We start from the raw sequence: 57,671 nt of genomic DNA on the forward strand, positions 1-57,671 counted from the left end.
TTACGTTTATCTAAAGAAAGAGCTGAATCTGTAAAAGCTTATTTAGTATCTCAAGGTGCTAATGCTTCTAGAATCGAAGCTACTGGTTACGGTCCTGATCAACCTATTTCTTCTAACAAAACTGCGACTGGTCGTCAAGAAAACCGTCGTGTAGAATTTACATTATACTAATCTTTATTGAAGCGATCTTAGCTAATTTTAAGATCACCTCCATAAATAAATGCAGTTAAAAAATATCTTAACTGCATTTATTTTATCAGATGGTCTGGCGAAAGCAAAACTCTTCTAAAAAAACCCACCATGAAAAAAGAATTCCCATTTTACATTAAAGCGCCAGTAATTATGCTTGGCCTGGTTATCGCTGTGTTTATCCTCAGCGTACTTCGGGATATTCTGGTTCCCTTGGCTTTCGCAACACTCATCGCCATATTATTGAATCCCCTATCCGTAAGGCTGGAAAGAAAATTACCAAAAATCCTTTCCATATTAATTTCGATGATCGTTGCATTATTGGTTGTAGTTGGAATCGCTTATTTTTTATCATCGCAAATTGCACACTTCTTTGATAATGTTGATGCCATGAAGCAGAAGTTTACAGAATTGCTTTACACCACACAGGCCTGGCTGGAAAAAACTTTTGGTATTGGCTCTAAAAAACAGGTGCAGATGATTAAAGAGGCGGCTAATAATAGTAAAGCAGTGATCGGACAAACCTTGAGTGGCGCATTAGGCATACTCAGCGTAGTTTTCCTGATTCCTGTTTATACCTTCCTCATCATGCTTTACAAAACTTTGATCCTCAATTTTTTCTACGAAGTTTTCTCTACCGAGAATCAGCAAAAAGTTGGTGAAATTCTTGCAGAAACCAAAGCAGCCATCCAGAGTTATATTGTTGGTCTGTTAATAGAAACTGGCATAGTTGCGGTGATGAATTCTTGTGCATTATTAATTCTGGGCGTACCAAACGCTATTTTAATTGGTGTGATTGGAGCAATCTTAAACCTGCTACCGTATATAGGCGGAATCATAGCCATTGCATTGCCTGTATTAATGGCGACCGTATCTTTTGATGGGTATACCACTCAACTACTAATTATTGCAGCCTATGCGCTCATCCAGTTCATTGATAATAATTTACTAGTTCCAAAAATTGTTTCATCTAAGGTACAGATCAATGCATTGGTATCTATCGTTATTGTACTTATGGGTGCGGCTGTATGGGGCGTACCAGGCATGTTTTTGTCTATACCTTTTATAGCAGTACTTAAAATTATATTCGACAGAATTGATGAATTAAAACCTTGGGGGAAATTACTTGGTGATAATATTCCTACCGAACACCTTGGTCAGTTAAAAAGGCTGAGAAGAGGTAAAACGCCATTGGTAAAAAACACTTAAGATAAATTAAAGACAAAAATAACATGACAGCTGGAAAAAAAATTATATCAATTGTAGTCGCAATCGCTTTATTGGTGATTGGAGGATTAATCTATTACAATTATTTCTTTGTATTTGGAGAAGGTGTTAAAGCTGGTGAATTAAACTATATCGTTAAAAAAGGGTATGTATTTAAGTCATATGAAGGAAAGCTCATTCAAAGCGGCATCAAATCAAGGCAGACGGGGACCCTACAAAATAATGAATTTGAGTTTTCGGTTGGCGACAAACAAATTGCAGAGCGCATGATGGGCAACAGTGGAAAGTTTTATGAACTGCATTATAAAGAATATAAAGGCAGCTTACCTTGGCGAGGTTATAGCCGGTATGTTGTAGATAGCATTTATTCTGTAAAAGATCTACCACAGTAGCAATGCCTTACGTATAAAATCAATCCGAACCAACCTTATGTTAGTTCGGATTTTTTTTGCATTAGTCCGGAAAATTTTTCCGGACGATGATAACTATGGATTTATAATCCATCTTAAGAATCAACAATTAGGTTTGTTTACAATTTCTTTTTCTGCTGAATCCTTAAGAAGATTAAAAATTTTAAGGAAAAATCCTGACCAACTCACCTTCCCATCACTGCTCAATATAGTTAAATTCTCTTTTGCATGGCTATCATCATAATTATTCATTTTGCCAGAATTCAAAAATAAAAGGAAATGCTTTCCCGCATTCAAGTCAAATATTTAGTACATTTATAAACATTATAATTGAAAAATTGTATATTAATATATCATTATAAGATATTAGTATACAATTTTAATCATCACTAAATGAGGTTTCAGCATCAAAATATTTTGGTCATAGGAGGCAGTTCAGGCATAGGTCTAGATCTGATTAAATTATTAACCAGTGAAGGCGCTAATATCTACGCCGCCTCCAGAAGCCGCTCAGAAGAGTGGCCAGCAACTATAAATTACCAGGAAATGGATGTGCTGCAAGGTGTTGAATCATTGGCTTCATTCATACCTGATGAACTGCATGGCCTGGTATATTGCGTAGGAAATATTAACCTTAAACCATTTAACAGAATCTCTGAGCGAGATTTGGTTGATGATTTCAGATTAAATGTTGTAGGTGCAGCCTTGTCTATACAACAGGCATTAAAATCTTTAAAAAATGTTCCGTCAGCATCCATTGTACTGATAAGTTCTGTTGCTGCTAAAACAGGCATGGGTTTTCATTCCAGTATCGCTGCTTCTAAAGCTGCTGTTGAAGGACTGGCCCTCTCATTAGCAGCTGAACTAAGCAGTAACCAAATTAGGGTGAATGTGGTTTCTCCTTCCTTAACCAATACACCCTTAGCTGCTAAACTACTTAACACACCCGAAAAAATGGAGGCATCTGCAAAAAGACACCCGATTGGAAAACATGGAGAACCAAAAGATATCAGTGCCGCAATTGCTTTTTTGCTTTCACAAGACAGCAGCTGGATTACTGGCCAAATTATTCCGGTTGATGGGGGCATAAGCAATTTAAAAACCAATTTTTAACAAAACCTAATGATGTACAACCTGATTAATGAATTGGTAACCCTGGTTAAAGAATATGAAGGCAGTGCAGTAAATCCTGCAGAAAATCTTTATGCCTTCCGCAAATGGTTAAATATCCACTTTGAAGATAAACATTCCTCATCAACGTTCGAACCAGATTGGGCGGGAAAAGTTAATGGCCGATCTCCAGATAGCGTAATCAATACTTCACTGGTTCATTTATACAGGTATGCCAAGATCCACGCCAAAGCTGCTATTACCAATAGTGCATTCTCCACGCCTGATGAATTTATTTACCTGATTAGCCTGGCTTCTGGCGGAAGCATGAGTAAAACGGAACTGATAAAACAGAACATACACGATAAGCCGGCAGGATCACTGATCATTAAAAGACTGCTGGACAAAGGATTAATTGAACAGCAATCTTCAGATTTGGATAAGAGAAGTAGAATGGTACAAATAACTGCCGAAGGAAGTGATCATTTGAAACAAAGCATGGATAAGATCAGACTTGCCTCAGCTCATGTAACAGAACCGCTTTCTTCAAATGAGAAAATGGACCTGATTACCTTATTACTCAAAATGGAAGAATTTCATCAGGCACAGCTGGTAGAAAAAATTTAACATTTATGGTCATAATTCATTTTGAACGACACTTTTTACGATTATTTAATTTTTGCTTCAGCCCATCCATTTAGAAAAAATGAAAACCATCTTTGATAAAGTATCTGCAGAATGCAGTAAAATAGTAACTAAAAGTTATAGCACCAGTTTTTCATTGGGCATTCAGTTTCTTGGCGAAAAGCTTCGGAATCCTATTTATGCCATATATGGTTTTGTAAGGCTAGCCGATGAAATTGTAGATAGTTTTCATGATTACGATAAGGTGGCACTACTTACTAAATTTAAGAGAGATTGTTACGAAGCCATCAACGATCGCATCAGCCTGAACCCTGTACTAAATGCTTTTCAGGAGGTAGTAAACACCTATAAAATAGATGTTGAGCTGATCGATCTTTTCCTTCAAAGCATGGAAATGGATCTTCAAAAAGAAGTTTATACGCCTGAAAAATATGAGCAATATATCCTGGGCTCAGCACAGGTAGTAGGCCTGATGTGCCTCCATGTTTTTACAGAAGGCAATAAAATAACCTATGAACGCTTAAAGGAATCAGCTATGAAACTGGGCTCTGCCTTTCAAAAAGTAAATTTTTTAAGAGATGTAAATGCAGATTTTTATGTATTAAGCCGAACCTATTTCCCCAATGTAGATTTATCCGAATTCACTACATCAGAAAAAAACCTTATTGAACAAGAAATTAGTGCCGAATTTGACGCTGCCCTAGCCGGTATCAGGCAGTTGCCTGCTTCATCAAGAAAGGGTGTATATCTGGCTTATATTTATTATAGAAGACTTTTTGATAAAATCAGGAAGAAAACAGCCACACAGATTATGGCCGAACGGGTCAGAATTTCCAATGTTCAGAAATTTACGTTAATGTTTGGCTCTGTGCTAAGAAGCAGATACAACCGGATATGAACAAGCGGAAAAAAGTGGTGCAGAAAACTTAAAATGAACAAATTAACTTAAAAAAGATTGATAATGATCAATACCCATACATTTTCCATTACAGAGATAGATCGGATCATGGAGATGGCCTGGGAAGACCGGACCACCTTTGATGCCATTGAGGCACAATTTGGATTAAAGCACCAGGAAGTGATTGCTTTCATGAGAAAACAAATGAAGGCCAGTAGTTTTAAAATGTGGCGGAAAAGAATGGGAAACAGATCAACCAAACATGCCGCATTAAGAAGCCCAAATATCAGCCGTTTTAAATGCGACCGGCAAAGAAGCATCAGCCATAATAAGATCAGCAAAAGATAGCATATGTCAGCGATCCGCTTCACTACAGATTATACTTCTATTTTAAAGAAAATTAAGGAAATAGATCCTTTGCAATATGCAAAAACGAGAAATTTCATTAATGGATCGGTGAGTTACCTTTCTCCGTATATTTCGAGAGGAGTAATCAGCTTGAAACAGGTACAGCAGGAAGTAATTAATAAAGGCTTTGGATTAGAAATTACCCAAAAGTTTTTTCAGGAATTGGCCTGGCGTGAATATTATCAACGCCTTTGGCAAGCGAAAAAAGATTTAATCTGGGAAGATCTGAAACAACCACAACCTGATTTTTTACATCATGAGCTAATGGCTTCAGTGATAAATGCCGAAACAGGCATCAATGCAGTTGATCAGCAAATTAAAAACCTATACCATTCAGGCTACATGCACAACCATGTTAGAATGTACGTAGCTTCCATAGTATGCAATATCGGTAAAACCCATTGGTTACAGCCTTCAAAATGGTTATATTATCATTTACTGGATGGAGATATTGCCAGTAATACGGCCAGCTGGCAGTGGGTATCCGGTGCTTTTGCATCAAAAAAATATTATTGCAATCAAGAAAACATCAATAAATACACTGGCAGCGATCAACTTAATACATTTTTAGACAAATCTTACGAAGAACTGCCAACAATACCTGTTCCTGATGAATTAAAGGAACGTTTTAGGTTACAGTTGAAAACTCCTTTGCCCGAAACACCATTTCCAAGTATTGATTTGAATAAGCCAACCCTTATTTACAACAGCTACAATCTTGATCCTGTTTGGAGATCAGATCAAAATGTAAATCGGATACTGTTATTAGAACCATCGCATTTCTCAAAATACCCGGTTAGTGAGCAGGTAATTAAGTTCATTGTAGATCTTTCAAAAAACATCCTGGGGATTCAAATCTATACCGGCGAGATTTCGGACTTAACATCCTTGTACGAAAACAGTCAGCAATCATTAAATGAATCTTTTATTTCCAAGGCGCATCCTGCATTTAGCCATTATCCGGGTGTTAAAGAAAGTTACGATTGGATGTTTCCTGAAGTAACGGGTGAATACCATTCTTTTTTTAAATACTGGAAAAAATGCAAGCCCTACCTTGACCAAATGATGTGAGAAAGCCAATCACTTTAATCATGATCAAAGAAACCGGTAAAACACTGGCCACGTATATTATAGTTCATAATTTAAGCCTCTATTAATATGCGGCAACCATCCCTATATTCATGAAGAAAAGATATCATACCCTCCGGCTTATTTTTGGCGATCAACTTAACCTAAAACATTCATGGTTTTTAAAAGCTGATCCATCTGTCCTTCATGTCATGATGGAAGTAAAAACCGAGACTGACTATGTTTGGCACCATATTCAAAAGGCCTGTGCTTTTTTTGCAGCGATGGAAGATTTTGCTGAAACCATCAACAGCAAAGGATTTGATACGCTTTACCTCCACCTGGATCATCCTGAAAACAAACAAAGTTTTTCAGAAAACCTCAGTGAATTGATTAAAAAGTATGGTATTGAAGCATTTCATTATCAGCTTCCAGATGAGTACAGACTGGATCAGGAGATGAATGATTTTTGCCATAACCTTGATATTCCCTGGCGTAGTTTCGATAGTGAACACTTCTATACCAGCAGAACTGAACTGGCAGATTTTTTCTCGGGAAAGAAAGAACTGATTATGGAAAGCTTTTATCGGGCCATGCGGGTGAAACATCAGATTTTAATTAATGATAATCATGATCCGGAAGCAGGGAAATGGAATTTTGATGTAGAAAATCGAAAAAAGCTGCCAAAAAACCACAAACCCAATCCACCATTACTGTTTGATAACGATGTAAGAAAGCCTTACGATAGGATCACAAAGGCAAAGGTTAAAACCATTGGCCATATTGAACCCGAATATTTACAATGGCCAATTACCAGGACACAATCGCTTAAACTTTTGCACTATTTCTGTGAGAACTGCCTGCCCCTGTTTGGTACTTTTCAGGATGCAATGCACACAGATGAATGGTCACTCTATCATTCCCGCCTTTCATTTAGCATGAATACTAAATTAATTTCGCCTTCAGAAGTAGTAAATACTGCTTTGGCTACCTGGGAAAAAGATAAAAGATCCATCACTTTGAATCAGATTGAGGGCTTCATTAGGCAAATTTTAGGCTGGCGCGAATATATGCGGGGTATTTACTGGATGAAGATGCCAGAATTTGAAACACTCAATCACTTTAATTACAACAGAAAACTTCCGTCATGGTATTGGACAGGCGAAACCAAAATGAACTGTTTAAAACATTCCATTTCTCAATCATTGCAGTACGCTTATGCTCACCATATACAGCGCTTAATGATTACCGGAAATTTTGCATTGCTAGCAGGCATTAATCCCGATGAAGTGGATTTTTGGTATTTGGGTATTTATATCGATGCCATACAATGGGTAGAAATCACCAACACGCGAGGTATGAGTCAGTATGCCGATGGTGGCATTGTAGGATCGAAGCCCTACACCGCATCGGCAAACTATATCCACAAAATGAGTAATTACTGTGAAAGTTGTAAATATAACCGTAATGATAAAGTAGGAGAAAATGCATGCCCCTTTAACAGTTTATACTGGGATTTCCACGACCGCCATAGAGAAAAACTTCAGCATAACCACCGCCTTTCAATGGTGTATCGCCTTTGGGATAAAATGAACCCTGAACTTAAATCAGCAGTTTTACAGCGAGCGAATGATTGTTTGGAAAATCTGGATAATTTATAGAAAGATTAGTATATCCTATCAACACGATGCAAAGACAACATATGATGTAATTCATAATATGATCGTTTAAACAAGCAATAATAAAATCTTCATCATTGACTCAAAAACAGAAAAAGCGGTAAATGCCGCTTTTTCTGTTTTGACCATCCATAAGTGATCTTGCAAATTTATTTTAATGCATAGTTCAGGTAACCGCCATCAGCTATAATCTCTGTTCCGGTAATAAAGCTTGCGGCATCAGATGCCAGGAATAATACTGTTTTTGCTATTTCATCAGGATTACCCAACCTTTGCAAAGCTGTAGCAGCAGCTAAAAAATCTTTTGCTTCTGAAGGTACGGCATTTTCTAAACCGGGTGTTGCTATAGGTCCAGGGCTAACAATGTTGACACGAATTTTTCTTTCTGCCAACTCATTTGCTGCAATCTGGGCAATTTTATTTAATGCTCCTTTAGTTGCAGAATATACACTTGCACCCAAATTTGCAGCGGTTGCTACCGTTGAAGAAGTGAACAATACCGCTGCACCATCTGCAAGGTGAGGAAGTAAACTTTGCAAGGTGAAAAAATGTCCTTTTACATTGGTATTAAATTGTGCATCAAAATTAGCTTCGCTAACTTTTTCTATAGATTCAAATGTTGCAATGCCTGCATTCAGAAAAAGAACATCTACTTTACTTCCACTTTCAGCAATTGTTTTTTCTAAGATAGCAATGTCTGGAAGTTTAGATGTGTCACATAACACGGTATTCAATTTAGGATTATTTATTTCTGCAGATGCCTTTTGGAGATTTTCAGTATTTCTACCGGTTATCCAAACGGTGGCACCTGCGTTAATAAATGCTTTTGCTGTTGCCAATCCAATTCCGGTAGTTCCTCCGCTAATAACGACGTTTTTATTTGTAAAGTCCATAATTATCTTTAATTGTTTAAGCTGTAAAGGTATCATGAATCAATTTATTTCAGTTACTTTGTAACCGAAAGTAACAGTAACTTTCGAGTAACTAAGTAACTTATGACTGAAGATCACTGTCAATTAGGACACAAAAAAGAGATCATGGCTGTCCATGATGCAATGGACGTACTGAATGGGAAATGGAAAATATCCATCATCTCATCCATTTGCTATTATAACAAAAGAAGATTTTCTGATATTTTGAATGATGTACAAGGCATATCAAATAAAATGCTGAGTAAGGAATTAAAAGAGTTGGAGATTAATAAATTGGTAAAGCGAACGGTACTGGAAACGCAGCCTATATCGGTTCAATATCAATTAACAGAATATGGCATGACATTAAAAACCATCATTAATGACCTAACTGAATGGGGATTAGCTCACCGCAAAGTAATTGTTGGTAAATAAATTTGATCCTGTATTAGTCTTTATCAGATGATTGGCAATAAGCACTAGAATCGAGTTAATACATTTTAGCTTAAGAATGGAATTCGGTAGAGATATTTATGCTGCTCAAACAATCTTTTGCCTCATATTAAAAAGCCCCACTCGGACGGAGTGGGGCTAACTGATAAGAATCAGCTCCCTCTGCTGGGCTCGAACCAGCGACCCTCTGATTAACAGTCAGATGCTCTAACCAGCTGAGCTAAGAAGGAATATTTATTCTGGTTGGTACTATATGTTTTGCTAAAATCATTTAGCAAGTTTGTCATAAAAAATCCCCACATTACTGTGAGGATTTTGCTCCCTCTGCTGGGCTCGAACCAGCGACCCTCTGATTAACAGTCAGATGCTCTAACCAGCTGAGCTAAGAAGGAGTGCTGGTTGTTTCCCAAATCGAAGTTTTAATGCTTTTAAGCTTACAAACCCTTGTTCGTTTTGGGAATGCAATATTAGGGCTTTTAAATTATTTATGCAATATTTGCAGTGAAAAATTTTTAAAAAAATTCAAATTAAAATATATGAGCCTGATAATCATAGGTACTGTAGCGTTCGATGCTATTGAAACTCCATTCGGAAAAACAGATAAAATTGTTGGTGGCGCTGCAACATACGCCAGTTTAGCTGCATCTTACTTCTATAATCAAGCAAAAATTGTTGCGGTAGTAGGTGATGATTTTCAAAAAGCAGATATAGATACCTTTACCAAACATGGAATAGATACTGAAGGTTTGCAGATTAAGGTTGGCGAAAAATCGTTTTTCTGGTCAGGTAAGTACCATAATGATATGAATAGCCGGGATACGCTAATTACAGAATTAAACGTATTGGAAAATTTCGATCCAATCATCCCGGAAAGCTACCAGGATTGTGAATTTCTGATGTTAGGCAACCTTACCCCACAAGTACAACAAACCGTGATTAAACGCCTTAAAAATCGCCCTAAGCTAATCGTAATGGACACGATGAACTTCTGGATGGACATTATGATGGATGATTTACTGGAAACCATTAAAATGGTAGATGTTTTAACCATTAATGATGCAGAAGCACGTCAGCTTTCAGGCGAATATTCATTGGTTAAAGCTGCCAAAAAAATCCTGACCATGGGGCCTAAGTATTTAATCATCAAAAAAGGTGAGCATGGCGCTTTGTTATTTCACGAAGATCAGATTTTCTCTGCACCAGCATTGCCTTTGGCAGAAGTTTTCGATCCGACAGGAGCAGGCGATACCTTTGCAGGTGGATTTATTGGTTATCTGGCCAAAGTTGGTACCATTAACTTTAATAACATGAAAAATGCCATTATTTATGGATCAGCACTTGCATCATTCTGTGTAGAAAAATTTGGAACGGAAAGGTTATTAAATTTAACTGATAAAGAAGTTGCAGATAGAATTCAGGAATTTGTAAGCTTGAGCGCCTTCACCATTGAAGCTTAAGCCATTCAAATAGCAGCTGGAAAATTTCCAGTCTTAAATGATTGCCGCAGATTTGCAAATTTTAATGATTTGTAAATCTGTGGCATTCTTATTTATATCATTTTTGCAATTGGAGTAAACTTTTCAAAAACGGCTTCAGTATGAGGTGCATCTGGCAGCTCATCGGTTAGGTCCTGCCCTGCCCAATGCTCATAGTGCTTTCCATTACGCCATAAGCGACTATCAGTCATGTCATATATAAAACCCTTGTAAGCCACCCAAATCTGAGGTTTATCCTGTCCGTTTCGCAAAGCGAGTTGCTGCTTGGTATATACGGGCAATTCCATTATTTAATCGCCCTGCTTTTAAACCATTCGTATAAATAAATATTCATTAGCAACAAACTCATTAAATAGAAATGATCTTCAAAAGGAATAGTACCGACTCTAAAACTTAAATTTTCCTTATTATTATAAATCACCACAGGTATTGCAGTTAAAAACCCATTCACGATATAAAATGGAATCAAAGCCACTAAATAAGCCCGGTAAAACCGATACATAAAGCGAAGCTTTGCATTAATATATTCTACATAGGCCAGCACTACAAACAGAAATCCAAAATTAATAACCGTATACCAATAGCGATAACCAAAGAAAAGAATGGCGATACATAAACCTAGAAAAAGGTTACTCAGCGCAAGGCTATACTTCTGTAATCCATTTTTTGGAAAATAAACATTTAAGCATTCATAGATGAAAACACAGGCATAAGGAACGGTTAAGAAAAAAAGAATTTCTTCTAACGGCAATCCCCACAACTTAATTCCTGTTATGTAATCTGGATTGAAAGACCATACGTTTAGCTTCACAAAGAGTAAATCCCAGATCAGGAAAACAATGCCGGTAATTAATATTGCCGGAACAATAAATTTCCATTTACTAAAAAAATGAACCTTCTTATCAAATGACAATACGAGCGGGAAGAAAATTACGGCAACATTGATGAGTAAATAAATGTAGTTCATTTAAACGTATTTTTTTAGGATTTTAACTTCTTCGGGCGTACAACGTTTGCTATCAATCATGAACTTGGCCACATTTTTAATAAGCGCCTGATCAGCATTGCCAAAATTATCATGCTGATAGTGTTTAACAATTTGCTTGCGATCAAAATTTAAATTTTTACTAAATCCCAGAAAGGATGGCGTAAAGTGTTCAATAGAAAAACGCATAAAACGGATTTCCAAATTTTCTTTATCCATATTAACAGCTTGTTGCATTGCTTTCTGCGATGCCTTTACATATTTTATCTTACTGTATGGATTCCAGGCATGTTTTGCTTTTAGTGCTTCCAGCGTTCCTATATAAGCAGTTGTTAAAGCCGTTTTACCACTTAACTTATTCAATTTAACGAATAATGAATCGGTTAACTTAGCATCTTCTACCGCCTTTACCAAATCATTTTTAAGTACGGAAATTTCTTTCGGAGATAACTGCGCATAACAGAAATTTATGCTAATGGTCAATAGAAAAATTAAAAGTTTAAGTTTAGGCATGTTTAGATGCAAATGTAATAAAAGGAATGTAAATACATTGGTAGATCACTGGTTAGTCGTCATCGGATGCATACCTAAATGGTAATTTTATTTTATTTAAGGTTTAGTGAAGAATCTGTAACCTATAAAACACTGACTATTAATAAAACACAGAACCATCTGAAACAATTGTTATTCAGAGCGCCAGCGAAGAATCTGCAACCTATAAAACACTGACTATTAATAAAACACAGAACAGATAGCCAGATAAAAAAATTAAACCGCAGTACCCTGTAGCTTAGGGATTCTTCGCTACGCTCTGAATGACAGACATGGAAGAAAGTTAATCAAACTGCTTAGCCACCCAGCTTAAAGATTTTCACAAACACTCCGAATGAACAGGTAGTATAATAACCTACCAGCTTTAGAATAAAAGAAATGCATCATTATTATCCAAACAAAATCCCATAAAATCCTTTTATTTACATTATGGATAAAAAACCACAGATTGTAGTTATTGGCGCTGGTTTCGCGGGGCTTTCTGCCGCAGCTTTATTAGCTAAACATGGCTGCGAGGTTACTGTAATTGAAAAGAATGAGATGGCTGGTGGAAGGGCCAGAATCTGGCAGAAGGATGGCTTTACATTTGATATGGGTCCAAGCTGGTATTGGATGCCTGATGTTTTTGAGAACTTCTATCAATTGTTTAATAAAACCACTTCTGATTTTTACGAGCTGAAAAGACTAAACCCCTCCTACCGAATTTATTTCAATAAAGAAGACACGCTAAATGTACCAGCTACAACGGAAAAATTATATGCACTGTTCGAGGAATTAGAACCCGGAAGTAGTAAGAATCTTGATATCTTTCTTCAGCAAGCGAAATACAAATACGATGTCGGCATGAATGAATATGTATTTAAACCGTCGCATAGCGTAATGGAGTATTTTGATCCACGATTAGCCGTAAGTGGTATTAAATTACAGTTGCTCGGCAATATGCGCAAACATGTATACAAACTCTTTAAAAATGAAAAACTAAGAAAACTGCTTGAATTTCCTGTATTGTTTCTTGGCGCAACGCCTCAAAACACACCAGCTCTCTATAGCCTGATGAATTATGCTGATCTTATTATGGGCACCTGGTACCCGATGGGTGGCATGCATGAAATTGTTTTGGCTATGCAAACCATTGCCGAGCAGCAAGGTGTTAAGTTTTTATTTAACACTACGGTATCCAAAATTGAAGTAAAAGATAAGATAGCGAAAACAATCATAACCGACAAAGGTAATTTTGATGTAGATTATGTGGTAGGAAACGCTGACTATCACCACATAGAGCAACATTTATTAGATAAACCATACCGAAATTACAATGAAAAATACTGGGAAGGCCGAACTATGGCCCCATCAAGTCTACTGTTTTACATTGCTTTAAACAAGAAATTAAAAAATATTCTTCACCATAATTTATTTTTCGATCAGAATTTTGATCAGCATGCGGAAGAAATATATACTAATCCGATGTGGCCATCTAAACCATTATTCTATGCTTGCTGCCCATCTGTAACTGATAATAGTGTGGCTCCTGAAGGCTGTGAAAATCTTTTCTTTCTGATTCCTGTTGCGCCAGGCCTGGAAGATAGCGAAATCAAAAGAGCAGAATACTTTGAAATTCTGGCAGATAGGTTCAAAGAATTAACGGGCAATGAAATCCGCAATGCTATTATTTTTAAGAGAAGTTACGCCATGAATGATTTCGTAAGTGATTACAACGCATTCAAAGGAAATGCATATGGCTTAGCAAACACATTGAAACAGACTGCTTTTTTAAAACCAAAGATGAAAAGCAAAGTAACAAACATGTTATACACCGGACAATTAACGATTCCAGGCCCTGGAGTGCCCCCTGCTATCATATCCGGACAAGTGGTAGCAAAAGAAATAATAAAAAAGTTAAAAAAAGCTTGACAAATTTAAAATTTCCCTTATCTTTATATCCACAAAACAAAAACACTGCAAATAACCTTTTAAACGCAATATTGTTCAAGGTTTGCATTTGTTTCGAAACGAAAGAGAAGGCGAATTGTTGAAAGTAAACATAAGAATCAACTAACCAAATATATGATAAGCAAATAAGGCCTGGTTTTTTTCCGGGCCTTTTGCTTTTTAGTAATAAATCATTCTACTTTCTATTCTTACTGTTTATCTCTTCTATATGATGCTAATTTTGGCTGATGAAAAATTCAGAATAGCTTTGGCTACTAAATCAAGAATTAAACGCATTAAATTTTAATTAAAAAAAAAAATCCCTAAAAATAAGGCAAAAAAAAGTCCCGATTTAAATCGAGACCTAATTAATAAGTAGATGCACTTTAAGCCAATTCTGCAATGGCGATGTCTTTTGAGTATGTTTTTAAATATTTTTTCAAGATTCCTCTAGCTACATGAATACGCGTTTTAACAGTTCCAATTGGAATTTCTAGCATATCAGCAATTTCATGATATTTATATCCTTCAAAATAACGGATAAATGGAACATAGTATTCTTGAGGCAATTGTGAAAGTGCTTTATCAATATCACCTAATACAAACTTACTTTCTGCTTGATTTTTAGTAGCACTGTAAGAAAGATTTGCAGAGGAAATATCTTCACTTTGAGTAATTAAAGTATTCGTTTTTACTAAACGGCGATAATTATTGATAAAGGTATTTTTCATAATAGTAAACAACCAACCCTTTAAGTTTGTTCCTTCTTTAAACTTGTTGTAATAAGTGATTGCTTTAAGCATCGTATCTTGAACAAGATCATTTGCATCTTCCGCATCTTTAGTAAAATTCAAAGCGTAAGATCTAAGTGAAACAGAGTGATGGTTAACCAGATGGTTGAATTCAAATTTTGTCATGATATTTAGCTTTAGGAGATTAAAACAAATGAATTGATGTTCATTTGCCATTATACAATCAAACTTAATACCAAAAATTATTGATGCCGCTATAACATCCTAAAACTATAAAAAAGTGCATTTTCGTCACAGAATATTTACTTCCCGTTCTAGAGTGACTCCAAAAGTGGACTTTACACTGTCTATAATCTGTTCAGAAAATTGATATACTTCCGTGCCAGAAGCATGTCCATGATTAACTAAAACTAAAGCCTGGTTTTTCCAGGTACCTGTGTCACCAACCCTTTTACCTTTCCAACCACATTGCTCAATCAACCAGCCGGCAGCTAATTTAACTCTACCATCTGCAGTAGGGTAGTGCACCACATCAGGATGCTGAGCGACTACATCTGCAAACTCATGCTTTTCTATAATGGGATTTTTGAAAAAACTTCCGGCATTGCCAATTGTTGAAGGATCTGGCAACTTACTTACGCGAATGTGAGCAACAGCAGCTGAAACATCTGCTATACCAGGGCTTTCAATACCACGATTTAGCAACTCAGCCTCTATTGCACCGTAACTGGTGTTTAGCTGAGGCTGCGATGATAAGCGAAAAGTAACTTTAGTAATAATATATTGCCCTTTAAACGCTCCTTTAAAAATGCTTTCTCGATAACCAAACTGGCAATCTTCAAAATTAAAAGTTTTAAGCTGACCGGTTTTAATTTCAAAAGCAGCACAGCTTTCAAATACATCTTTAAGTTCTACACCGTATGCACCTATATTCTGAATAGGTGATGCCCCAACAGTTCCTGGAATTAAACTCAGGTTTTCGACACCAGCAAAATTATTGATCACACAATAGTTTACAAAATCATTCCAAACCTCTCCAGATCCTGCTGTTACCAACACCTGATCTCCTTCGATTTTAGATTCAATTCCTTTGATGCTCATTTTCACCACTAAGCCATCAAAATCCTGCGTAAACAAAATATTGCTTCCACCACCAATGATTAATCGTTTTTGATTACTGAAAAGTGGATTTTGAAACAGCTCATTCAAATCATTTTCTGTTTCTATTTCAGCAAAGTAGTGTGCGTTAACATCAATAGCGAATGAGTTGTAAGGCTTTAATGAAACGTTTTCTAAAATCTGAGGCATGGCATTGGGTGTTAAGCTGCAAAAGTAAAATAAAAATTAACTATGTTAGAAATGCCTGGATAATAATAGAAAAAGCTATTTCACTAAACTTTTTTTAACAAACAACAATCCAAATGCCTTCCCCTTTTCCTTGTACTGATTTTTATGGTGAATTTTGTGCGCCTTTCTAACCATTTGCAGGTAAGTATTATTGCTTTTAAAAGTTTTAAATCTTCGGTGTACAAACCAATCGTGAATTACAAAATAAATAACGCCATATATAGTAATACCCAAACCAATAAAAAAGCGATAACCATAGTTTTTTCGATCCAGATACATAAGGTATAATGAGAGCGCTGCAAAAAGCAGGGCGAATAAATCGTTCCACTCCAAAAAGGAATGCGATTTTTCATGATGACTTTTATGCATGAACCACAACGGGCCATGAAATAAGTACTTATGGATAAACCAGGACAAACATTCCATCACAATCAACGTAGACAATGTGATTAGAATACCAAATATAACATGCATCATTCTTAAGTTATTGGTTTGTAAAGATATATAAATCATTTAAAACACAAATTGATTGTCATCCATGTGTCAGTTGTCGATTGTAATTTTGGTCTGCTGATTAAGAAATGAAAATTTAAATCTAACTTTGACTAAAATATAAAAAAAGTCAGAAAGTAAAAAAGTAAAATGATTGTAGCTGATAAAAAAAGAGAACAAATTATTGACGGGGCGATCAAACGTTTCAGCCATTTTGGGATAGGTAAAACAACCATGAATGATATTGCTGAAGATCTTTCCGTATCTAAACCCTCTCTTTATTATTATTTCCCAGATAAGAAAAGTTTGATAGTTGGTGTAATTGAAAAGGTATTTACAGATTATTTCGACTTATTAAAAAAGAAATATAATCCAGATGCACCTTTAGAAACTGTTTTATTTCAAACCATAGAGATTAGAAACACCTTTTTCATGAAATATTTTATGTTAAGAATTTCAGAAGGACTACCTGATATTTTTAATGATGACTCCATGAAGAAAAAACTAACGGCACTAAAAGATTCGGAAAAAGTTTTTTATGCAGAGATTTTTGAAAGAGCACAGCAGAAGGGTGAGATTAAACATGAAAACATGTCGCACGTTGCAGAACTCTATCTGGAAAGTTTAATGGGTTTAACCAATATGTGCATTATTGAGCTGGGTAAAGATTTACTTCCTGATAAAAAAGCAGTAAATAAAATGAAACAGAAACAGAAAGATCTCTCTTCAATTTTTGCTAAAGGCTTAGGTTGTTGAGAAAGGAGCGGAAAGCTGAAAGACTAAAGCAGAAAGCTAAAAGGCGACACGATAGGCTTAGCACTTAATAATAAAATTGAGGCGATTAAATAATTGGTTTTATTATACCAAAGTAAAAAAATAGTAACAGATAAGGAACCCCTAAAAAACACAATACATTATGCTTAGAGTAAAAATGGTAAAATTGATGCTCGTCCTGATGATCGGCATGGCTTTACCACAGTTGGTGTCTGCTCAGCAGCAGATTACCCTTAAAGAGGCGCTAACCTATGCGCTTCAGAACAATACCAATGTTCGTAAATCAAAATTGGATATTGAAAATGGAAAATACAAGGTTCAGGAAGTAAGGGCACAAGCTTTACCACAAATTACAGGCAATGCAGGCTTAACCTACAACCCAATTATTGGCCAGTTAGTTGCAAACTTTGGTGGTCAAACACAAGCGATTAAATTAGGGCAGAACTGGAATTCTTCTGCTGGCGTACAATTTTCGCAACAGTTATTTAACCAACAGGTTTTTACCGGCTTACAAGCCGCCCGATCAAGTGAGGAATACTATAACCTGACTTCTCAATTAACAGAAGAACAGATTATAGAATTAGTTGCTAACAATTATTATCAGGTATTGGTAAACAGAGAGCAATTGAGTGTGATTGATACCAATATTAAAAATGTTAAAGTGGTAGAAAAAATTGTATCCAATCAATATCAAAATGGCTTAGCCAGAAAAATTGATGTAGACCGGATTAATGTTAACCTCACCAACTTAACTACGCAACGCGAACAAACAGTTAATGCCATAACACAATTAGAAAATCAGTTAAAATTTTCAATGGGCATGCCTGTTACCACTCCTATTGAGTTACCAAAAGCAGAATTAACAAATGTTTCTCAATTGCCTGAATTTGCAGAAACCATTGATTTTGGCAACCGGACGGAAGTGAAATTATTAGATACACAAGATAAGCTTTTATCGCTTCAACGAAAAGCTTATGTGGCTGAATACTACCCTAGCCTATCCTTAACTGGAAATTATACTTATTCCAGCCAAAGTGATGGCTTTGATTTCCTTTCCTCAAATGCGGCCTCTATTGGCTACGGCGCATCTGCGATTGGTTTAACCTTAAAAGTCCCAATATTTAATGGCTTTCTAACCCGTTCAAAAGTCCGTCAGGCAGATGTAGAGATCAGAAAAGCAAAAGAAGATAGAAAAGAATCTACCAATTCGCTAAATTTAGCTTATGAGAATGCAAAGATTCAACTTCGTAATAACTTAAACACAATCGTTTCTCAACGTAAAAATGCCGAACTGGCACAGGAAATTTATAAAAGCACACAGAATAACTACAATAATGGCTTAGCGACTTTAACTGATTTGCTGGATACAGAAAACTCCCTCACTCAGGCACAGAATAGCTACAACCAGGCACTATTAAACTATAAAGTTGCCGAAATTCAATTAATCAAATCAAACGGAAATATTAAATCGCTAGTACAATAGAAATGAAAAGAATAATTACCATAATTGTCATTATTGTTGTTGCCCTGGGTGCAATAGCCTATGTTTTAACCAACAATAAGAAAAAGAACGAGGCCAAAACGGCTTACATTGCTGAAGGTGGTGGTGCAGTTGCTGTACGTGTGGCTACTGTAGAGAAAAAAGTTGTTGATGTAGATTTTGTGGCGAACGGAAACTTCGCACCGAAACAAGAATTAAACTTCTTATCAGAAAATGCAGGTCGTGTAACTAAGATCTATGTAGATGAGGGTGATAGAGTAACTAAAGGCCAGCCATTGGCACGCCTTGATGCCGAAATCATTAATACAGATAGAGAAACTGCTGAAGCTACTTATCAAAATGCCGTTAGAGATGAAGCCAGATACCAAAGCTCATTTCAAACCGGTGGTGTAACTCAACAACAATTGGATCAGGCTAAGCTAGCCACCAGAAATGCAAAATTACGCCTGCAGGCTTCACAAAGAAAATTAAGTGATGCAAATATTAAATCTCCAATCAATGGTATTGTAAATAAAAGATACATTGAGGTTGGTGCATTTGTTACCGCACAAGGCACACAGTTATTTGAACTGGTTGATGTTTCTAAATTGAAACTTAAAGTAAGCGTAAATGAATCTCAGGTTGCAAATATTAAAATTGGTGATCAGATCAGTATAAAATCAACCATTTTCCCTAATGAGAAATTTTCTGGTAAAATTACCTTTATTGCTCCAAAAGCTGATGCTACATTAAATTTCCCAATCGAAATTGAGGTAACCAACAACACTAAAAATAGCTTAAGAGCAGGTATGTACGGAACAGCTGTATTTAACTTCCCTAAACAAGCACCAAGTATCCTGATCCCACGTACTTCTTTCGTAGGTAGTGTAAGTAGCAATCAGGTATTTGTTTATGATAAATCCAACAACACAGCTAAGGTACGCAAAGTAGTTTCAGGACGTATTTTAGGCGATAATGTGGAAATTATTGAAGGCTTAAACGAAGGTGAAACTGTAATTACCAGTGGCCAGATCAATTTAGCTGAAGGTACTGCCGTAAGCATTGTTAAATAAGCTGAAAGTCTAAAGTCATTAGTCAGAAAACGCGGTGGCTAAACCACCAGTATAAAAAATAAAAATGAAAATAACAGACATTTCTATAAGAAGGCCCTCGCTGGTAATTGTGGTTTTTACCGCACTTACGCTTCTGGGGCTATTAAGTTACTTTTCGTTGGGTTATGAATTATTACCAAAATTCTCAAACAACGTAGTATCCATCTCAACCATCTATCCGGGTGCCTCTCCTGCCGAAGTAGAAAATACCGTAACCAAGAAAATTGAGGATGCGGTATCTTCAATGGAAAATATTAAAAAAATCAATGCCGTATCATTTGAAAGTTTATCAACAGTAACTATTACCTTAACAGATGCGGCGAATATTGATATTTCCTTAAATGATGCACAGCGTAAGGTAAACGCCATTCTTTCGGATTTGCCAGAGGATGTTAAAACACCATCATTGAGTAAATTCTCGCTGGATGATTTACCGGTTATCACCATGACTGCATCTGCAAATATGGATGATGTGTCTTTCTACGATTTAATTGATCAAAGGATTGCCCCGGTAATTTCAAGGGTAACCGGTGTTGCACAAGTAAATTTGGTTGGGGGTTCAGAAAGAGAAATTAGAGTAATGCTTGATGCGAATAAATTGCAGGGATATAGCCTTGCTGTTCCGCAGGTGCAACAAATGATTTTAAGCTCTAACTTAGACTTTCCTACCGGAAGTGTTAAAACCGAAAATCAAGATGTTTTAATTCGTTTATCTGGTAAATACAGGAGCATAGAAGAGCTTCGCAATTTAGTATTAACTACATCCAAAGATGGCACTCAAATTCGTTTGGGCGATGTAGCCGATGTACAGGATTCAAAAAAAGAAACCGAAAAATTAGCACGTATTAACCGTCAGTCATCAATTGCTATTCAGATCATTAAACAAAGTGATGCAAATGCGGTAGAAGTAAGTGAAGGTACACATGCCATTATCGAAAAGTTAAAAGCAGAATATGCAGCGAATAAATTAGATATTAAAATTGTGAACGATAGCTCTATTTTCACTTTAGAATCTGCTGACGCCGTTATTCACGATTTAATTTTAGCCGTTATTTTAGTGGCATTTGTAATGCTTTTCTTCCTGCACAGTTTCCGTAATGCATTAATTGTAATGGTTTCCATTCCGGTATCCTTAATTGCTACATTTATAGGTATTAACTTATTTGGCTTTACCTTAAACCTGATGTCATTACTGGGATTATCGCTCGTAGTGGGTATTCTGGTGGATGATGCGATTGTGGTATTGGAAAATATCCAGCGCCACATGGAGATGGGTAAAAATAAAGTTAGGGCTGCTTCTGATGCTACACGAGAGATTGGTTTTACTGTTGTATCCATTACCTTCGTAATTGTAGTGGTATTCTTCCCGATTGCAGTAAGTAGCGGACTGGTATCAAACATCCTGCGTCAGTTTTGTATTGTGGTTATCATTGCCACATTGTTATCATTGGTTGCATCCTTTACTATTGTTCCTTTACTCTTCTCCAGATATGGTAAATTAGAGCACATTGAAGGTAAAAATCTGTTTGGCAGATTTATCCTTTGGTTTGAGAAGCAGCTGAAAAAATTTACCCTTTGGATTACAAGCATCTTAAACTGGTCATTAAATCATAAAGCTTTAACACTCATTATTGTATTTGTGATGTTCCTAAGCTCATGTGGTTTATTAGGTGCAGGTTTTATTGGTTCAGAGTTTTTCCCAAAATCAGATAAGGGAGAGTTTTTGGTGCAAATCGAATTACCTAAAGATGCACCATTAGAACAGACTAACTTTTTTACACAAAGAGCCGAAGCTTACTTAAGCAAACAGCCAGAAATTACTCAGTTGATTACAACCGTTGGTCAGGCCAGTGGTGATATGGGCGGTACGCAGGCTACAGCATATAAATCTGAGATAAACGTAAAACTGGTTGACCGGAAAGAGCGTGAAGGTGTTTCATCAGATGTATTTGCAACGAAAATGAGTCGTGCCTTAGCCAAACAACTGGTTGGTGCCAAGGTAAAAACTGTACCGATTAGTATTTTAGGTATTGCCGAAAATGCACCGATCAGTTTGGTTGTAATGGGCTCAAACTTAGATAGTGCATTAAAATATGCTGAAGGTGCACAAAATGTGCTTAAAACAATTCCTGGTGCTACCGAGATTAAACTATCAGTAGAGAAAGGTACTCCAGAAATTAATGTTCAGGTAGATCGTGATAAGATGTCTGCTGTAGGTTTAACCTTATCTACAGTAGGTTCTACCATGCAAACAGCCTTTGCAGGTAACACAGATGGTAAATATAGAAAAGGCGAATACGAATACGACATTAATATCCAGTATCAGGATTTTAACAGAAAAAATATTGATGACGTTCGTAATTTAATTTTCGTTAACGATAAGGGTGCGCAAATAAAGTTATCACAGTTTGCTGAGATTACAGAAGGTTCAGGCCCAAGTCAGTTAGAGCGTTTAAATAAATCTACCTCGGTATCTGTTCAGGCACAATCAATTGGTCGTCCTACTGGAACGATTGTAGCAGAATTTCAGGAGAAACTGGAACAAATGCAAGCTAACGGCAAACTTAAAGCGCCTGTAGGTGTAAGTTATACCTGGGCGGGAGATCAGGAAAACCAATCAGAAGGTTTCGGAACATTAGGAATCGCTTTATTGGCTTCTTTAATTTTGGTTTACCTCATCATGGTTGCACTTTATGATAGCTTTGTTTACCCACTGGTGGTGATGTTTTCACTTCCGCTGGCTGTAATTGGGGCATTACTCGCATTGGCTTTAACTAATAACTCTATTGGTATTTTCACCATCTTAGGTTTGATTATGTTAATGGGTTTAGTGGCCAAGAATGCAATTATCCTGGTCGATTTCACTAACCAACTGAAAGCTGAAGGTAAAGAAACAAAAGAAGCGCTTGTACTGGCTAACCATGCACGTTTACGTCCCATTTTAATGACCACTATCGCCATGGTTTTCGGTATGCTTCCAATTGCACTGGCAAGTGGCGCAGGTGCTGAATGGAAAAATGGTTTAGCATGGGTTATTGTTGGTGGTTTAACGAGTTCGTTATTCTTAACTTTAATTGTTGTACCGGTAATCTATCTGATATTTGATAGAATTCTTGATAGATTCGGATTCAACAAAAAAGGAAAAACCATTGATGAATTAATGGTTGAACCATATGACCATAAAGATGTATTGGAATACGATTTAGATGCCAAACATTAAAAATAAAGACTAACAATTAATTTAAGGTCGCCTCAAAAAGGCGACCTTTTTTATGCGCTCAAACCAGAGATGGAATGAATTATTTACCTCTATCAAATTCTGGTACAAATGATTATCCCAATCTGGAAATTCGGGATAAATGATCTCGCATCAAACAAAATATTATTCAACATTGTATATTAGTGATATGTTTAAAATTGCCCTATCCCTTATTTTAATCAGCGCTTCATTTATAGTCAAAGCTCAACATCCACCAGTTTTTGATGCAATGACCAGCGACTCTTCATTTGTTAAAGTATCTGATCTTGATATTTCATTGGTGAAATACAGCTATAAACCCAATGGTGTAAAATTTTTAGTGGTCCATGACAATGAAGATACTGGCGTAAAGGCAGGTTTTGATTATATCCGCTGGTATGGCGGAGAACTGATTGATAGTCAATATGGTGGCGTTAGAGATTATACCTTTACCTATATGGATGATCCTTATCGCATAGATCCAAATGCCATCTATACTGAAACTGGTGTAAAAACCCGTTTAAAAAAAGATGCATACAGTTCCAATGAGGTAGAAAAACTTATTCTTAATGCAGGTAAGCAAATTGTTGACTTCTATAATCCAAAGGCAACTGGTTATTTTTTAACCTTACATAATAATGCTGATGGTGGCTTTGGAATTTCATCTTACCTACCTGGCTATGATTTATCCAGCACAGCAGATTCTGTTTTCATTAACTTTGAAATGGATGGTGATGACCTCTTATATGTAACTGAGCCTAGATTATTCACCAGTTTAAAGAAGGCAAACGTAAACGTGATTTTACAATCAAAATTTGCCGAAAATGATGGATCATTATCAGTTTACGCTATGATCAATCACATTCCTTATATTAATGTAGAAGTTCAGCATGGGCACTTGGATGAAAACTTACGATTGATAGAAATTGCCGTTGCTACCCTTAAAGAACATGGTTTAATTAAGAAGGATTACCTGCCAGTACAAAAAGATACTTTGGGGAAAACCACTACTCAATAGCCTTCATTTTGGTGACTAAAAAGCTCACCAGTAAACCGAAAATACCAATTACGGCGTATGAATACCTTAAGCTGGATAGTGCAGAAATGTAACCAATAAGCGGCGGCCCCATTAAAAAACCGAAATAACTTACACTGGAAACCATTGCGATGGCAATTCCGGGCGCTACTTTTCCATTTTTACCGGCTACACTGTAAACTGTAGGTACGATACTAGAAACACCTATACCTACCAACATAAATCCAATAGTTGCCGTTACCACATAAGGCATAAATACAGAAATGAACATTCCTGTGGAGATAATTAAACCACTGATTTGAATGGTTTTTTTCCTGCCAAGCTTTGCTATGATTTTATCACCTATAAAACGGCCTGTAGCCATCATAATCATAAATGAAGCATAACCCAGAATAACCAGTGAGGTTGGTGCTTTCACAATTTCTTTAAAATAAACACCACTCCAATCAAACATTGCCCCCTCAGTTGCCATACTGCAAAAACCAATAATACCCAACTGTAGGAGCGAGCCTTCCGGCATGGTAAATAGTTTCGGTTTGCGCGTTGTTTGGGCGCCTTTGCCAGGTACCAGATGTTTATGGTTTAAAAACACATTAACCCAGATGAGTACAGTAATGATCCAAAAATGATAATAAGGAATCAGGTGCAGGTTAACCATTAATAAACCAACTAAGGCACCCGTAAAACCGGCGATACTCCACGCACCATGAAAGGAAGTCATAATTGGTCGGCCGAAAAGTTTTTCTGCCTCAGAACCTTGTGTATTAACCGCAATATTGCACATATTACCAACAATACCAAACATAAAAAGAAACACTGCTAAATGCCAGGGTGCGGTAGCCAAACCTAAATTACCTAATGCCAGTACGTATAAAGGTGCCGTGATGGTTAATATTTTCTTACTCCCATACCTGGTAACCAATCTACCTGAAATGGGCATGGTAACTAACTGACCTAAGGGTAAGGCGAGTAAAATACTGCCAAGCTGACCATCTGATAAATTCAGTGAATGCTTAATATCCGGAATACGGCTTGCCCAGGATGCAAAAGCAATTCCCTGACCAAAGTAAAAAAGCGAAACGGCTAATCGAATTCTATTTGGAGAGCTTTTGGCTAATACAGGCTGATCATCTATCTGAATATTTTCCTGACTTGCTTTAATTTCTTCCAAATTACTAATTTTTATATGAACGGGTAATACTACTGCAAAGTTCCTTAAATCAATTGAAAAAGTAAAGAAATATTATCATATAGATATCAATTAAACCAAAAAACCCACCAAATGGTGGGTTTTTAATAGACAAGATGGATGTGATTATATCTTATTCGGCTGATAGAACTTAACCATTCCATCACCTTCACTGGCTACAATAAGCATGCTTCTACCATTCGGACTATCTTTTGGTTTTACAAATAACACTCCTTCCGGCGCATCGCCAGTAGTTAATAATTTCACAAATACTGGAGATGTTGGTGTAGTAATATCATAAACTGCAATCAGATCTACTCTTTCCATCCCAATAAAAGCAAGTGTTTTCCCATTCACAACAGCAACAGTTACACCCTCAACTTCTACCCCTTTGTTATCCGAACGTTCATCATCATATTTACCTGCATCAATTACATGTTGCTCTAAATCTTTACCAATATTGGCAACTAACGCACCAGTACTGGCATTCAAAATGCTCAAACTTCTTCCACCAGTGGCATAAAGTTCATCATAATCTCCATCGCCGTCGGTATCACCAAAAGCTTTGGTTACCGTTAGCCTTCCTAAATTTGCATCTAGCTGAAGTGTTGCCGCTGTTGGAAATTTAGTTGGATCAAGCTTTAAACTTTTAACTCTTGCTTCTTCGTCATATCCTTTCCAGGCCCTGGTATCACCTTCATTAGCCAAAGCCAGATAAGAAGTTCCGCCAGTAGTGAAATAGGAAATGGCATCAGGAAGATAGAATGCCTTAATTGGCCAAGTTCCTAAAGCGATTTTACCATCTTTATCACTCACATCAAAAGCATTTTCAGCTAAACTAATATCTCTGGTTCCTAACGGATTGATTTTGGTGATAACGCCTGAAACGATATCCACTTCAGCTACGCCATTATTTTCCTGAAGGGTTACATAGGCTTTTTTTGAATCCGTACTCACGGCAATATATTCTGGTTCAATATCCTGGGCAAAACTTGCATTAGGTCCGTAGATTCTAAAACCACCAGCTACCAGGCTTGCTTTCTGTGATTCGAAAGCAGAAAAATCTAATGTTTTAACGGAATAATTGTCTTTGATATTAACGATGGAAATGGTTCCCTTTGGATCAACTTTATAGTCATCACTCGGCTCTCCTTCGTTTGCAGAAAGGATATAATTTCCATCCGGACTAAACGTAACCATATCTGGCATGGCACCAACAGTGATTTTTTTAACTTCAGATAAGTCTGTTGTTTTCAAAACCACCACATCTCCATTCCCTTGTTTATCAGTACCATCTAATGCAATAGCTAATAAACCATTATTAACGGCAACACTATTGATCCCTGCATTGTTACTGAAACTAAGGGTTTTTAATTTTGTTACTGTTGGATAATTGCTTAGGTCTACCACTTCTACCTTCGCGCCACCTTCATTACTTACTACAAATAGTTTTTTGGTTGATGGATCATAGGCTGAAATTTCTGCTGATGTTTCTCCACCTAAATCAATAGAAGCGATTTCCTTAAAACTGGCTATATCTTCTGCAACAATTGGTTCTTCTATATCTATTGGTTGTGAGGTTTTTTTACAGGCAGTGATTGCCATCGTAGCCATTAATAGCGCTACGAAGAGTTTTTTACAGTTCATGGTTTATTTTTATCTGATCTGCAAAAATAATGGCGAATCAAACGCAAATAAATCATTGCATGTTATGATATTATTAAATTAAACACATAAAAAACCTGCGAGGTTTGGAAAACCTGTGATTACAAGTTTTACATTTGATTTATAAATCTAAAAAATCAGTAACTTATGCGATTTGTTTTTGATGCCAATAAAATCTGTCAACGCATTGTTAATGGTATGGGCAGCACTTCCAGTGTATACTTAAAGATAAGTATTTTTCCGTTTAAAACCTACAGCAACGGCACTTTTTTGAGATTAATTTTTATCTTTAAGCATGGAAGTAATCTGCTTTGAAGACCGGGCGTTTTACGCAATAGTCGATAAACTGGATACCTATATTGATAGCAAAAAACCCCAACTGCCAAGCACCGATAAATGGATATGCCTCCATTGCCAGTTATATCCCTAACCACTCTATCTGCATCTTCTTTACTTGAGGCATAATTTACAACAACCTTTCAGATACCTATTTTCACGTTCTGAGATCTAAATATTTATTTGTTGCCGATATACAACATTGGGTTGACAAACTTGTCATAATAATTAGTGCTATGAAAGTATTCCGCTAGGGTACATAAATTATTATAAAATCAATTAAATGAAAAAGTGTATTTTAATTCTAAATTCAATGTTTTTAACATTACTAATCCTTACATCTTGTAAGAAGGAAATTAGCAAAGATGATCTGTTGGTAAAATCAGCTAATGTGTCATCAAAACAGTCTACAAAAATTTCTAAGAAAGATTATGAATTACTCAAATCTAATCCAGACAACATTAAGTTATTTGATAGCCTAATGAAGGCCAATAAATTAAAAGTTAATAAATTGGCTAGTACCTCATCAGTAGCAAATGCTGATGATGATTCCGGACTTTACGAGGACGGTGATGACGATGTTTATTATCTTTTCGATAATCCTGGCTATCTTTATTTTGCAAGCGAGGCTATGGGAGTGAGGTATGATGTTACTGCAGACTTTGCTTTTGTTAAACGGAGAAATACACTTATTACAAAAATACCACTTACGTATAGTATGAAAATGAGTGACCTTAACCCAATGGTGAGTGGTCCTGTGGTTGCTTACTTAATCGGCCCAGCGGTAGGTGAAATAGAAAGACCTGCTCAGCCATATGCAAATGTTTCTCAACCATCATTTGGAAGATTAAAAGGCAATGCTGCTGGTGATATATTGGAGAAAAGAACTATAATCAGAACAACAGACGGTAAAACCTTAGTTAAAGGCGGCTTGAAGGCTGACACCTATGAAGCAGGCACCGAAATATCACTCGGTATTTCAGTAGAGTGGGCACGTAATTCAGTTTCTTTGTATCGTTTTGACCTTAATTTTGATATTGATTTTGATCAGGATATGAATGGCGCTAATCCAAGAACCCGATTAAATGGTACGGCTGTATGTCAAGGTCTTCAAGCAAATTAAAATGATAAGATATATATTAACCATATTCTTCACTTTTGTCATTTGTAAAGGAACATATGGCCAGGTCTCGGCACCATATCTTTCTATGAGTTTGGAAGCTAGTGACAAGAGAGCCAAATGGCAACCTATGCATAAAATGCCGGCTGGCGATTTCACCTTGGAATGGTTAAAATCTGGTGACATTATTGTTTCGTATAATCGAAATGAACCCCCAATGAAATACTTAAAGGAAACTAATTTTAGTGCGAAAGATTTAAAAAAAGTTGACAAAAATATTTTAGGTTTTAGCTTGAAGGGGATTTATCTAGATCCTGAGCAGCCACCGGAATTTTATTATGTAATCTATTTTAATCCGAAAATGAAAAACTCGATTTTACTTGAACTTCATGCCTTACTTGGCCATGTTGTCTCTGCTACTTATTACTCAGATAAGAAGATAAATCCATTTCAGAACAGGATCTATAGCACTCTTAAATAAACAACACTCTGGCGGAGTATTAGTATTGAGAATGCCACTAAAAATGGTTGTTACCCGCTTTTGGTGTTTAAGTATGTATTTCAGTGGCGGTGCCTGTTGTAAATCAAATTTAGTTTGATAACCGCTGGTGACCATTTATTAAATTTTAAAATGATTTGCAACTCTGGCTAATTCCTGCAAATCAGATAAGAAAAATTTGTTCATTTGCCCAGTCAAGGCTACACTGAAAATCAGAACTTTAGCAACAAAAAGCTAAAAGTCTTTTTGTTCAAATCTAGTTTACTCAAACAATACGCAAACATTTTCAATCATCACTCAGCTTTTTTCATTGTTTTAAAATGACTTTCATAATCTATAAGATATGCAGCTTAAAATCGTAATTAGAAACCATGCTGCAATTTTTAAGTAAAAATTGTGCGAAAAATTTCTGTGAAGTATCTTCGGCGTGATAAAGAATCTTGCTATTTTTTGAAACAAAAACCAATTTATTCTAATGAGAAGCGTCATTTTTATTACGTTAATCACAATTAAATAAATATCTTAGATGCATAAAAACGTCTAAAATGAACGCCATGTCTCTAAAATTTTACCCACTATCTTTACTGATTTTTCTATTTACTATCTTTGGCATTTCCTATTCTTGGGGACGGCAAAAGATAGATTAAATAATTCTAAAGTCTTGAGATTAGCAAAACGTTTTCCTTAAAGCTGGCAATATCTTCGGCAACGATCGGTTCTTCTATATCTATTGGTTCTGAGGTTTTTTTACAGGCAGTGATTGCCATCGTAGCCATTAATAGCACTACGAAGAGTTTTTTACAGTTCATGGTTTATTTTATCTGATCAGCAAAAATAATGGCGAATCAAACGCAAATAAATCATTGCATGTTATCATATTATTAAATTAAACATAAAAAAACCTTCGCAGGTTTTGAAAGCCTTATTATAAAGATGCTGAAATAAATTCAGCATGACAGCACCTCAAATATAAATTACCCTATCGGTTGGTGTCTCACCTAAGTTGTTCGGAATATAAATAATAATTTATATGATACAGCTATGAGGAGAAATCCCTCCTAATTTAGGAAGGGCGGGGTGGTTAACCATCAGTAACAGTTTGCCTGCGCTCGTTTCTAACGAGCGCATAATAGTTTTCCGATTGTATCGTAAAATGCTAAAAAACTAAAATACCGATTGATAGCATGTAACCGTAAAATATGGTTAATTATTAACACACTTGTTAGAAACGAGCATGGGCATGGATATTATCATTATTAAATTAAACACATAAAAAAACCTCACAGGTTTTGAAACCTGCGAGGTTTGGAAAGTCTTATCAAAAAGATGCTGAAATAAATTCAGCTTGACGAGCATTTTAAATATGAATTGCTCTGTTTTCAGTTGCAGCTAAAGCAGCTTCTTTTAACGCTTCTGTATAAGTAGGGTGAGCATGGCACGTACGGGCAATATCTTCAGCTGATGCACGGAATTCCATCGCAATCACAGCTTCAGCAATCACATCCGCAACACGAGGACCAATCATATGTACACCTAAAACTTCATCCGTTGCTGCATCAGCTAATACCTTAATAAAGCCATCTGTATCCATGCTGGCTTTTGCACGGCCACTGGCTTTGAAAGGGAATGAACCCGCTTTATATTTGGTTCCTTTTTCTTTTAATTGCTCTTCTGTCAAACCAACAGAGGCAACTTCAGGCCAGGTATAAACCACCCCTGGAATTAAATTATAATTTATATGTGGTTTTTGTCCGGCAATGGTTTCAGCAACATAGGTTCCTTCATCTTCAGCCTTGTGTGCCAGCATTGCACCAGTAATCACATCACCAATGGCATAAACACCTTTAACCGAAGTTTCTAAATGTTCATTTACAGGAACTTTTTTACCTCTTTCTTCTATTGTGATGCCAATTTTATCTAAACCTAAACCCTCAGTATAAGCGGTACGGCCAACGGCAACAATACAATAATCAGCATCAAGTGAGATGGTTTCACCTTTTGGAGTTTCAGCAGTAACCGTTACGGTTTCACCATTATTGGTTGCACCTGTAACTTTATGCCCCATATAAAACTCCATGCCCAGGTTTTTCTTTAAAACACGTTGAAGTTCTTTACCCAAACCAGCATCCATAGTGGCAATGATAGAGGGTAAAAATTCTACAACAGAAACTTTTGTACCTAAACGGGCATATACAGAACCTAATTCTAAACCAATTACGCCACCACCAATTACAACCATTGATTTTGGAACTTCTTTGATGTTCAAAGCTTCAGTTGAGGTGATGATACGTTTTTTATCAATCGGTAAAAATGGCAATGCTGTTGGTTTTGAACCAGTAGCTATAATCACATTTTTAGCAGATAATGTTTCAGTAGAACCATCAGCTTTAGTGATTAAAATGGTGTTTTTATCTACAAAAGAACCTACTCCTTCAAAAGAATCTATTTTGTTCTTTTTAAACAGGTAAGTGATGCCAGCAGTATTTTGTGCAACCACATCATCTTTACGGGCAATCATCTGAGGCATATCAACCTGTAAATCTTTCAGGTTAATACCATGTGTAGTAAAGGTATGTGCAGCATTATGAAAATGCTCTGATGAATCTAATAATGCTTTAGACGGAATACAACCTACATTTAAGCAAGTACCTCCAAATGTTTTATATTTTTCAATAACTGCAGTTTTTAAACCTAACTGAGCACAACGGATTGCGCCAACATAACCGCCCGGCCCTGAACCGATAACAACGACATCGTATTGCATAATTTCTTTAAAATTTTGATTGTTCAAATGTAGGGAAAAAAGGCGGAAAGCTGAAAGTTCATTGGGGATAGTCAGTGGTTTCTAAGTCATTAAATCGTCGGTTTTAATTCAAAGTTCACAGCAGATGATGTAATTTCACGAATAATTAAATCAACATGGCATGATTTTCTGATATTAATAAATAGCTTGCCCAAAGGTGAGTAAATTGCTATTAGGATCAAGCATTGAAAATTCTTTTTGCCCCCAGGGTTTGGTTTGTAAACTTCCATCTGGATGAATCTCTTGCCGCGTATCTAATAAAGATTGATAATAGCCATCAATATCATCTGTACGAATATATAACTGACCATAATTTTCTTTCGGATCAAGTGCTTCAAATAGAAAAAAGTGAATCTGTACCTGATCTTTTTTCACCATCAGGTAGTCTTTAAAATCGGCACTTCCAATATCTGTAAAGCCTAATCTGTTTACATAAAAATTTCTGGTGATGGTTTTATCACGCATCGGTAGTTTGGGGTTAACTTCTGTAAGCATATCTTTTTTATTTCAAAAATGAATTATTTTTTCAAGACATGCACTTGATCCAAATCAGGAAATTCAATAATTTGCCCTCACCCTGCTCAGGGTTTCAGGAGAAATCTTCAGGAACGATGCAATCATTTTAACCGGAAAAACCTGTACAACAAAAGGCTTTATATTTTTCAGGTATTCATATTTTTGTAATGGATTTAATGCACTATCAAACAGATAAGTTCTATGCTTGGTTTGATCAAAAAGGCTACCCAAAGATAAGAAAGCGGGTGAGCGGGCAATAAGGCTATGTAATTGGTGCAAACTTAGCGCCATAACCTGGGCGGGTTCAAATGCCTTAATGATCGTATCTGAAGGTTTTTGTTCAATTAAACTGGAATGATTGTACATCCATTCTTTAGGTAAATGCAGGTCGATTACTTTTTCGGAGATTCCATCCTGCTGAAACTGATAAAACGATCCTGATAAAATGAAATAAACGGATTGGCAAATTTGCCCACTGTTCAGTAATACTTCGTTCTTCCTGAAAGACTTGTGCACCACATGCTGTTCAAAAATATGAAGATCATGGGATGAAAATAATCCGATACTATTGAGCATTTCCTGAGCTGACATATCTAGTTAAATCAATTGCTGTTGTACTATAAACTCCTTCGCATTGGCAAAGCTAAGGAATAACTCATCAGCTATTTTAAGTTTAAGGTGTGCCCTCACATTATTTTGAATGGCGTAACAGGTAATTCCGGCGGCCATTGCTGATTTAACACCATTTACTGTATCTTCAAAAACCAGGCATTCATCTTTCTGTAAACCAAGCCGCTCTACACAAACATTATAACTTTCGGGATCTGGTTTGCTTTTATTTACATCTGTTCGGGTAATAAATAATTTAAAGTATTTTGCCAAACCGTTGCGTTCGAAAACAGCTTCTACATCTACTCTCGGACTGGCCGTTACCACTGCAAGTGTAAGCCCCTTTTCATAAAAAAACTGAACAAATTCCAATGCAAAAGGCATAAGGGTAATATCTTTTGTTTTAAATTCTTCATAAGTTAATTGCTCACGTTTGGCAATAAAGTCGGCTAAATCTGTATCAATTTTATATCGTTCTACTAAAGTTTTTGCATTTTGAGGCAGTGGAATCCCAGCGTAATTGGTTAGCCAGTCTTTAAGTTCAAGTGTTACACCATAAGGATGTAAAAACTCATTCCAGCAATCGAAATGAAACTTTTCAGAATCTATTAATGTCCCATCTAAATCAAACAACAACGCTTTTATTTTACTCATTTTATTTTTATTAACTTATTTTTCTTATCATTTAATGAAGTGATAACAGCGTGGCCGTCTTTTCGAGAAGGAACGACAGCCCGCCCCGAATTTTCGGGGAAGCGATCATTCACATCAGCATCCTAATGTAAAGATTGCTTCATCCAATAAAAAAAATTGGTTTAGCAATAACGATTTCTCGCACGCTATAATTACTACAATGTTTTCTCAAAGCTGACTTCTTGAGTTATTACACCTATGGTTGGATTTTACTTCGAATTATGGCATCACTTCGAACAGAAAAAACTGTTGGATCTGTGCTTTACCAAAATTGTTATCTACACAAAAAATCAAACTCTGATGTCCGTTTGATAATTTAGGCCCAAATGTTACCCCTTCTATATTATCGATATGCATATTTAACGTATCAAAATCAAAAAGCAATTTCTTCGTTAAAGGTTTTGGTGGAGATTTTACAAAGGATGGATTACGGATCACATTTTCTGCCTGATTTAAATCAACCAGATAAAGCTTAACAAAAGAATGATCATCTCGCCCTTTCGCCCAGGCCCTTTCCATAACCATTAGTATATGATCGTTTATGGCTAAAATTTCTGAGATGCCGTTAATATTCCAATCGCTATCTACAGTGGGTTGAATAGGCAATGCATCAAGGTTATACGCATACTGCGCTACGTTCTTTTTGCTTTCTACATCAAATTTAAGTATTCTGGTTAAAGCTTTATTATAGCCAAAATGAGATTGTTCTCCATCTTGATAAAGAGGCTCTTCCAGGCTGGCATATAAAGTTTTAAAATGATCTGCATAAGTTAAGCCTTCAAAAAAGGCATTTTTCCGTACCCCATATTCCTGCTTGCTAAAGTGAAAGCCAGAAGGCAAGGGCACAGTATCCAAAAATTTCCCTGTAGTAGAGATGAAAGTCAGGCCCGGCTGAACCAGAGTAGTATCGGTTTTACGGAACAACCTTTCCCCTTCATTACTCCAAACCAACGTATTTTTTAAAGGATTGTAACGAACAGATTCTCCATCAGCTTTGATGTTCGTGCCATATTGATATTTAGGATATACGGAGCCATCTGCCCGAAGGTTAAAGATAACATTAGTAAATTTGATGGTGTCTATTTTATCGTTTTGAATATCAATTTTGGCCGTATAAATCCTGGCCGGACTAAATTGTGAAGGATCATCACTGATGACGTAATACTGATTGTTTTTGACATCGTAATCTATCCCTGATAAACCGCCAATAATGGTGTTTTTGAAAGTATCATTAAGCGGCAAAATATATTCATTCAGAAATTTGATGGATGAAATCGACTGATTTTTGTGATCATCAAATAAAATTCTATTTGCCGTACAGGAAGATAGCCCTGCGATAATAGAAAGGTACAAAATGAAAAATCTTAAGGATAGTGTTTTCAAACTGGAATAAGTTACGCGTAAAAGTATATAAAAGGAGTTAATAAATTCAATCAGCAATACGATTATGAATCACCTTTTACTATTTAGAAATTAGTAATTAAAAAATAAAGCCGCTTCAATGAAGATTGAAACGGCTTTATACAATATATTTCCCTTAAAACAACTTACCAATTACCCGGTAAGTAATGTGATTACCATCCACTACTTCTTCGTAATAAATATCATCAGGAGAAACAAAATACTTTTCATTTTTAATGTTTACTTCCCGGCAACCTTCAGGGAGCTGATCCATAATATCGCCAATCTGATGCGAATCAACGGTACCATTTGGTGTGTTCAATACACCATCTTTACCAGCTACAATATAAACCGTTTTGCCATCAGCATTTTGTGACCGTGTGTAATAAACCCCTTTATACTCATAATAATCAATCCCATTAATGGCCACCAATTTTGCTTCTTCAGGCAAGTTTGGAACCTCTGCACCTACCGGCGGAACAACCACTTCATATTGATTATTATTTTGCTGATAAAATAGCCCACCAGAATAATAAAACTGGTTTGCACCAAAATAGAACGGATAATAACCGTAAGGCAAAACGCCTATTCTAAAACCGATAAATGGCCTGTAGTAATTGTAGTAACTGAAATAAGGGCGATAATACGGTCTGCCATAGGCATAATGATAGCCAAAACCAGGTCTATAGCCCCTAAATCCTACACCACCTCTATAAACCGATCTGTTATATACATAGGTAGAGCGATTTGATCTAAAGCTGTTATTTGTACGTGGAGAAAATGAACCCCTGCCCGCCCCGGCAGACTGCCTTGAAAATGACCCACCCCCTCTTGAGCCGGAGAACGAACCCGATCTGCCACCGCCATGAAAGCCACCACCGCCCCTTCCTGACCTTTGCGCAGAAGCATATTCTGTGCTAACTAATGCGATCATCGCTGCTACAGCGAAGACAACAAAACCTTTGTTTAATAACCTTTTCATCTTATGTTGATTCAATTACTGATATGACGATGAAAAGAAGTAAAAGATTATCCCCAAATACATTTTAACTAAATTTTGATAAAGTGATGACGAATCCTCTTTTTTTTAATATTAACAAACTATTTACCGGATGTTTTTTCTAATCAATTTCTAATCCTCTATATTTAAATTTTATTCCTTAAAAACACTTAAATGAACTTTCCCAGATTTTTATGCCTCTTATTTTTTCTCTTTATTTCCAATAAATTACTAGCCCAGACCGATTCTGCATACGTTAGAGAAAACTACACTAAAATAGAGCGACAAATCCCAATGCGGGATGGAGTTAAACTTTTTACTTCCATCTACATCCCCAAAAATCAGAGCAAAAAATATCCTTTTCTAATTAACAGAACACCCTATACAGTTGCGCCTTATGGGGCAGACCAATATAAACTAAGTTTGGGTAATTTTCCGGCCATGATGCGTGAAGGATTTATCTTTGTTTATCAAGATGTTCGCGGTCGCTGGATGAGCGAAGGAACTTTTGCTGATATTCGTCCACAAACCACCAAAAAAGGAAAAAAAGATATTGATGAAAGCACCGATACTTACGATACCATCGACTGGTTACTGAAAAATGTTAAAGGCAATAACGGCAATGCTGGAATTTATGGGATTTCTTATCCGGGGTTTTATTCTACCGCTGCATTACCCAATTCACATCCAGCCCTAAAAGCGGTATCACCACAGGCACCGGTAACCGATTGGTTTATGGGCGATGATTTCCATCACCGTGGCACCCTATTTTTAATGGATGCTTTCAGCTTTATGAGTGGTTTTGGAGTGCCCCGTCCGCAGCCCATCACGCCAGATAAAGGCCCTAAAGGTTTTAGGTTTCCTATTCAGGATAATTACCGCTTTTACCTGGAAGCAGGCTCAGTTAAAAACCTAAAGGATAAATATTTTGCGGATAGCATTGTTTTCTGGAATGACCTCTTTAAACACCCCAATCTAGACACTTTCTGGAAAGCAAGATTGATTACCCCTCACCTAACCCATGTTAAACCTGCCGTAATGGTGGTTGGCGGTTTCTTTGATGCTGAAGATGCCTATGGAACCTTCGCCACTTATAAAGCCATCGAAAAACAAAATCCTGGAGCCAATAATATTCTGGTTGCAGGCCCCTGGTACCATGGTGGATGGGTGCGTAGCGATGGATCATCTTTGGGAGATATTTCATTTAAAAAAAAGACCAGTATTGATTATCAGCAACAATACGAATTACCATTTTTTAAACACTATTTAAAGGGAGAAGGCGACTTCAATCCTGCTGAGGCTAATATTTTTGTAACCGGTTCAAACGAATGGAAAAAATTTGCCAGCTGGCCGCCAAAAGATACCGAAAACAAGATTCTATATTTACAACCCAATGGAAAACTGAGTTTTGAAAAAGTAGGCAGAACCGATAGTTGGGATGAATATGTAAGTGACCCAAACCACCCTGTACCCTATCAGGATGGCATTCAGGCGAGACGAACAAGAGAATACATGATTGATGACCAACGTTTTGCAGCGCGCAGGCCTGATGTTAAAACCTATCAAACCGATACACTTACAGAAGATATCACCATTACAGGCCCGGTTCTGGCCAATCTGGTGGTTTCCACTACCGGAACTGATGCAGATTACGTGGTTAAATTGATTGATGTTTATCCTGAAGATTCACCAAACCCTGAACCAAACCCAAAAAATTTAATGATGGGTGGCTATGAAATGTTGGTTCGAGGTGAAATTATGCGGGGGAAATACCGCAATAGTTTTGAGAAGCCTGAGCCTTTTACTCCAGATGCTATTACCAAGGTGAATTATCCACTACCGGATGTGGCACATACCTTTAAAAAAGGACATAAAATCATGATTCAGATTCAAAATTCCTGGTTTCCATTGGCAGATCGCAATCCACAGAAATTTATGGATATTTATCAGGCTGAACCAGCCGATTTCCAAAAGGCCACACACAGAATTTATCATGACGTACACAATAGTTCATTTATTACCGTTTCAGTATTAAAATAACACATCATGAAATACTTTAAGTTCATCATATTACTCCTTTCCGCATCAACCACCTTTGCACAAGGCGATGCGAATTATGCCAAAACCCATTATTCAAAGAAAGAAGTATATATCCCAATGCGTGATGGCACAAAACTTTTTACCGCCATCTATACCCCAAAAGATGCCGCAGCGGGTAAAAAATATCCGATGATTATGCAGCGCACCTGTTACAGTGTTGCGCCCTATGGTGAAGATCAGATCCCAGCCCGTTTAGGCCCATCAGATTTGATGATGAAAGATGGCTATATTGTGGTGATGCAGGATGTGCGTGGCCGTTGGAAAAGTGAAGGCACCTGGACCAATATGACGCCAGTAATCGATGATAAAAAAACGAAAAAAGATGTGGATGAAGGATCTGACACTTACGATACCATTGACTGGCTGGTTAAAAATGTAGCCTACAATAATGGTAAAGTAGGTCAGTGGGGAATTTCCTATCCCGGCTTTTATACTGCCGCTGGTATTTTAAGTAATCACCCGGCACTAAAAGCATCTTCTCCGCAAGCGCCAATTTCAGATTTCTTTTTCGACGATTTTCACCACAACGGCGCTTTCCTGCAAAGCTATTTTTCTACCTTTCCTTTGTTTGGTGTACAGAAAAAAGATACTACTTCCAGGCCATGGTACAATAATCAAATGATCAATCCGAAAACCAAAGATGGTTATCAGTTTGCTTTAGATTTAGGCCCATTAACCAATGCAGATAAATATTATAAAGACAATTTTTTCTGGCAGGAAACCATAAACCATCCAAATTATGATGAGTTCTGGCAAAAACGAGGTTTACTAAAACACTACGGCACCATTAAACCAGCGGTGATGGTGGTTGGAGGCTGGTACGATGCAGAAGATTTATCCGGCCCGCTAAACATTTATAAAAGTATTGAGAAGAAAAATCCAAATGCCTACAATACCATTGTGATGGGGCCGTTTGGGCATGGCCGATGGAGCCGCGAAACAGGCCATACCATGCACAGCAATGTTTATTTTGGAGATAGTATTGCTACCTTCTATCAAAAGGAAATTGAATTGAAATTCTTCAACCACTTTCTAAAAGGGAATGGCGATAAAAATGCTGGTTTGCCAGAAGCTTATATGTTTGATACAGGCAAAAAAGAATGGGAAACCTTTACAAAATGGCCAGCTGAAAAAGCCACCAAGCAAAAATTATATCTAGGTGCAGATGGTAAACTCAGCATGACTGCTCCCGCCACCGCAGGATCTGTAGATTACATCAGTGATCCTGCCAAACCCGTTCCTTATACTGAAGATTTAACCACTACGTTGGGTTTCACACCACATAATTACATGAGTGAAGATCAACGTTTTGCTGGCCGCAGACCAGATGTACTGGTATTTCAGACAGATATTCTGGAAAATGACATCACACTTGGCGGAGAAATCATGTCGCACCTTAAAATTGCCACTACCGGAACGGATGCAGATTTTATTGTGAAACTGATTGATGTTTACCCTGCTGATGAACAGAACAATCCGTACATGCCCAATAAAAATATCATCTTAAGTAATTACTGGCAAATGGTTCGTTCAGAGATTATGCCTGCCCGTTTCCGCAATAGTTTTGAAAAGCCCGAAGCCTTAGTGGCCAACCAGAAAACAGATGTAAATTTCCGCTTGCAAGACGTGTTGCATACTTTCAAAAAGGGACACCGATTGATGATTCAGGTGCAGAGTACAGCTTTTCCTTTATTTGCCCGTAACCCACAAAAATTTGTTGAAAACCCTTATAAGGCTACAGAAGCTGATTATATTAAAGCCACTCAAACGATTTTTAATGACAGTTTTGTAGAGGTTGATGTGATCAAATGATGAATTAAAATATAAATTAAAAGCACTACCAACTCCCCTCTTATTTAGAGATGGCCGGGGGTGGTAAATAAAACACAAAATGAAAAAACTATTTATTCTTTTTGCGCTGGCACTCTGTCTAGGTAGTGCAAATGCCCAAATGCTGGGAAAAAACCAGGTAAACGCCCGTGCAGATACCCTTCGCGGAAAACTCACCCCTTTACGCACCTGCTATGATATCAATTACTACCATTTGGATGTTAAAATCGATATTGATCAAAAATCTGTAGCCGGAAGTAATGAATTTGCTTTTACAGCCACTCAGGATTTTACCAAACTTCAATTCGATCTTTTCTCCAATTTAAAAGTTGAAAAAGTAATTTATAAGGGAAAGGAACTGCCATTTACCCGTGAATACAATGCCGTTTTTGTAACCTTCCCGAAGGCTGTTAAGAAAGGCAGTAAAGATAGGTTTACCGTATTTTATTCAGGAAATCCGGTAGTGGCTAAAAATGCACCTTGGGATGGCGGATTTATTTTTAAAAAAGATGCTGCTGGTAATCCATTTGTTTCAGTAGCCTGCCAGGGCTTAGGAGCGAGTGTATGGTGGCCAAATAAAGACCACCAGAGTGATGAAGTAGACAGCATGCTCATCAGCATCAGCGTTCCTAAAACCTTACAAGAAATATCCAATGGAAGATTAAGGAATACTGTTGATCAGCCCGATGGCTACAAACAATATAACTGGTTCGTCAGTAACCCCATCAACAATTATGATGTTACATTTTACATTGGTAAATATGCACATTGGCAAGATAGCTATGCCGGTGAAAACGGAAATTTAAGCATCGATTACTGGGCTTTACAAGTAGATAGCGCTAAAGCACGGCCACATTGGGATGCCGATGTAAAACCCATGCTCAAATGTTTCGAGTATTGGTTTGGCCCCTACCCCTGGTATAAAGATGGCTATAAACTGGTTCAGGCACCGCATTTAGGTATGGAACATCAAAGCGCTGTAGCTTATGGAAATCAATTTAAAAACGGCTATTTGGGCAGAGATTTAAGTGGAACCGGTCATGGTTTAAAATGGGATTTTATCACCATCCACGAAAGTGGCCATGAATGGTTTGGAAATAACATCACCTCAAAAGATATTGCCGACATGTGGATTCATGAAGGTTTTACCAATTATTCGGAAACCCTTTTTACAGAATGTACGGATAGCAAAAAATCTGGCGAGGAGTATGTAATAGGAATCAGAAGAGGGATTGAAAATGACAGTCCTATAATTGGCCCTTATGGTGTAAATAAAGAGGGATCTAGCGATATGTACCCTAAAAGTGCTAACCTGATCCATACCATCCGCCAGTTAATCAATGATGATGAAAAGTTCAGACAAATTTTAAGAGGCCTAAATAAAACCTTCTATCATAAAACAGTAACTACTGCTGATATAGAAAACTATATAGCTAAGCAAAGCGGATTAAAGCTTGATAAAGTTTTTGACCAATATCTTCGTCACTCAGCCATTCCGGTTTTGGCCTATAAAATTAATGATGGTGTGCTATCTTATCGTTGGATAACCGATGTAAAAGGCTTCGATATGCCTGTTAAGGTAACTTTAAAAGCGGATGAATATACTTTAATCAAACCATCAAATGATTGGAAAACGATCAAAGTTGATCCAAGTATAACGGCAGATAATTTTAAAAGCGATCCTCAGTTTTATATCAAAACTAAAAAAGAGTAATCGAAAAATAAATTAACCAATACTCAGAAAATTCAAAAACCCGTTGTAACTGCAATGGGTTTTTCTTTAAAAATCTGATCCGCTGTGCAACTTTTTTATATTTCTACCGTCTTATAAACAAAAACGCATTCATATCTTTTATAAGTGGCATTTTAATAAACTAAAGATTCATATCAATGAAAAAATTATTCACCCTTTTATTTGCAACACTTACTTTAACAGCAAGTATAAATGCAATCGCCAAAAATCCAACCAGTATTACATCCTCTAAATACAGCGATGATGAAAGAGAAGTAGAAAACTTTAATGGTATTGCCGCAGCCGGGCCAATTAATGTTGTGGTTACCTTAGGCAGTAAAGAAAGCTGCCGTTTAGAGGGAGATGCTGAAGCTATTGCCTCCATCATCACTGAAGTAAAAGGAAATATATTAATCATCCGCCCAAAAAATAGCGTTACCAGCTGGTCTAGAAAATACGAAGGAAAACAAATTACGGCTTATGTTTCTGCTCATGAAATCGCTAGCCTAACCATGAGTGGTTCTGGAAACATGGTGGTGAATGGCAAAATCAGCACTGGTGATTTAACCACCACATTAAGCGGATCTGGAAGCATCAAAGCAAATGCTGATGTAGATAACTACAATGGCGTAATTAGTGGTTCTGGCTCATTAAATATCACGGGCAGTACAGATCGTGCTAAAATTGTGATCAGTAGTTCAGGAGCATTTGAAGGAAAAAGTTTTTCATCGCATACTTTAACCACTACAATAAGTGGCTCAGGAACAGTGAATATAAAAACGGATCAATCCATTAAGGCAGTGATTAGCGGATCAGGCAGCGTAAATTATTCAGGTAATGCAACCGTTGATAAAACCATCATCGGATCAGGAAGAGTAAGAAAAATATAACCAAAAATATTTGGAAAGAAAACGCTTGTAAGAAATTACAGGCGTTTTTTTTAACCATTATTTAAAATCCCGATTAAAAACTTTATTCTATCTTGCTAAAACCTAATTACAGTTAGCAATTTTTACATTATGTTAATAGAAACCATAAAGCTACTTTTCGAAAGAGACCTTAACAGACTTAAAATCGAAATTGAATCCTATAAGGATGAATCTAAAATTTGGCTGGTAGCGCCAAACATTGCTAATGCCGCAGGTAACCTATGCCTTCACTTAATAGGAAACCTCAATACATACATCGGTGCAACATTAGGTGGCACCAACTATGTTAGAAACCGCGAACTTGAATTTTCTTTAAAAAATATTCCTCAAAAAGAACTTATTAAAAAAATTGAAGAAACAATAACTGTAGTTAACGAATCATTAAACAGCATTACGCAGGAAGAAATTGAAGCCGAATATCCAATATTGGTATTAGCAGAAAAAACTTCAACAGCATTTTTTCTTGTTCACCTAACCACACATCTAGCCTATCATTTAGGCCAGATTAATTACCACCGAAGATTGTTAGATAATGCATAAAGCCTATAATTCCAAGCATGGAGCAATTGCACTACAGATGCTAACTTAAGCTGGTCATCCTGAGTGTGGCGTCACCCTGAATTTTATTTCAGCAAGGTGCTGATTTTTGATTTAGGAAACTTGTATAATGTTACCTAATTAGCTAACTTTGTTTCCGTGCAAGAAAAATTTATAAGGGAAATATTTTATTACAAGAATTATTACCTAGACTTCTTTGAAACACTCAAGCCAGAAGTAAAGAGGAAAATGAACTGGACTTTACAGCTCATTTCCACTATCGACAGAGTTCCGAAGAAATATTTTGACCACATGACAGGCACATCAGGAATTTTCGAAATCCGTGTAGAAGTCGGTTCAGATATATTCAGAGTGTTTTCATTTTTCGACAAAGGAAAACTAATAATCCTTTTGAATGGGTTTCAGAAGAAAACGCAGAAAACTCCAAAAAATGAATTAGAACTTGCAGAAAAGCTTAAAAAACAATATTTCGATGAAAAAGACAAACAGTAATCTAACTTCCTTTGCTGACCATTTAGACGAACAATATGGCAAATCAGGAACTACGATCAGAGAAGCTTATGAAGAAGGTTTTGAAGCATTTAAATTAGGTGTTATGATTCAAGAACTTCGTAAAGAACAAGGTTTAACACAGGAACAATTAGCCGAAAAATGTGGTACAACAAAGACTTACATTTCCAGAATTGAAAACAACGCCAGTGACATTAGACTATCAACTTTAATGCGAATTTTTCGTGAGGGTTTAGGTAGAAATCTTAGACTTAGCGTAGATATTTAAAAATGACAAACAGCAATACCAAATCAGTGTTTTCAACTTTGATGGCCTATTGATAGGAAAGTTGACAACATGATTTAAGCTATTTATCGTGAGTGTATCGTCACCCTAATCTAGCGTCATTAAATGTAGCGTCACCCTGAATTTATTTCAGGGCCTATTTCAAAGATGCTTAAGCATACCGATATCAGAACAACACAGCATTACGCAAACTTCAGGAAACAAAAAATAGCCAGAAAAATGACTGTGGCAGTTGAGATCGCCGATATATATTCCACCAACAAAGTTTGCCTCAATAAGGCTTGCTTCTTTCAGTTCCTAGCCGATAACGAATTTAAAAACTTGATGTTCAAAAAGAAAAAATCTGATTGGGCTGCGTATTTTAAACCTTAACATGATGGATATTTTAATGAATAAGCAACATCACCGATAATCTCAAAATATTGACTATCTTCTTCTGCGATTTATTCAAAAATTATCTCTTTTTTGCAGACACCAACAAATCCCTTGCTTCCATATCTAGATATAGAGCTATCTCAAATAATTTCTTAATTGAGGGTTGCGCTGAATTTGTACACCAACTGGAAACGGTTTCTGGTGCTATCTTTAAAGCATTGGCCAAATCCTTATTTGTTTTACCTTTTTCGGCTAGTACCGCTTTGATTCGGTTATAGATTATTTTACTCATGTCGTTTGATGTAAAACAAATATAATATTTGAAAAACAATCGAATTCACTACTTAATGAATGCATTTAGTAAATATAAAATGTTTTTAATAACAATTCACTCAGGAAAAAACTCCCTCATGGAACACCCTAAAATTTCTGCAATCTTTTTTAAGTGATTGATATTATATTTATCGTCTGTCTTAGAACGTTCAACGTTTCCAACAAATTTAGGATTAAGATCAATGGCAACAGACAATACTGCTTGAGTTAATCCAGCTTGAATCCTCTTCTCTCTAACCCTATCAATAACATATTGTTCTATCTCGGTAAGCTTACCCATACACAGGCTAAGTAAGGAATAAATAAAAATTATTTACCGTGCTATAGCACTCTTTTGCGTTTTTTATTTATATTCGTATAAAGAAAATAAGAATAACAATTTTTAAGAGTCTTGCGGTTACAAAATCTGAAGCCGTCAACGCAAGACAGCAGAAAAACACCATATCTATGGCTGGATGTGCTATATTTGTATATCCGCATAGGTGTGGGATCTGCTGTAAATCCATGTTGACGTAAGGCTTCAGAAACTTTTTATGTAACCATGGTTGGCAGATCCCATATTTATGTTTCTGTTCATCCTGAGACTCATTTAATAGAATTAAAATGAGATCAATGGAATCATCAAAATTATCACCAGAAGCCGAACACGCTGTCTATTTCAGGGAGTTTATCCAACAGCTCGCACAGAAGTTTGAACCACTCCAGATCTTCAGCTTTTCGCAGAACAGCTACACCCATCATTCACAAGGATGCTTTAATAACAATCAAAGCTATTTTAAATGTAACCATTGCCTGTTGGTAGTTACCGAAACGGCAACCCGAGTTGATTATGAGATGCAAGATTTTGCCAACAGCTATGATCAGCATGGAACAATCACCATAATCTGCCACGGCAGGCAATCTGTTATGGATGCAGTACAGCAAAACAGCCGCTTTTTTATCAGCGTGCTTACCTATGGCAAACAACTCTACAGTAAAAATGGACTGCTAAACAACGATCCAATTTCTACGTTTATACCCACCAAGGGCGCAATCAAAGCAATAAAACATTATAATCATCGCATACCACTGGCAGATGGCTTTCTGATGTGCGCATCAAAATGTTTGGAGAAAGAACAATTCGAGATTTGTGCCTTTATGCTCCATCAAGCCGTAGAACAAGCATGTATCTGTTTGGTGAGGGTTCACATTGCCTACCGTTCCGAATTTCATAACCTTTACCGCCTGCTCCGTCTGTGTATTTGCTTTTCCGAGCGGCCCTTTCAACTTTTCCTATCTACTCCAGAAGATGAAAGGCTGTTTGAAATAATGGCAAAAAGTTATGCTGGTTCACGTTATAAAGATGATTTTACAGTTTCCCGCCAAGATGCGGCGCATCTTTATCAACGCGTGGCATCCTTTCTTTTGTTGGCAAAGGCCATGTGCAACGAAAAAATAGAACGGCTTGCCAAATCGGCATCAGATGATGCCATCTTAAAAAACGCCGATCAGGTACAGATCTAAAAAATATTGTAACCAGCATGTAAGACTATAAAACCATCATGAGCAAACGCTAGCAAACAGAAATGAATATTGCTCATGATAGCTTCATTACCGATAAAAACAAATTATATACCAATGAAAAAGCAAACAACAACTACATCAAATAACAGGATCGTTTATCTTAACCATGATGAAACAACAGAACCAATAAAAGTAATACACGATTTTTTTACTCACTCCAGGTTGCCCAATCATTTAAAAATGCTAAAACGCTGGCGAAACGATGCCGCGTTTGAATCACAAGAATCAAAAAAATGTAGCCCAGAGTTCCTTGTTTATAACTACGAACTTACCCTAAAGCTAATAGAGGCCGCCTGGCTCTTAAAGAAACACAAACTTGGCAAACTTAACTTTGATAACAAACAGGAAATTGATATTGCAAAATGCTACATTAAAACAGAAAAGAAGAAGCTACAAAACTATCCTAAAAACCTAACCACTCGGGAGATTGTAAAGCCTTCGGTTGTATTAAAGAAAATGTTCAGGATTTATAAACTAGATGGGTATAAAAAAATCCTGAACATATGGCTTCACGATGCGCTGAGTACCTCCTTTATGGAAGAAAGCCTTTCCAAATCTGAAGTAATTAAAGTTTACGAACAATTAATTAAACTGTTCGAGGCCACGTGGCTAATCAGCGAGCGTATAAAAGATGACAATTAAAACTTTATTTTACGTCTCCACTGAACGAACGGCCTCACAGAAAGATTAGGCAAACGCCAAATCTTTTCCTTACACACCAGCGCAAAAACATCGAGGCTGTATGGGCTGGTTATTTATTAGACACATAAATTTTATTTCTTTAAAGTTATTTTGACCTTTTCACTAGTATGTTTTACCTTTTAGCAGGTTAATTTATACTAAAAGGAAGTTTGATTAATATTCTTTAAACTGTAGTTTATGTTTTAACAAGTGTGCTTGTACTTATTACAACTGCATTTATACTTCTTTAAAAAGCATTTATAGTTTTTCCATTTGCTATTGTACTTCTTTAAAGATATATTTATCAACTCCAATCCTGCATTGCGGTTTTACAACCCGCAATACATATTGTCAAATCATCCCCGATAATTGAACATCCTTTTTGATCACTTAAACGGTTAACAATATGTTATTTCTAAACGTACTATCTATTTTTAGTGCCAGAGGTATCGATAGGCCCTCTACCTTTCTTATTAAAGCAGGCTTTAGCGCACATTCAGCCCATTATATTTTACATGGCAAAACCCGCTCCATCAGGTTAGATCATATCGAAAGCCTATGCAAGCTACTCATCTGCGAACCCAGCGATCTTTTTACCTGGAAGCCAGATCAAAATGAAAACCTTCCGGCATCACAACCCATCACAAAACTCAGAAAACACGAAACACAACAAAGTATTCAAAACCTCATTACAGATATGCCCTTTAAACAAATCAAAGAAATTGCAGCCGTAATTAAAGAAAAGAAAGAAGAAGCCATTACCCTTAAAACAAAAAATGAGGCTTAAGCCTCATTTCATATCTTTTTAAAACTGAACCCCAATTACCCACATATTCTCCAGGTAATTAATTTTCTGACTAGCCTTATCATATTCATCCCAGCCTGTGGTATGAATGGTTTTCAAATTTGTGGTACCCACTTTAGTGGTATTCTGAAGATAAACATTTTTCCAGACATAAAATTTCAAGCCAACCTTAGCTGATACACCATAACCGGCAACATTCCAATGGTTGTTTCTGCCAAGGCCAAATAAACGAACATCAGAACGCGGAACAATTAACCCACCGCCCAATCCGGTTTCTAAAGTTAAAGAAGTGTTTCCACCCGGCGCTACCCATATATCATCATAACGCTCCACTTCAACATTTGCATAATTAAAGCCATCTGTATGCTCAAAAGTTAACATGCTCTCTTTAACATTAATGCTTTGGCCATTGTAAGTACCCGCCAAAGCGCCTGTTGGTGTATTCTCTGGCGTAATGTTGGCACCAATATAACCGGTAACAGCCACCGTTTGCGGAATATCCATTACATACTTCATGTGGTCCCAACCAATAGAAACACTATAATTATCTTTAATGAAATAACCAACACGAATATTATATTGAGGAACTGTAATTAAACCAGGGTTAAGGTAATCCCAGCTTAACTTAGATTGCCTGTCGTGCGCCACAACATCCTTTAAAGTAAAATCATAATTCGGTCCCTGAAACTGGATATCGCTCTTTCCATACCACGAATGGTTATACCCCCAATGAAAGTAAAAATCTCCCTTTCGAGAAGAATTTCGCTTATGTTCCGGATTAAAAATGCTTTTCGAACTTGGAGTATTGGGATTTGGGGAGTCTTGGTTCTCTTGTGCCTGCATCCGCCTTGCAAACAAGAGTGTAATAACCAATATAAAATATTTCTTCACGCCACAAATTGAGCAAAAAGGAATTTAATTTACAATAATTTTAACACATCGATATTACCAATTTATAAAAAATGACTTTAAGATATTAAAATCAAATTAGAATCTGGTGTACACAGCCAGCTGGATAATATTGTTGTTGGTATGATTACTTATATTTTTCACAGCCTGATTCATATATCCCACTTCAAGATCTATTTTTTTAGAAAAACGGTACCCGGTGGCCAGATAAAGTCTGTTCTGATCAAAAAAACTGTTATTGAGCTGATGTTTGTTTTGGATATTTAAGAAAATTTCGTTTTGCAATGCCACAAATACCCCATTTGTAAAGGCTGCTTCTGTTTTTTTAATGGGTTGGATGAACCTAAAAAAATAACGGAATCGCTGTGAAAATACATCATCATCATTCGCCCGACCTATAAAACGCTGTTCTAACCTGAACCTATGACTGGCATAGATGGATTTTAATCTGTGGTTAAAAATATACTGTTCAAAAATGCGATGTTCATGTAAGAAATTATTTGAATTCCCATTAAGTCGATTTTGGGTGGTTTGCCATAAATAACCTAGCGCAACATTATTTTGATCGTTAATAAAATATTGAATTGCAGGTCGTACCAGTGTATTTCTTACATTACTCCAATCATCCACCGAGCGCACTTGAAGGTCAAACTGTAAGCCCCATTTATCATTAAACTTTGTATTGTTTAAAAACATGAACCAACCTGTATTCTGATGCTGCGTTTGTGCCGAAAGTTTTCCGTTTAGAATAAAGAGTAGAAAGGAAAATAATAAAAAGTTTCTCATGAATGATAGATGTGCATTGTGATGACTTAATAAAAGGTGTAAAGCTAAGCAGTTTACCTTAAATTAATTTAACTAAAATTTCGAATTAGTTTTGGGTTATACAATTGCTTTATTTGAATTTCATTTAATGTTACGCAATTAAAAATTTATCTTCGTTGAAGAATGAGGACATCGATATTAGCATAATTCCTAAGATTGATCCTTTTTTTAAGCATTACTAAAACGTAAAATAAGAGCAAAATGATTATTGAACCAAGAATGAGGGGCTTTATTTGTTTAACTGCACATCCTGAAGGTTGTGCACAAAACGTAAAGAATCAAATTGAATATGTGAAATCTAAAGGTGCCATCAATGGCCCAAAAAAAGTATTGGTAATTGGCGCATCTACAGGTTTTGGTCTGGCTTCACGCATTACCTCAGCCTACGGATCTAATGCGGCTACGATTGGTGTATTTTTTGAAAAGGCACCAGCAGCAGGTAAAACTGCTTCGCCAGGATGGTATAACACGGCAGCATTTGAAAAGGAAGCACATGCAGCAGGTTTATATGCCAAAAGCATTAACGGTGATGCATTTTCAAAAGAAATTAAGCAAAAAACCATCGATTTAATTAAAGCAGATTTGGGTCAGGTTGATTTAGTGATCTATAGCCTTGCTTCTCCTCTAAGAAAACACCCTGAAACGGAGGTTTTACACCGCTCTACTTTAAAGCCAATTGGTAGTACTTACACCAATAAAACAGTTGATTTCCATACAGGCAATGTAACTGATATTTCCATAGAACCAGCAACCGAAGAAGATATTACCAACACGGTGGCGGTAATGGGTGGTGAAGACTGGACCATGTGGATTGATGCCTTAAAAGCAGAGAACCTATTGGCTGAAGGCGCTACAACAGTTGCTTATTCATATATCGGCCCTGCTTTAACTGAGCCGGTTTATCGTAAAGGAACTATCGGCAAGGCTAAAGATGATTTAGAAGCTACTGCATTTAAGATTGGTGATCAATTGAAAGATATTAATGGTAAAGCTTTCGTTTCTGTAAATAAAGCCTTGGTAACACAGGCGAGTTCAGCAATTCCTGTAATTCCGCTTTATATTTCTTTATTGTATAAAATTATGAAAGAGGAAGGTATACATGAAGGAACAATAGAGCAAATTCAACGATTGTATGCAGAAAGATTGTATACAGGTGCTGAAGTTCCGGTTGATGAAAAAGGAAGAATCAGAATTGATGATTTAGAGATGCGTGAAGATGTTCAGGCTAAAGTTGCGAAGCTTTGGGATGAAGCTACAACTGAAACCTTACCTACATTAGGAGATTTACCGGGCTATCGTTCTGATTTTTTAAGCCTTTTCGGTTTTGAGGTCGATCAGGTTGATTATCAAAAAGACACCAATGAAATGGTTAAAATTGACGGATTGGTAGAATAATAAACATTCTACATCTCTACTGAGGTAGAAGCGATTATATATCATGAATAATATCTAAATGGCTGGCTTTTGCCAGCCATTTGCATTAATAAATAAAAATGAATTTCGATATACAGCCTACATTAGAAGATAATTTAATAAAAGTAGTTCCATTAAAAGAAACTGATTTTGAAAATCTTTATGCGGTAGCTGCTGATCCGCTGGTATGGGAGCAACATCCAAATAAAGACCGCTTTAAAAGAGAAGTTTTTGAGATTTTTTTCAAAGGGGCAATAGATTCAAAAGGAGCATTTATCATTTATGATCAGGCTACTGGTGAGGTAGTTGGCAGCTCAAGATATTATGAGTTGAATGAAGAAGAAAAATCCGTTACAGTTGGTTATACTTTTATACGACGTAAGTTTTGGGGTAAGGGTTATAACACTGCACTGAAGAAACTGATGTTCGATTATGCTTTTCAATTTACAAACCAGATCATTCTTTATATTGGCGCAACCAATTTCCGATCACAAAAGGCAATAGAAAAATTAGGTGCAATTAAAACGGCCGAGATTGAGGTTGCTTATTATGGCGAACCTTTAAAATGGAACTTCCTTTATCAAATTAATAAAATAGCATGGAATAGCAGATAGCTGATTTATACCTCGGGCATTAATGGACATCAATTAGACCCATATACAAATTAACCAGAATCGCTATTTGAATCTTTGTGACAACAAATATTGAACAACAATCAGTTATGTACACTCATGTTGCCAGGAATAAAATCGTATTTCTGATTTAGTATTCTTATATTTGTATAAATCTCAATTCCACTCACCTTATTTAAAAAAACAAAACAATTATATATTTATGGCTAAATCTCAGGCAACATACAGTAAAAAAGAGAACGAAAAAAAACGATTAAAGAAACAAAAAGACAAACAAGAGAAAAAAGAAGAGCGTCAGTCTAATGCAAAAAAAGGTTTAGCGCTTGAAGACATGATGGCTTACGTTGATGAAAACGGAAACATCTCTTCTACTCCACCAGATCCAAAAAAGAAGAAAGTATTCAATATTGAGGATGTTCAAATCGGCATCACCAGACAAGAAGACATTATCGACGAAAATCCGGTTAAAAAAGGTACTGTTACTTTCTTTAATGATAGTAAAGGTTACGGCTTTATCAAAAACACCGAAACTCAGGATAGTATTTTCGTACACGCAAATGGCTTAGTTACTCAAATTAAAGAGGGTGATAAAGTTACTTTTGAAGTAGAAATGGGTCAAAAAGGTCCAACAGCTGTTAAGGTATCTAAAATCTAATCGTTGTTAAACGCTCCAATTGCTTTCTCAACAGCAATAAGATAAAAATCTGCAGATCAAATTCTGCTGCGCCAGGTTTTATAAACATTTATATTTCCGTCTATTTAGCATAAAACCTAGCGCATTTTTTATTTCTCTAATCAGGCACAATTTAATTTTTGTTCCAATCTCATTTTACGAAAGCATTCAAATTATATTCGAACCTAAAGTTTGGATTAATGCTTTAATGAAATTCTTTGTTTTTTTTTAAAAATCAATCTGCTTGTATTAGATAAACGTTATCTGCTTGTTTTATATTTGGTTAACTTCAATAATTAGGCTGATTGCATTAAATAAAAAACGAGATATTTACCTCGCATAAAAAAAAACATCAATCTCGGTGTGGAATTTGCTTTGAATTTACATCATTACAGTACACACAAAGACATATAACTTATGAAAAAATTAATCGCAATTGCACTCGTTGCATTTTTAGGCTTATCTTCAGCCATGGCTCAACAAATAGATTTACGTAGAAAAATCAGTGTTAGCGGTAACGCAGAAACAGAGGTAACTCCTGATATCATTTACATTGGAATCTCCTTAAAGGAATATTTAAACGGAAAGAAAAAAGTAGAGATTACTGAACTGGAAAAACAACTTTACGCTGCGGTACAAAAAGCTGGTATTGCGAAAGAAAATTTAACGGTTAGTAATTTAAGCAGCTGGAACGACAATACTTCAAAAAAGAAAAATCCTGATTTTTTAGCCAGTAAACAATATCGTTTAAAGGTGAATGATTTAAATAAATTTAATGCCATCCTTGATGAGCTGGATGCTAAAGGGATTGCGAATACTAATATTGAAAATTATTCTTACTCCAAAATTGAAAGCCTAAAGAAAGACTTAAAAATTAAGGCCCTGTTAGCTGCAAAAGAAAAAGCGACTTACATGGTTGAAGCACTAAATGGTAAATTAGGTGCAGCAATTGAAATTCAGGACGGTGGAGACAATATTATACAACCTGTTTACAGAAATTTCATGGTTCAGTCTGCAATGGCCGAAACTTCTGCAGATACAGCGCCTGAAATCGACTTTAAAAAAATCAAGTTAAACTTCACTGTTAATGTAGTTTTCGAAATTAAGTAATATTATAAAATTAAAAATCGCTTTTCAAAACCTACCAGAACATTTTGGTAGGTTTTTTGTTTAGTAGACATCGAACACTAAAAAATTTAATATTATGAAAAAATTCATTTACACTTTAGCCCTAATTTTCTCTTTAGGCATTAGTTTCAATTCAGTACAAGCTGCTGATAAACCAGCAAAAAACCCTACAGAATTAACCGCTGAGCAAACACTAAAGTTAGAAAAAATTAAAACCCGTGTGGAAGAGATCAGAGACATGGATAAGTCTAACTTAACTAGAGCAGAGCGCAAAGCTTTACGCAGTGAGTTAAGAGAATTAAAAGGTCAGGCACGTGCAGTATCAGGTGGTGTTTATCTTTCGGTTGGTGCGATTATCATCATCATCTTATTATTGATCCTGATTTTATAATAAAAAACAACATCTATCTATAAAAACAAAAAAAGCTTTGCAGCAATGCAAAGCTTTTTTTGTGTGGAATAATATCGTTAAATCTAGTTTTAGCGTATCAAAATTTGGTTGTAGCGTCTCGCTACGATCCAACTCATATAGCGATAGCATTAAGATTGTTTCGTGCCTCGCAATGACGATTTATCTAAGTTTAATCAATAAAATCGAAACCTGTATATTTCACTAATGCTTCTGGAATTTTAATCCCATTTTCAGTTTGATAGTTTTCTAAAATTGATGCTACAATACGTGGCAAGGCTAAAGCACTTCCATTTAGTGTATGTACCAATTGCGTTTTACCTGTAGCGCCTTTAAAACGAATTTTTGATCGGTTACTTTGGAAAGTTTCAACATTTGAAACAGAAGAAACTTCCAGCCATCTTCCTTGCGCTCCACTCCAAGCTTCCATATCATAAGTCATGGCAGAACCAAAGCCCATATCACCACCGCATAATAATAAAACACGATAGTGCAATCCTAATTTTTGCAATAGTGATTGAACATAAGAGCTCATATCTTCAAGGGTTTGATAAGATTGATCTGGATGTGTGATTTGTACCAATTCTACTTTATCAAACTGATGTAAGCGATTTAAACCACGAACATGTGCGCCATAAGAGCCAGCTTCTCTACGAAAGCATGGCGTATAAGCCGTATTTTTTATAGGCAAATCTTCCTCCTTAAGAATCACATCGCGGTATAAATTGGTAACCGGAACTTCAGCTGTAGGGATTAAATATAAATCATCAACAGTAGAATGGTACATCTGTCCTTCTTTATCAGGCAACTGACCTGTACCAAAACCAGATGCTGCATTTACCAAATGAGGCACCTGCACTTCATTGTATCCCGCTTCAATAGCCTGATCTAAAAAGAAATTGATTAATGCCCTTTGTAATCTTGCACCTTTGCCCTTATATACCGGGAAGCCAGCACCTGTAATTTTCACACCCAGTTCAAAATCAATGATATCGTATTTGGCTGCAAGTTCCCAGTGTGGCAAAGCCTGAGCAGGTAATTCAGCTGGCTCGCCAAAAGTATAAACGGTTTTATTTTCTTCTGGTGTAGTACCTTCCGGCACCATATCATGTGGTAAATTTGGTAACTGAACAAGTAAGTTAAACTGCGCCGCTTCCAGTTCAGCCAACTTCTCCCCTATATTTTTTATATTTTCTTTGTGAGATGCGGTTTGTGCTTTAATTGCCTCAGCTTCTTCTTTTTTACCCGTACGCATTAAATCACCAATTTGCTTGGCAGCTGCATTGGCCTCCGCAGAAATTGCATCTAAAGAAGTTTGAGTGGAACGACGCTCTTCATCAATTTTAATGATTTCATCTACCAGCTCTGGTTGTTTAAAGTTACGTACACTTAAACGATCTAAAACTTTCTCTCTATTTTCGCGGATATAATTAACTTGCAGCATTATTTTATTTTTTTCACAAAGATAGAAAGAGTTTTCAGTTTTCAGTTTGCAGTTTTCAATCATGCACATCTTAACACTTAATTCTTGATACATTTAAACTATGGATGGCAAACTTTTCCTCGTACCTACACCAATAGGGAATTTAGAAGACATGACTTTTAGAGCCATAAGGATCTTAAAAGAATGTGATTTAATCCTGGCGGAGGATACCCGTACCAGCGCACCAATGCTTAAGCACTTTGGCATTGATAAACGCGTTTTCTCTCATCACCAGCACAACGAACATAAAGCTACTTCAGAAATTATTAAATTTTTAAATGAGGGGCAAAAAATAGCTTTAATCTCTGATGCGGGTACGCCTGCCATTTCCGATCCTGGGTTTTTCTTAGTTCGTGAGGCGATTAAAAATGATATTGCTGTAGAATGCCTGCCTGGAGCCACTGCTTTTGTACCCGCTTTGGTTAATTCAGGTTTACCTGCTGACGCCTTTACCTTTGAAGGATTTCTTCCTGTAAAAAAAGGACGCCAAACGAAGTTTAAAAAACTGGCTGATGAAGAACGTACAATTATCCTATACGAAAGTCCACACCGTTTATTAAAGACACTAGAAGACTTTGCACAATACTTAGGAGAAGATAGACAGGCATCAGTAAGCCGCGAACTAACCAAAATGTTTGAAGAAACAGTTCGGGGCACATTAGTAGAAATAAAATCACACTTTGAAAACAATACTTTAAAGGGAGAATTTGTAATTTGCATAGCAGGAAAACCTGTAACAAAAAGTAAGAACAAATATGAAGATGCTGAATAGCATGGCAAACTTATACAATATATGAATAGCATAGATAGATTCCTTAGTGACGAACAAGATCCTAAGACTGTAGAAAAAGTTATTGGAAAATTAAATGACCTTTTAACCACAGGAGAAGAACTGTTGTACCTGGCGGTACAGAAAAAACCAGCTGTTAACTTGCTTCCGGATAGCATTGCCATTTCAAATAAAAGAATTTTTTATTGCGAACCGGGCAACTTGGGTTTGACCATGAATTTTAAAGATATTTCCTGGAAAAGCATTAAGGAAGTATCATTCAAAGAAGAACTTTTTGGTTCGAAATTTATCTGTGTTCCGCAATATGGTGAAAATATTGTAACGGAGTTTATACCAAAAATACAAGCAAGAAAATTACACCAGGCAGCCAATCAGCAATTAGAAGAATATAAAGAACTGCTACATCAGCAAAAGCTGGAAGAAAATCGTGCTACGGCATCAGCAATAAACATGAGCGCACAGCCAGTCGCAGAATTACCAATCGAAGAACCTAAAACTTCTGAATTCATTCAGATTGCTGAAGTGGTGGAAGAGCCAGAAGATGAAACGACTTTGAAGTTGCGCAAACTAAAAACTTTGTATGACAAACACTTGATCACACAGGAAGAATATGAAGCTAAAAAAGCAAATATTTTAGATAGCTTTTAATTTTTAGAAGAAATTAAGGAATAGTAATAGAGAATGGGCAGTAGAGAATAGAAACTGGAAATAGATGGTGAAAGATGATAAATTTAAAATCATCTATTTCCTATTCCTTACTACCTATCGCTAAGCCTATTCTCTATTTCCTAAAACCTATTCCCCAATTACAATCAGCTATCCATATGCCTCTTCTCTATCCCTTCACCCTTCCATACAGCAATGGCTAAAAAACAAACTTACCTCCTTGCCTTAATAAGTGCATTTTTGCTTTGGCTAGCCTGGCCACCCATTCCCTTTACAACCCCATTGTTATTGGTTGCATGGGTTCCTTTATTAATAGCAATTGATGAGATCGCTAAGGATAATCTGAAGAAGCAAGGTAAACGTATTTTTTTAACGGCTGGTTTAACGTTTTTGGCATGGAATTCTGCATCAATTTATTGGGTATATAATGCCATCAGCGCTTATAACGGAGCAATTGTGGCCATTCCGGTATCGTTAATTCCATTTGGTTTAGGTGCGCTCCTCATGACCTTTGCCTTTTGGTTATATTATCGCCTGGGTAAATATGTAAACAAAAAGATTGCCTACCTGGGACTAATTTCCTTTTACATCGCACTGGAGTATTTACAACAAACTTGGGATTTAGCTTTCCCATGGATGACACTTGGCAACGGATTAGCGGGGATGCACCAATTGGCACAATGGTATGATTATACTGGTATTTATGGCGGTTCGCTTTGGATTATTACGAGTAATATCCTTGCCTTTGAAGCATACAAAAAGTTAAAATCAGCATCAGGATATTTAAAATTCAGACCAGTTCTTATCTGGGCCCTGGTAGTTATTATTCCTGTTTCCATATCACTAACAAAATATTTTACAGCAACAGAAAAAGGCACACCCAGCAACGTAGTAGTGGTGCAACCCAATATTGATCCTTATTTAAAGCTGAGTGCAATTCCTCCCGCAGCGCAAATTAAAATTCTTACTCAATTATCAGATTCGATTGCACAATCCAATACGGAATATTTTATCTGGCC

At 36.5% G+C, this 57,671-nt stretch carries 57 protein-coding genes and 2 tRNA genes (1 of these 59 running past the window's edge); 37 read left to right on the forward strand and 22 right to left on the reverse strand.

What is annotated here, in order from left to right:
* The 9 genes from AN34_RS21470 to AN34_RS16775 form a co-directional block, all read left to right on the forward strand.
* On the forward strand, positions 1-171 hold a 171-nt coding region (locus AN34_RS21470), incomplete at its 5' end, for an OmpA family protein (RefSeq protein ID WP_157263344.1).
* 129 nt (positions 172-300) lie between these two features.
* On the forward strand, positions 301-1,398 hold the full coding sequence (locus AN34_RS16735; RefSeq protein WP_036677476.1) for an AI-2E family transporter: 1,098 nt from the start codon (positions 301-303) through the stop codon (positions 1,396-1,398).
* Positions 1,399-1,421: 23 nt separating this feature from the next.
* A complete protein-coding gene (locus AN34_RS16740; RefSeq protein WP_029287234.1) occupies positions 1,422-1,808 on the forward strand; it encodes a hypothetical protein in 387 nt (128 codons plus the stop codon).
* A 411-nt stretch (positions 1,809-2,219) separates the two neighbouring features.
* Positions 2,220-2,939 carry an SDR family NAD(P)-dependent oxidoreductase gene (locus tag AN34_RS16750; RefSeq protein ID WP_029287238.1) on the forward strand — a complete coding sequence of 240 codons (720 nt, stop codon included), beginning with the start codon at positions 2,220-2,222 and terminating at the stop codon, positions 2,937-2,939.
* A 9-nt stretch (positions 2,940-2,948) separates the two neighbouring features.
* Positions 2,949-3,563, forward strand: coding sequence for a MarR family winged helix-turn-helix transcriptional regulator (locus tag AN34_RS16755; protein ID WP_029287240.1), 615 nt, complete (start codon positions 2,949-2,951; stop codon positions 3,561-3,563).
* 79 nt (positions 3,564-3,642) lie between these two features.
* Positions 3,643-4,479 (forward strand): phytoene/squalene synthase family protein, encoded by an 837-nt coding sequence (locus AN34_RS16760; protein ID WP_029287242.1) that lies wholly within the window; start codon positions 3,643-3,645, stop codon positions 4,477-4,479.
* Between the two features lie 63 nt (positions 4,480-4,542).
* Positions 4,543-4,827, forward strand: a complete 285-nt coding sequence (locus tag AN34_RS16765) for a TIGR03643 family protein (RefSeq protein ID WP_029287244.1) — start codon at positions 4,543-4,545, stop codon at positions 4,825-4,827.
* Between the two features lie 3 nt (positions 4,828-4,830).
* Positions 4,831-5,958, forward strand: coding sequence for an FAD-binding domain-containing protein (locus tag AN34_RS16770; protein ID WP_029287246.1), 1,128 nt, complete (start codon positions 4,831-4,833; stop codon positions 5,956-5,958).
* Between the two features lie 110 nt (positions 5,959-6,068).
* Positions 6,069-7,616, forward strand: a complete 1,548-nt coding sequence (locus tag AN34_RS16775; RefSeq protein ID WP_029287248.1) for a cryptochrome/photolyase family protein — start codon at positions 6,069-6,071, stop codon at positions 7,614-7,616.
* A 167-nt stretch (positions 7,617-7,783) separates the two neighbouring features.
* On the opposite strand, the gene AN34_RS16780 is transcribed toward AN34_RS16775, so the two are convergent.
* A complete protein-coding gene (locus AN34_RS16780) occupies positions 7,784-8,527 on the reverse strand; it encodes an SDR family oxidoreductase (protein WP_029287250.1) in 744 nt (247 codons plus the stop codon).
* 144 nt (positions 8,528-8,671) lie between these two features.
* Between AN34_RS16780 and AN34_RS16785 the strand changes: the two genes are divergently transcribed.
* The gene (locus AN34_RS16785) at positions 8,672-8,980 is read left to right on the forward strand and encodes a helix-turn-helix domain-containing protein (protein ID WP_231625576.1); all 309 of its coding nucleotides are present in this window, start codon (positions 8,672-8,674) and stop codon (positions 8,978-8,980) included.
* Positions 8,981-9,154: 174 nt separating this feature from the next.
* On the opposite strand, the gene AN34_RS16790 is transcribed toward AN34_RS16785, so the two are convergent.
* Both AN34_RS16790 and AN34_RS16795 read right to left on the reverse strand, forming a co-directional pair.
* A tRNA-Asn gene (locus tag AN34_RS16790) sits at positions 9,155-9,228 on the reverse strand.
* Positions 9,229-9,316: 88 nt separating this feature from the next.
* Positions 9,317-9,390: transfer RNA gene (locus tag AN34_RS16795), tRNA-Asn, on the reverse strand.
* 144 nt (positions 9,391-9,534) lie between these two features.
* On the opposite strand from AN34_RS16795, the gene AN34_RS16800 reads away from it, so the two are divergent.
* Positions 9,535-10,455, forward strand: a complete 921-nt coding sequence (locus AN34_RS16800; RefSeq protein ID WP_029287254.1) for a PfkB family carbohydrate kinase — start codon at positions 9,535-9,537, stop codon at positions 10,453-10,455.
* 92 nt (positions 10,456-10,547) lie between these two features.
* On the opposite strand, the gene AN34_RS16805 is transcribed toward AN34_RS16800, so the two are convergent.
* From AN34_RS16805 to AN34_RS16815, 3 genes are read right to left on the reverse strand one after another with little or no spacing between them, the layout of a single operon-like run.
* The gene (locus tag AN34_RS16805) at positions 10,548-10,781 is read right to left on the reverse strand and encodes a cytochrome b5 domain-containing protein (RefSeq protein ID WP_029287256.1); all 234 of its coding nucleotides are present in this window, start codon (positions 10,779-10,781) and stop codon (positions 10,548-10,550) included.
* Positions 10,781-11,461 (reverse strand): lycopene cyclase domain-containing protein, encoded by a 681-nt coding sequence (locus AN34_RS16810; RefSeq protein WP_029287258.1) that lies wholly within the window; start codon positions 11,459-11,461, stop codon positions 10,781-10,783. Before AN34_RS16810 ends, AN34_RS16805 begins: the two co-directional genes overlap by 1 nt.
* Complete coding sequence (locus AN34_RS16815) at positions 11,462-11,992, reverse strand: hypothetical protein (RefSeq protein WP_029287260.1); 531 nt, start codon at positions 11,990-11,992, stop codon at positions 11,462-11,464.
* 468 nt (positions 11,993-12,460) lie between these two features.
* Here AN34_RS16815 and AN34_RS16820 point away from each other — a divergent pair, with 468 nt between their 5' ends.
* On the forward strand, positions 12,461-13,942 hold the full coding sequence (locus AN34_RS16820) for an NAD(P)/FAD-dependent oxidoreductase (RefSeq protein WP_029287262.1): 1,482 nt from the start codon (positions 12,461-12,463) through the stop codon (positions 13,940-13,942).
* 404 nt (positions 13,943-14,346) lie between these two features.
* Here the strand turns inward: AN34_RS16820 and AN34_RS16825 are convergent, their stop codons facing one another.
* The 3 genes from AN34_RS16825 to AN34_RS16835 all read right to left on the reverse strand — a co-directional run bounded on the left by AN34_RS16825 (position 14,347) and on the right by AN34_RS16835 (position 16,572).
* The gene (locus AN34_RS16825) at positions 14,347-14,877 is read right to left on the reverse strand and encodes an RNA polymerase sigma factor (protein ID WP_029287264.1); all 531 of its coding nucleotides are present in this window, start codon (positions 14,875-14,877) and stop codon (positions 14,347-14,349) included.
* A gap of 126 nt (positions 14,878-15,003) precedes the next feature.
* Positions 15,004-16,020, reverse strand: coding sequence for a UDP-N-acetylmuramate dehydrogenase (gene murB / locus AN34_RS16830; protein WP_029287266.1), 1,017 nt, complete (start codon positions 16,018-16,020; stop codon positions 15,004-15,006).
* Positions 16,021-16,095: 75 nt separating this feature from the next.
* Positions 16,096-16,572: a sterol desaturase family protein gene (locus tag AN34_RS16835; RefSeq protein ID WP_231625577.1), complete on the reverse strand. Its 477-nt coding sequence runs from the start codon at positions 16,570-16,572 to the stop codon at positions 16,096-16,098.
* A gap of 129 nt (positions 16,573-16,701) precedes the next feature.
* On the opposite strand from AN34_RS16835, the gene AN34_RS16840 reads away from it, so the two are divergent.
* The 5 genes from AN34_RS16840 to AN34_RS16860 all read left to right on the forward strand — a co-directional run bounded on the left by AN34_RS16840 (position 16,702) and on the right by AN34_RS16860 (position 24,173).
* Positions 16,702-17,307: a TetR/AcrR family transcriptional regulator gene (locus AN34_RS16840; protein WP_029287270.1), complete on the forward strand. Its 606-nt coding sequence runs from the start codon at positions 16,702-16,704 to the stop codon at positions 17,305-17,307.
* A gap of 160 nt (positions 17,308-17,467) precedes the next feature.
* Complete coding sequence (locus AN34_RS16845; protein WP_029287272.1) at positions 17,468-18,808, forward strand: TolC family protein; 1,341 nt, start codon at positions 17,468-17,470, stop codon at positions 18,806-18,808.
* Between the two features lie 2 nt (positions 18,809-18,810).
* Positions 18,811-19,878, forward strand: coding sequence for an efflux RND transporter periplasmic adaptor subunit (locus tag AN34_RS16850; protein ID WP_029287274.1), 1,068 nt, complete (start codon positions 18,811-18,813; stop codon positions 19,876-19,878).
* Between the two features lie 64 nt (positions 19,879-19,942).
* Positions 19,943-23,137 carry an efflux RND transporter permease subunit gene (locus tag AN34_RS16855; RefSeq protein WP_029287276.1) on the forward strand — a complete coding sequence of 1,065 codons (3,195 nt, stop codon included), beginning with the start codon at positions 19,943-19,945 and terminating at the stop codon, positions 23,135-23,137.
* 187 nt (positions 23,138-23,324) lie between these two features.
* Positions 23,325-24,173 carry a hypothetical protein gene (locus AN34_RS16860; RefSeq protein WP_029287278.1) on the forward strand — a complete coding sequence of 283 codons (849 nt, stop codon included), beginning with the start codon at positions 23,325-23,327 and terminating at the stop codon, positions 24,171-24,173.
* Here the strand turns inward: AN34_RS16860 and AN34_RS16865 are convergent.
* Both AN34_RS16865 and AN34_RS16870 read right to left on the reverse strand, forming a co-directional pair.
* Positions 24,163-25,362 carry an MFS transporter gene (locus AN34_RS16865; RefSeq protein WP_051666694.1) on the reverse strand — a complete coding sequence of 400 codons (1,200 nt, stop codon included), beginning with the start codon at positions 25,360-25,362 and terminating at the stop codon, positions 24,163-24,165. The two genes, AN34_RS16860 and AN34_RS16865, sit on opposite strands and share 11 nt — an antisense overlap.
* Before the next feature lie 144 nt (positions 25,363-25,506).
* Positions 25,507-27,027 carry a choice-of-anchor I family protein gene (locus AN34_RS16870; RefSeq protein ID WP_029287282.1) on the reverse strand — a complete coding sequence of 507 codons (1,521 nt, stop codon included), beginning with the start codon at positions 27,025-27,027 and terminating at the stop codon, positions 25,507-25,509.
* A gap of 667 nt (positions 27,028-27,694) precedes the next feature.
* Here AN34_RS16870 and AN34_RS16875 point away from each other — a divergent pair.
* Entirely contained in the window at positions 27,695-28,504 is an 810-nt protein-coding gene (locus AN34_RS16875; RefSeq protein ID WP_029287284.1) for a hypothetical protein, read from the forward strand.
* Between the two features lie 85 nt (positions 28,505-28,589).
* A complete protein-coding gene (locus AN34_RS16880; RefSeq protein ID WP_157263345.1) occupies positions 28,590-28,982 on the forward strand; it encodes a hypothetical protein in 393 nt (130 codons plus the stop codon).
* A gap of 1,375 nt (positions 28,983-30,357) precedes the next feature.
* On the opposite strand, the gene lpdA is transcribed toward AN34_RS16880, so the two are convergent.
* From lpdA to AN34_RS16910, 6 genes are all read right to left on the reverse strand, one after another.
* On the reverse strand, positions 30,358-31,764 hold the full coding sequence (gene lpdA, locus AN34_RS16885) for a dihydrolipoyl dehydrogenase (RefSeq protein WP_029287288.1): 1,407 nt from the start codon (positions 31,762-31,764) through the stop codon (positions 30,358-30,360).
* Between the two features lie 174 nt (positions 31,765-31,938).
* Positions 31,939-32,298, reverse strand: a complete 360-nt coding sequence (locus AN34_RS16890; protein ID WP_029287290.1) for a VOC family protein — start codon at positions 32,296-32,298, stop codon at positions 31,939-31,941.
* Between the two features lie 63 nt (positions 32,299-32,361).
* Positions 32,362-32,910 carry a Crp/Fnr family transcriptional regulator gene (locus AN34_RS16895; RefSeq protein WP_029287292.1) on the reverse strand — a complete coding sequence of 183 codons (549 nt, stop codon included), beginning with the start codon at positions 32,908-32,910 and terminating at the stop codon, positions 32,362-32,364.
* A 6-nt stretch (positions 32,911-32,916) separates the two neighbouring features.
* The gene (locus AN34_RS16900; protein ID WP_029287294.1) at positions 32,917-33,582 is read right to left on the reverse strand and encodes an HAD family phosphatase; all 666 of its coding nucleotides are present in this window, start codon (positions 33,580-33,582) and stop codon (positions 32,917-32,919) included.
* A 258-nt stretch (positions 33,583-33,840) separates the two neighbouring features.
* On the reverse strand, positions 33,841-35,004 hold the full coding sequence (locus AN34_RS16905) for an esterase-like activity of phytase family protein (RefSeq protein ID WP_197285554.1): 1,164 nt from the start codon (positions 35,002-35,004) through the stop codon (positions 33,841-33,843).
* 154 nt (positions 35,005-35,158) lie between these two features.
* Complete coding sequence (locus AN34_RS16910) at positions 35,159-36,004, reverse strand: DUF6515 family protein (protein ID WP_029287298.1); 846 nt, start codon at positions 36,002-36,004, stop codon at positions 35,159-35,161.
* Positions 36,005-36,196: 192 nt separating this feature from the next.
* Here AN34_RS16910 and AN34_RS16915 point away from each other — a divergent pair, with 192 nt between their 5' ends.
* The 7 genes from AN34_RS16915 to AN34_RS16945 all read left to right on the forward strand — a co-directional run bounded on the left by AN34_RS16915 (position 36,197) and on the right by AN34_RS16945 (position 43,949).
* A complete protein-coding gene (locus tag AN34_RS16915) occupies positions 36,197-38,062 on the forward strand; it encodes a CocE/NonD family hydrolase (RefSeq protein ID WP_029287301.1) in 1,866 nt (621 codons plus the stop codon).
* Between the two features lie 6 nt (positions 38,063-38,068).
* Positions 38,069-39,934: a CocE/NonD family hydrolase gene (locus AN34_RS16920; protein WP_029287303.1), complete on the forward strand. Its 1,866-nt coding sequence runs from the start codon at positions 38,069-38,071 to the stop codon at positions 39,932-39,934.
* Positions 39,935-40,013: 79 nt separating this feature from the next.
* On the forward strand, positions 40,014-41,666 hold the full coding sequence (locus AN34_RS16925; protein WP_029287304.1) for a M1 family metallopeptidase: 1,653 nt from the start codon (positions 40,014-40,016) through the stop codon (positions 41,664-41,666).
* 176 nt (positions 41,667-41,842) lie between these two features.
* A complete protein-coding gene (locus AN34_RS16930) occupies positions 41,843-42,574 on the forward strand; it encodes a head GIN domain-containing protein (RefSeq protein WP_029287306.1) in 732 nt (243 codons plus the stop codon).
* A gap of 129 nt (positions 42,575-42,703) precedes the next feature.
* Positions 42,704-43,153 carry a DUF1572 family protein gene (locus AN34_RS16935; RefSeq protein WP_029287308.1) on the forward strand — a complete coding sequence of 150 codons (450 nt, stop codon included), beginning with the start codon at positions 42,704-42,706 and terminating at the stop codon, positions 43,151-43,153.
* Between the two features lie 156 nt (positions 43,154-43,309).
* Complete coding sequence (locus AN34_RS16940; protein ID WP_029287311.1) at positions 43,310-43,663, forward strand: type II toxin-antitoxin system RelE/ParE family toxin; 354 nt, start codon at positions 43,310-43,312, stop codon at positions 43,661-43,663.
* Entirely contained in the window at positions 43,644-43,949 is a 306-nt protein-coding gene (locus tag AN34_RS16945) for a helix-turn-helix domain-containing protein (RefSeq protein WP_029287312.1), read from the forward strand. Before AN34_RS16940 ends, AN34_RS16945 begins: the two co-directional genes overlap by 20 nt.
* Before the next feature lie 472 nt (positions 43,950-44,421).
* Here AN34_RS16945 and AN34_RS16955 read toward each other — a convergent pair whose 3' ends face one another.
* Together AN34_RS16955 and AN34_RS16960 are read right to left on the reverse strand one after the other, a co-directional pair.
* On the reverse strand, positions 44,422-44,634 hold the full coding sequence (locus AN34_RS16955; RefSeq protein WP_029287318.1) for a helix-turn-helix transcriptional regulator: 213 nt from the start codon (positions 44,632-44,634) through the stop codon (positions 44,422-44,424).
* A 96-nt stretch (positions 44,635-44,730) separates the two neighbouring features.
* Positions 44,731-44,955 (reverse strand): helix-turn-helix domain-containing protein, encoded by a 225-nt coding sequence (locus AN34_RS16960; RefSeq protein WP_029287320.1) that lies wholly within the window; start codon positions 44,953-44,955, stop codon positions 44,731-44,733.
* 332 nt (positions 44,956-45,287) lie between these two features.
* On the opposite strand from AN34_RS16960, the gene AN34_RS16965 reads away from it, so the two are divergent.
* The 3 genes from AN34_RS16965 to AN34_RS16975 all read left to right on the forward strand — a co-directional run bounded on the left by AN34_RS16965 (position 45,288) and on the right by AN34_RS16975 (position 47,706).
* The gene (locus AN34_RS16965) at positions 45,288-46,178 is read left to right on the forward strand and encodes a HEPN domain-containing protein (protein ID WP_029287323.1); all 891 of its coding nucleotides are present in this window, start codon (positions 45,288-45,290) and stop codon (positions 46,176-46,178) included.
* Between the two features lie 114 nt (positions 46,179-46,292).
* Positions 46,293-46,880 (forward strand): hypothetical protein, encoded by a 588-nt coding sequence (locus AN34_RS16970; protein ID WP_157263346.1) that lies wholly within the window; start codon positions 46,293-46,295, stop codon positions 46,878-46,880.
* Between the two features lie 445 nt (positions 46,881-47,325).
* A complete protein-coding gene (locus AN34_RS16975) occupies positions 47,326-47,706 on the forward strand; it encodes a helix-turn-helix transcriptional regulator (RefSeq protein WP_029287327.1) in 381 nt (126 codons plus the stop codon).
* An 18-nt stretch (positions 47,707-47,724) separates the two neighbouring features.
* On the opposite strand, the gene AN34_RS16980 is transcribed toward AN34_RS16975, so the two are convergent.
* Both AN34_RS16980 and AN34_RS16985 read right to left on the reverse strand, forming a co-directional pair.
* Positions 47,725-48,615, reverse strand: coding sequence for a hypothetical protein (locus tag AN34_RS16980; protein ID WP_231625578.1), 891 nt, complete (start codon positions 48,613-48,615; stop codon positions 47,725-47,727).
* 96 nt (positions 48,616-48,711) lie between these two features.
* Positions 48,712-49,419, reverse strand: coding sequence for a DUF2490 domain-containing protein (locus AN34_RS16985; RefSeq protein WP_029287332.1), 708 nt, complete (start codon positions 49,417-49,419; stop codon positions 48,712-48,714).
* Positions 49,420-49,659: 240 nt separating this feature from the next.
* Between AN34_RS16985 and fabV the strand changes: the two genes are divergently transcribed.
* The 5 genes from fabV to AN34_RS17010 all read left to right on the forward strand — a co-directional run bounded on the left by fabV (position 49,660) and on the right by AN34_RS17010 (position 53,695).
* Positions 49,660-50,853 carry an enoyl-ACP reductase FabV gene (fabV, locus tag AN34_RS16990; RefSeq protein ID WP_029287334.1) on the forward strand — a complete coding sequence of 398 codons (1,194 nt, stop codon included), beginning with the start codon at positions 49,660-49,662 and terminating at the stop codon, positions 50,851-50,853.
* 98 nt (positions 50,854-50,951) lie between these two features.
* On the forward strand, positions 50,952-51,485 hold the full coding sequence (locus tag AN34_RS16995) for a GNAT family N-acetyltransferase (RefSeq protein ID WP_029287337.1): 534 nt from the start codon (positions 50,952-50,954) through the stop codon (positions 51,483-51,485).
* 220 nt (positions 51,486-51,705) lie between these two features.
* Positions 51,706-52,158 carry a cold-shock protein gene (locus AN34_RS17000; RefSeq protein ID WP_029287339.1) on the forward strand — a complete coding sequence of 151 codons (453 nt, stop codon included), beginning with the start codon at positions 51,706-51,708 and terminating at the stop codon, positions 52,156-52,158.
* A 435-nt stretch (positions 52,159-52,593) separates the two neighbouring features.
* Positions 52,594-53,286, forward strand: a complete 693-nt coding sequence (locus AN34_RS17005) for an SIMPL domain-containing protein (protein WP_029287341.1) — start codon at positions 52,594-52,596, stop codon at positions 53,284-53,286.
* A gap of 94 nt (positions 53,287-53,380) precedes the next feature.
* Positions 53,381-53,695: a seryl-tRNA synthetase gene (locus AN34_RS17010; protein ID WP_029287343.1), complete on the forward strand. Its 315-nt coding sequence runs from the start codon at positions 53,381-53,383 to the stop codon at positions 53,693-53,695.
* A 190-nt stretch (positions 53,696-53,885) separates the two neighbouring features.
* On the opposite strand, the gene serS is transcribed toward AN34_RS17010, so the two are convergent.
* Positions 53,886-55,157 carry a serine--tRNA ligase gene (serS, locus tag AN34_RS17015; RefSeq protein WP_029287346.1) on the reverse strand — a complete coding sequence of 424 codons (1,272 nt, stop codon included), beginning with the start codon at positions 55,155-55,157 and terminating at the stop codon, positions 53,886-53,888.
* A 100-nt stretch (positions 55,158-55,257) separates the two neighbouring features.
* Here serS and rsmI point away from each other — a divergent pair, with 100 nt between their 5' ends.
* The 3 genes from rsmI to lnt all read left to right on the forward strand — a co-directional run.
* The gene (gene rsmI / locus AN34_RS17020; protein ID WP_029287348.1) at positions 55,258-55,968 is read left to right on the forward strand and encodes a 16S rRNA (cytidine(1402)-2'-O)-methyltransferase; all 711 of its coding nucleotides are present in this window, start codon (positions 55,258-55,260) and stop codon (positions 55,966-55,968) included.
* A gap of 21 nt (positions 55,969-55,989) precedes the next feature.
* Positions 55,990-56,634 (forward strand): PH domain-containing protein, encoded by a 645-nt coding sequence (locus AN34_RS17025; protein WP_029287350.1) that lies wholly within the window; start codon positions 55,990-55,992, stop codon positions 56,632-56,634.
* Positions 56,635-56,847: 213 nt separating this feature from the next.
* On the forward strand, positions 56,848-57,671 hold the 5' portion of the coding sequence (gene lnt, locus AN34_RS17030) for an apolipoprotein N-acyltransferase (protein ID WP_029287353.1). 793 nt of this gene lie beyond the right edge of the window; only the first 824 of its 1,617 coding nucleotides appear in the window; its start codon is at positions 56,848-56,850; its stop codon lies beyond the right edge, outside the window.

The sequence above is a fragment of the Pedobacter sp. R20-19 genome (assembly GCF_000708265.2).
GTDB lineage: Bacteria > Bacteroidota > Bacteroidia > Sphingobacteriales > Sphingobacteriaceae > Pedobacter.

Excerpts from the sequence above, each read along its gene's own strand:
- AN34_RS16735 (WP_036677476.1), top strand. The coding sequence starts at position 301 with ATGAAAAAAGAATTCCCATTTTACATTAAAGCGCCAGTAATTATGCTT.
- AN34_RS16740 (WP_029287234.1), top strand. The coding sequence starts at position 1,422 with ATGACAGCTGGAAAAAAAATTATATCAATTGTAGTCGCAATCGCTTTA.
- AN34_RS16750 (WP_029287238.1), top strand. The coding sequence starts at position 2,220 with ATGAGGTTTCAGCATCAAAATATTTTGGTCATAGGAGGCAGTTCAGGC.
- AN34_RS16755 (WP_029287240.1), top strand. The coding sequence starts at position 2,949 with ATGATGTACAACCTGATTAATGAATTGGTAACCCTGGTTAAAGAATAT.
- AN34_RS16760 (WP_029287242.1), top strand. The coding sequence starts at position 3,643 with ATGAAAACCATCTTTGATAAAGTATCTGCAGAATGCAGTAAAATAGTA.
- AN34_RS16765 (WP_029287244.1), top strand. The coding sequence starts at position 4,543 with ATGATCAATACCCATACATTTTCCATTACAGAGATAGATCGGATCATG.
- AN34_RS16770 (WP_029287246.1), top strand. The coding sequence starts at position 4,831 with ATGTCAGCGATCCGCTTCACTACAGATTATACTTCTATTTTAAAGAAA.
- AN34_RS16775 (WP_029287248.1), top strand. The coding sequence starts at position 6,069 with ATGAAGAAAAGATATCATACCCTCCGGCTTATTTTTGGCGATCAACTT.
- AN34_RS16780 (WP_029287250.1), bottom strand. The coding sequence starts at position 8,527 with ATGGACTTTACAAATAAAAACGTCGTTATTAGCGGAGGAACTACCGGA.
- AN34_RS16785 (WP_231625576.1), top strand. The coding sequence starts at position 8,672 with ATGGCTGTCCATGATGCAATGGACGTACTGAATGGGAAATGGAAAATA.
- AN34_RS16800 (WP_029287254.1), top strand. The coding sequence starts at position 9,535 with ATGAGCCTGATAATCATAGGTACTGTAGCGTTCGATGCTATTGAAACT.
- AN34_RS16805 (WP_029287256.1), bottom strand. The coding sequence starts at position 10,781 with ATGGAATTGCCCGTATATACCAAGCAGCAACTCGCTTTGCGAAACGGA.
- AN34_RS16810 (WP_029287258.1), bottom strand. The coding sequence starts at position 11,461 with ATGAACTACATTTATTTACTCATCAATGTTGCCGTAATTTTCTTCCCG.
- AN34_RS16815 (WP_029287260.1), bottom strand. The coding sequence starts at position 11,992 with ATGCCTAAACTTAAACTTTTAATTTTTCTATTGACCATTAGCATAAAT.
- AN34_RS16820 (WP_029287262.1), top strand. The coding sequence starts at position 12,461 with ATGGATAAAAAACCACAGATTGTAGTTATTGGCGCTGGTTTCGCGGGG.
- AN34_RS16825 (WP_029287264.1), bottom strand. The coding sequence starts at position 14,877 with ATGACAAAATTTGAATTCAACCATCTGGTTAACCATCACTCTGTTTCA.
- murB (WP_029287266.1), bottom strand. The coding sequence starts at position 16,020 with ATGCCTCAGATTTTAGAAAACGTTTCATTAAAGCCTTACAACTCATTC.
- AN34_RS16835 (WP_231625577.1), bottom strand. The coding sequence starts at position 16,572 with ATGATTTATATATCTTTACAAACCAATAACTTAAGAATGATGCATGTT.
- AN34_RS16840 (WP_029287270.1), top strand. The coding sequence starts at position 16,702 with ATGATTGTAGCTGATAAAAAAAGAGAACAAATTATTGACGGGGCGATC.
- AN34_RS16845 (WP_029287272.1), top strand. The coding sequence starts at position 17,468 with ATGCTTAGAGTAAAAATGGTAAAATTGATGCTCGTCCTGATGATCGGC.
- AN34_RS16850 (WP_029287274.1), top strand. The coding sequence starts at position 18,811 with ATGAAAAGAATAATTACCATAATTGTCATTATTGTTGTTGCCCTGGGT.
- AN34_RS16855 (WP_029287276.1), top strand. The coding sequence starts at position 19,943 with ATGAAAATAACAGACATTTCTATAAGAAGGCCCTCGCTGGTAATTGTG.
- AN34_RS16860 (WP_029287278.1), top strand. The coding sequence starts at position 23,325 with ATGTTTAAAATTGCCCTATCCCTTATTTTAATCAGCGCTTCATTTATA.
- AN34_RS16870 (WP_029287282.1), bottom strand. The coding sequence starts at position 27,027 with ATGAACTGTAAAAAACTCTTCGTAGCGCTATTAATGGCTACGATGGCA.
- AN34_RS16875 (WP_029287284.1), top strand. The coding sequence starts at position 27,695 with ATGTTTTTAACATTACTAATCCTTACATCTTGTAAGAAGGAAATTAGC.
- AN34_RS16880 (WP_157263345.1), top strand. The coding sequence starts at position 28,590 with ATGAGTTTGGAAGCTAGTGACAAGAGAGCCAAATGGCAACCTATGCAT.
- lpdA (WP_029287288.1), bottom strand. The coding sequence starts at position 31,764 with ATGCAATACGATGTCGTTGTTATCGGTTCAGGGCCGGGCGGTTATGTT.
- AN34_RS16890 (WP_029287290.1), bottom strand. The coding sequence starts at position 32,298 with ATGCTTACAGAAGTTAACCCCAAACTACCGATGCGTGATAAAACCATC.
- AN34_RS16895 (WP_029287292.1), bottom strand. The coding sequence starts at position 32,910 with ATGTCAGCTCAGGAAATGCTCAATAGTATCGGATTATTTTCATCCCAT.
- AN34_RS16900 (WP_029287294.1), bottom strand. The coding sequence starts at position 33,582 with ATGAGTAAAATAAAAGCGTTGTTGTTTGATTTAGATGGGACATTAATA.
- AN34_RS16910 (WP_029287298.1), bottom strand. The coding sequence starts at position 36,004 with ATGAAAAGGTTATTAAACAAAGGTTTTGTTGTCTTCGCTGTAGCAGCG.
- AN34_RS16915 (WP_029287301.1), top strand. The coding sequence starts at position 36,197 with ATGAACTTTCCCAGATTTTTATGCCTCTTATTTTTTCTCTTTATTTCC.
- AN34_RS16920 (WP_029287303.1), top strand. The coding sequence starts at position 38,069 with ATGAAATACTTTAAGTTCATCATATTACTCCTTTCCGCATCAACCACC.
- AN34_RS16925 (WP_029287304.1), top strand. The coding sequence starts at position 40,014 with ATGAAAAAACTATTTATTCTTTTTGCGCTGGCACTCTGTCTAGGTAGT.
- AN34_RS16930 (WP_029287306.1), top strand. The coding sequence starts at position 41,843 with ATGAAAAAATTATTCACCCTTTTATTTGCAACACTTACTTTAACAGCA.
- AN34_RS16935 (WP_029287308.1), top strand. The coding sequence starts at position 42,704 with ATGTTAATAGAAACCATAAAGCTACTTTTCGAAAGAGACCTTAACAGA.
- AN34_RS16945 (WP_029287312.1), top strand. The coding sequence starts at position 43,644 with ATGAAAAAGACAAACAGTAATCTAACTTCCTTTGCTGACCATTTAGAC.
- AN34_RS16955 (WP_029287318.1), bottom strand. The coding sequence starts at position 44,634 with ATGAGTAAAATAATCTATAACCGAATCAAAGCGGTACTAGCCGAAAAA.
- AN34_RS16960 (WP_029287320.1), bottom strand. The coding sequence starts at position 44,955 with ATGGGTAAGCTTACCGAGATAGAACAATATGTTATTGATAGGGTTAGA.
- AN34_RS16965 (WP_029287323.1), top strand. The coding sequence starts at position 45,288 with ATGGAATCATCAAAATTATCACCAGAAGCCGAACACGCTGTCTATTTC.
- AN34_RS16970 (WP_157263346.1), top strand. The coding sequence starts at position 46,293 with ATGAAAAAGCAAACAACAACTACATCAAATAACAGGATCGTTTATCTT.
- AN34_RS16975 (WP_029287327.1), top strand. The coding sequence starts at position 47,326 with ATGTTATTTCTAAACGTACTATCTATTTTTAGTGCCAGAGGTATCGAT.
- AN34_RS16985 (WP_029287332.1), bottom strand. The coding sequence starts at position 49,419 with ATGAGAAACTTTTTATTATTTTCCTTTCTACTCTTTATTCTAAACGGA.
- fabV (WP_029287334.1), top strand. The coding sequence starts at position 49,660 with ATGATTATTGAACCAAGAATGAGGGGCTTTATTTGTTTAACTGCACAT.
- AN34_RS16995 (WP_029287337.1), top strand. The coding sequence starts at position 50,952 with ATGAATTTCGATATACAGCCTACATTAGAAGATAATTTAATAAAAGTA.
- AN34_RS17000 (WP_029287339.1), top strand. The coding sequence starts at position 51,706 with ATGGCTAAATCTCAGGCAACATACAGTAAAAAAGAGAACGAAAAAAAA.
- AN34_RS17005 (WP_029287341.1), top strand. The coding sequence starts at position 52,594 with ATGAAAAAATTAATCGCAATTGCACTCGTTGCATTTTTAGGCTTATCT.
- AN34_RS17010 (WP_029287343.1), top strand. The coding sequence starts at position 53,381 with ATGAAAAAATTCATTTACACTTTAGCCCTAATTTTCTCTTTAGGCATT.
- serS (WP_029287346.1), bottom strand. The coding sequence starts at position 55,157 with ATGCTGCAAGTTAATTATATCCGCGAAAATAGAGAGAAAGTTTTAGAT.
- rsmI (WP_029287348.1), top strand. The coding sequence starts at position 55,258 with ATGGATGGCAAACTTTTCCTCGTACCTACACCAATAGGGAATTTAGAA.
- AN34_RS17025 (WP_029287350.1), top strand. The coding sequence starts at position 55,990 with ATGAATAGCATAGATAGATTCCTTAGTGACGAACAAGATCCTAAGACT.